This is a genomic window from Microbacterium lacusdiani (genome assembly GCF_054779895.1).
Genome location: NZ_BAAGXJ010000006.1, coordinates 111,101 through 166,868, shown reverse-complemented (window position 1 = coordinate 166,868; position 55,768 = coordinate 111,101). Strand labels below are relative to the sequence as shown.

51 protein-coding genes, 1 tRNA gene and 2 pseudogenes (1 of these 54 only partly in view) are annotated in these 55,768 nt (G+C 73.5%); 26 read left to right on the top strand and 28 right to left on the bottom strand.

The window, feature by feature from the left end; translation table 11 throughout:
• Positions 1 to 249 precede the first annotated feature (249 nt).
• Positions 250 to 858: a GNAT family N-acetyltransferase gene (locus ACYVGN_RS07025; protein WP_055989080.1), complete on the bottom strand. Its 609-nt coding sequence runs from the start codon at positions 856 to 858 to the stop codon at positions 250 to 252.
• A 32-nt stretch (positions 859 to 890) separates the two neighbouring features.
• Positions 891 to 1,778, bottom strand: a complete 888-nt coding sequence (galU, locus tag ACYVGN_RS07020; RefSeq protein ID WP_055989077.1) for a UTP--glucose-1-phosphate uridylyltransferase GalU — start codon at positions 1,776 to 1,778, stop codon at positions 891 to 893.
• Between the two features lie 67 nt (positions 1,779 to 1,845).
• Between galU and ACYVGN_RS07015 the strand changes: the two genes are divergently transcribed.
• The 3 genes from ACYVGN_RS07015 to mscL all read left to right on the top strand — a co-directional run bounded on the left by ACYVGN_RS07015 (position 1,846) and on the right by mscL (position 3,247).
• Positions 1,846 to 2,439 carry a 5-formyltetrahydrofolate cyclo-ligase gene (locus ACYVGN_RS07015; protein ID WP_460789719.1) on the top strand — a complete coding sequence of 198 codons (594 nt, stop codon included), beginning with the start codon at positions 1,846 to 1,848 and terminating at the stop codon, positions 2,437 to 2,439.
• A gap of 69 nt (positions 2,440 to 2,508) precedes the next feature.
• Positions 2,509 to 2,790 (top strand): FmdB family zinc ribbon protein, encoded by a 282-nt coding sequence (locus ACYVGN_RS07010; RefSeq protein WP_460789717.1) that lies wholly within the window; start codon positions 2,509 to 2,511, stop codon positions 2,788 to 2,790.
• 46 nt (positions 2,791 to 2,836) lie between these two features.
• Positions 2,837 to 3,247, top strand: coding sequence for a large conductance mechanosensitive channel protein MscL (gene mscL, locus ACYVGN_RS07005; RefSeq protein WP_055989121.1), 411 nt, complete (start codon positions 2,837 to 2,839; stop codon positions 3,245 to 3,247).
• Positions 3,248 to 3,311: 64 nt separating this feature from the next.
• Here the strand turns inward: mscL and ACYVGN_RS07000 are convergent, their stop codons facing one another.
• Both ACYVGN_RS07000 and ACYVGN_RS06995 read right to left on the bottom strand, forming a co-directional pair.
• Positions 3,312 to 3,524, bottom strand: coding sequence for a hypothetical protein (locus ACYVGN_RS07000; RefSeq protein ID WP_460789715.1), 213 nt, complete (start codon positions 3,522 to 3,524; stop codon positions 3,312 to 3,314).
• Complete coding sequence (locus ACYVGN_RS06995; protein WP_460789740.1) at positions 3,521 to 7,168, bottom strand: AAA family ATPase; 3,648 nt, start codon at positions 7,166 to 7,168, stop codon at positions 3,521 to 3,523. Before ACYVGN_RS06995 ends, ACYVGN_RS07000 begins: the two co-directional genes overlap by 4 nt.
• Positions 7,169 to 7,534: 366 nt before the next feature.
• Between ACYVGN_RS06995 and ACYVGN_RS06990 the strand changes: the two are divergent.
• Positions 7,535 to 7,897 (top strand): annotated as a pseudogene (locus ACYVGN_RS06990) (methylated-DNA--[protein]-cysteine S-methyltransferase); the annotation flags it as partial.
• Positions 7,898 to 7,975: 78 nt separating this feature from the next.
• On the top strand, positions 7,976 to 8,614 hold the full coding sequence (locus ACYVGN_RS06985) for a DNA-3-methyladenine glycosylase I (RefSeq protein ID WP_460789738.1): 639 nt from the start codon (positions 7,976 to 7,978) through the stop codon (positions 8,612 to 8,614).
• A gap of 80 nt (positions 8,615 to 8,694) precedes the next feature.
• On the opposite strand, the gene ACYVGN_RS06980 is transcribed toward ACYVGN_RS06985, so the two are convergent.
• Both ACYVGN_RS06980 and ACYVGN_RS06975 read right to left on the bottom strand, forming a co-directional pair.
• Positions 8,695 to 10,302, bottom strand: coding sequence for a solute symporter family protein (locus ACYVGN_RS06980; protein WP_460789713.1), 1,608 nt, complete (start codon positions 10,300 to 10,302; stop codon positions 8,695 to 8,697).
• Positions 10,299 to 10,667 carry a DUF485 domain-containing protein gene (locus ACYVGN_RS06975; RefSeq protein ID WP_460789736.1) on the bottom strand — a complete coding sequence of 123 codons (369 nt, stop codon included), beginning with the start codon at positions 10,665 to 10,667 and terminating at the stop codon, positions 10,299 to 10,301. Before ACYVGN_RS06975 ends, ACYVGN_RS06980 begins: the two co-directional genes overlap by 4 nt.
• A gap of 119 nt (positions 10,668 to 10,786) precedes the next feature.
• Between ACYVGN_RS06975 and ACYVGN_RS06970 the strand changes: the two genes are divergently transcribed.
• The 5 genes from ACYVGN_RS06970 to ACYVGN_RS06950 all read left to right on the top strand — a co-directional run bounded on the left by ACYVGN_RS06970 (position 10,787) and on the right by ACYVGN_RS06950 (position 13,326).
• Positions 10,787 to 11,650 carry a helix-turn-helix transcriptional regulator gene (locus tag ACYVGN_RS06970; RefSeq protein ID WP_460789711.1) on the top strand — a complete coding sequence of 288 codons (864 nt, stop codon included), beginning with the start codon at positions 10,787 to 10,789 and terminating at the stop codon, positions 11,648 to 11,650.
• A 96-nt stretch (positions 11,651 to 11,746) separates the two neighbouring features.
• Positions 11,747 to 12,094 (top strand): histone-like nucleoid-structuring protein Lsr2, encoded by a 348-nt coding sequence (locus tag ACYVGN_RS06965; protein ID WP_460789709.1) that lies wholly within the window; start codon positions 11,747 to 11,749, stop codon positions 12,092 to 12,094.
• A 137-nt stretch (positions 12,095 to 12,231) separates the two neighbouring features.
• Positions 12,232 to 12,513 carry a Fe-S cluster assembly protein HesB gene (locus ACYVGN_RS06960; protein ID WP_134745863.1) on the top strand — a complete coding sequence of 94 codons (282 nt, stop codon included), beginning with the start codon at positions 12,232 to 12,234 and terminating at the stop codon, positions 12,511 to 12,513.
• 104 nt (positions 12,514 to 12,617) lie between these two features.
• Positions 12,618 to 12,692, top strand: a tRNA-Arg gene (locus ACYVGN_RS06955).
• A gap of 46 nt (positions 12,693 to 12,738) precedes the next feature.
• Entirely contained in the window at positions 12,739 to 13,326 is a 588-nt protein-coding gene (locus ACYVGN_RS06950) for a hypothetical protein (RefSeq protein ID WP_460789707.1), read from the top strand.
• On the opposite strand, the gene ACYVGN_RS06945 is transcribed toward ACYVGN_RS06950, so the two are convergent.
• From ACYVGN_RS06945 to ACYVGN_RS06920, 6 genes and pseudogenes are all read right to left on the bottom strand, one after another.
• On the bottom strand, positions 13,283 to 14,593 hold the full coding sequence (locus ACYVGN_RS06945; RefSeq protein WP_460789734.1) for a M1 family metallopeptidase: 1,311 nt from the start codon (positions 14,591 to 14,593) through the stop codon (positions 13,283 to 13,285). The two genes, ACYVGN_RS06950 and ACYVGN_RS06945, sit on opposite strands and share 44 nt — an antisense overlap.
• A 44-nt stretch (positions 14,594 to 14,637) precedes the next feature.
• A pseudogene (locus ACYVGN_RS06940) lies at positions 14,638 to 18,427 on the bottom strand (Pls/PosA family non-ribosomal peptide synthetase).
• Positions 18,428 to 18,434: 7 nt separating this feature from the next.
• Entirely contained in the window at positions 18,435 to 19,133 is a 699-nt protein-coding gene (locus tag ACYVGN_RS06935) for a hypothetical protein (protein ID WP_460789705.1), read from the bottom strand.
• A 119-nt stretch (positions 19,134 to 19,252) separates the two neighbouring features.
• Positions 19,253 to 19,750: an HNH endonuclease gene (locus ACYVGN_RS06930; protein ID WP_460789703.1), complete on the bottom strand. Its 498-nt coding sequence runs from the start codon at positions 19,748 to 19,750 to the stop codon at positions 19,253 to 19,255.
• A 358-nt stretch (positions 19,751 to 20,108) separates the two neighbouring features.
• Positions 20,109 to 20,912 carry a M23 family metallopeptidase gene (locus tag ACYVGN_RS06925; protein WP_460789701.1) on the bottom strand — a complete coding sequence of 268 codons (804 nt, stop codon included), beginning with the start codon at positions 20,910 to 20,912 and terminating at the stop codon, positions 20,109 to 20,111.
• Between the two features lie 338 nt (positions 20,913 to 21,250).
• Positions 21,251 to 21,958 carry a metal-dependent transcriptional regulator gene (locus ACYVGN_RS06920; protein ID WP_055989002.1) on the bottom strand — a complete coding sequence of 236 codons (708 nt, stop codon included), beginning with the start codon at positions 21,956 to 21,958 and terminating at the stop codon, positions 21,251 to 21,253.
• A 99-nt stretch (positions 21,959 to 22,057) separates the two neighbouring features.
• Between ACYVGN_RS06920 and serC the strand changes: the two genes are divergently transcribed.
• Positions 22,058 to 23,173, top strand: a complete 1,116-nt coding sequence (serC, locus tag ACYVGN_RS06915; protein ID WP_460789699.1) for a phosphoserine transaminase — start codon at positions 22,058 to 22,060, stop codon at positions 23,171 to 23,173.
• A gap of 12 nt (positions 23,174 to 23,185) precedes the next feature.
• Here the strand turns inward: serC and ACYVGN_RS06910 are convergent, their stop codons facing one another.
• The 3 genes from ACYVGN_RS06910 to ACYVGN_RS06900 all read right to left on the bottom strand — a co-directional run bounded on the left by ACYVGN_RS06910 (position 23,186) and on the right by ACYVGN_RS06900 (position 25,781).
• Positions 23,186 to 24,496 carry an HNH endonuclease signature motif containing protein gene (locus ACYVGN_RS06910; RefSeq protein ID WP_460789697.1) on the bottom strand — a complete coding sequence of 437 codons (1,311 nt, stop codon included), beginning with the start codon at positions 24,494 to 24,496 and terminating at the stop codon, positions 23,186 to 23,188.
• Between the two features lie 192 nt (positions 24,497 to 24,688).
• Entirely contained in the window at positions 24,689 to 25,408 is a 720-nt protein-coding gene (locus tag ACYVGN_RS06905) for a DUF3027 domain-containing protein (protein ID WP_460789696.1), read from the bottom strand.
• Complete coding sequence (locus tag ACYVGN_RS06900; protein WP_055988995.1) at positions 25,401 to 25,781, bottom strand: cold-shock protein; 381 nt, start codon at positions 25,779 to 25,781, stop codon at positions 25,401 to 25,403. Before ACYVGN_RS06900 ends, ACYVGN_RS06905 begins: the two co-directional genes overlap by 8 nt.
• A 98-nt stretch (positions 25,782 to 25,879) precedes the next feature.
• Between ACYVGN_RS06900 and ACYVGN_RS06895 the strand changes: the two genes are divergently transcribed.
• The 7 genes from ACYVGN_RS06895 (at position 25,880) to ACYVGN_RS06865 (ending at position 33,882) form a co-directional block, all read left to right on the top strand.
• Positions 25,880 to 26,152: a multidrug ABC transporter ATPase gene (locus tag ACYVGN_RS06895; protein WP_134745854.1), complete on the top strand. Its 273-nt coding sequence runs from the start codon at positions 25,880 to 25,882 to the stop codon at positions 26,150 to 26,152.
• Positions 26,153 to 26,181: 29 nt separating this feature from the next.
• On the top strand, positions 26,182 to 27,876 hold the full coding sequence (locus ACYVGN_RS06890; protein ID WP_460789694.1) for a helicase-associated domain-containing protein: 1,695 nt from the start codon (positions 26,182 to 26,184) through the stop codon (positions 27,874 to 27,876).
• A gap of 40 nt (positions 27,877 to 27,916) precedes the next feature.
• On the top strand, positions 27,917 to 29,560 hold the full coding sequence (locus ACYVGN_RS06885; RefSeq protein WP_460789693.1) for a DNA repair helicase XPB: 1,644 nt from the start codon (positions 27,917 to 27,919) through the stop codon (positions 29,558 to 29,560).
• A gap of 131 nt (positions 29,561 to 29,691) precedes the next feature.
• A complete protein-coding gene (locus ACYVGN_RS06880; protein ID WP_460789691.1) occupies positions 29,692 to 30,786 on the top strand; it encodes a L,D-transpeptidase in 1,095 nt (364 codons plus the stop codon).
• A gap of 135 nt (positions 30,787 to 30,921) precedes the next feature.
• The gene (locus tag ACYVGN_RS06875; RefSeq protein ID WP_460789690.1) at positions 30,922 to 31,617 is read left to right on the top strand and encodes a response regulator transcription factor; all 696 of its coding nucleotides are present in this window, start codon (positions 30,922 to 30,924) and stop codon (positions 31,615 to 31,617) included.
• Positions 31,618 to 31,750: 133 nt separating this feature from the next.
• On the top strand, positions 31,751 to 33,469 hold the full coding sequence (locus ACYVGN_RS06870; RefSeq protein ID WP_460789688.1) for a sensor histidine kinase: 1,719 nt from the start codon (positions 31,751 to 31,753) through the stop codon (positions 33,467 to 33,469).
• 125 nt (positions 33,470 to 33,594) lie between these two features.
• On the top strand, positions 33,595 to 33,882 hold the full coding sequence (locus tag ACYVGN_RS06865; RefSeq protein ID WP_134745850.1) for a WXG100 family type VII secretion target: 288 nt from the start codon (positions 33,595 to 33,597) through the stop codon (positions 33,880 to 33,882).
• A 61-nt stretch (positions 33,883 to 33,943) separates the two neighbouring features.
• On the opposite strand, the gene sfnG is transcribed toward ACYVGN_RS06865, so the two are convergent.
• The 6 genes from sfnG to ACYVGN_RS06835 all read right to left on the bottom strand — a co-directional run bounded on the left by sfnG (position 33,944) and on the right by ACYVGN_RS06835 (position 39,318).
• Complete coding sequence (gene sfnG, locus ACYVGN_RS06860) at positions 33,944 to 35,140, bottom strand: dimethylsulfone monooxygenase SfnG (protein ID WP_460789686.1); 1,197 nt, start codon at positions 35,138 to 35,140, stop codon at positions 33,944 to 33,946.
• A gap of 162 nt (positions 35,141 to 35,302) precedes the next feature.
• Positions 35,303 to 36,922, bottom strand: a complete 1,620-nt coding sequence (groL, locus tag ACYVGN_RS06855) for a chaperonin GroEL (RefSeq protein ID WP_460789684.1) — start codon at positions 36,920 to 36,922, stop codon at positions 35,303 to 35,305.
• Between the two features lie 193 nt (positions 36,923 to 37,115).
• A complete protein-coding gene (locus tag ACYVGN_RS06850) occupies positions 37,116 to 37,319 on the bottom strand; it encodes a cold-shock protein (RefSeq protein WP_055988977.1) in 204 nt (67 codons plus the stop codon).
• Between the two features lie 105 nt (positions 37,320 to 37,424).
• Entirely contained in the window at positions 37,425 to 37,973 is a 549-nt protein-coding gene (locus tag ACYVGN_RS06845) for a LytR C-terminal domain-containing protein (RefSeq protein ID WP_460789683.1), read from the bottom strand.
• 53 nt (positions 37,974 to 38,026) lie between these two features.
• Positions 38,027 to 38,266 carry a DUF3263 domain-containing protein gene (locus tag ACYVGN_RS06840; protein WP_055988973.1) on the bottom strand — a complete coding sequence of 80 codons (240 nt, stop codon included), beginning with the start codon at positions 38,264 to 38,266 and terminating at the stop codon, positions 38,027 to 38,029.
• A gap of 35 nt (positions 38,267 to 38,301) precedes the next feature.
• A complete protein-coding gene (locus ACYVGN_RS06835) occupies positions 38,302 to 39,318 on the bottom strand; it encodes a DUF2332 family protein (protein ID WP_460789681.1) in 1,017 nt (338 codons plus the stop codon).
• A gap of 94 nt (positions 39,319 to 39,412) precedes the next feature.
• On the opposite strand from ACYVGN_RS06835, the gene msrB reads away from it, so the two are divergent.
• Both msrB and ACYVGN_RS06825 read left to right on the top strand, forming a co-directional pair.
• Positions 39,413 to 39,838 (top strand): peptide-methionine (R)-S-oxide reductase MsrB, encoded by a 426-nt coding sequence (gene msrB / locus ACYVGN_RS06830; RefSeq protein WP_134745848.1) that lies wholly within the window; start codon positions 39,413 to 39,415, stop codon positions 39,836 to 39,838.
• Positions 39,838 to 40,413, top strand: a complete 576-nt coding sequence (locus ACYVGN_RS06825) for a nitroreductase family protein (RefSeq protein ID WP_460789680.1) — start codon at positions 39,838 to 39,840, stop codon at positions 40,411 to 40,413. The genes msrB and ACYVGN_RS06825 overlap by 1 nt, the downstream gene beginning before the upstream one ends.
• 19 nt (positions 40,414 to 40,432) lie before the next feature.
• Here the strand turns inward: ACYVGN_RS06825 and ACYVGN_RS06820 are convergent, their stop codons facing one another.
• Both ACYVGN_RS06820 and ACYVGN_RS06815 read right to left on the bottom strand, forming a co-directional pair.
• The gene (locus ACYVGN_RS06820) at positions 40,433 to 41,392 is read right to left on the bottom strand and encodes a DMT family transporter (RefSeq protein ID WP_460789678.1); all 960 of its coding nucleotides are present in this window, start codon (positions 41,390 to 41,392) and stop codon (positions 40,433 to 40,435) included.
• 10 nt (positions 41,393 to 41,402) lie between these two features.
• Positions 41,403 to 41,993 carry a nucleotidyltransferase family protein gene (locus ACYVGN_RS06815; RefSeq protein WP_460789677.1) on the bottom strand — a complete coding sequence of 197 codons (591 nt, stop codon included), beginning with the start codon at positions 41,991 to 41,993 and terminating at the stop codon, positions 41,403 to 41,405.
• A 103-nt stretch (positions 41,994 to 42,096) separates the two neighbouring features.
• On the opposite strand from ACYVGN_RS06815, the gene ACYVGN_RS06810 reads away from it, so the two are divergent.
• From ACYVGN_RS06810 to ACYVGN_RS06785, 6 genes are all read left to right on the top strand, one after another.
• A complete protein-coding gene (locus ACYVGN_RS06810; RefSeq protein ID WP_460789675.1) occupies positions 42,097 to 43,134 on the top strand; it encodes an XdhC family protein in 1,038 nt (345 codons plus the stop codon).
• Positions 43,125 to 43,952, top strand: a complete 828-nt coding sequence (locus tag ACYVGN_RS06805; RefSeq protein ID WP_460789674.1) for an FAD binding domain-containing protein — start codon at positions 43,125 to 43,127, stop codon at positions 43,950 to 43,952. Before ACYVGN_RS06810 ends, ACYVGN_RS06805 begins: the two co-directional genes overlap by 10 nt.
• Positions 43,949 to 46,654, top strand: a complete 2,706-nt coding sequence (locus tag ACYVGN_RS06800) for a molybdopterin-dependent oxidoreductase (RefSeq protein ID WP_460789672.1) — start codon at positions 43,949 to 43,951, stop codon at positions 46,652 to 46,654. Before ACYVGN_RS06805 ends, ACYVGN_RS06800 begins: the two co-directional genes overlap by 4 nt.
• Before the next feature lie 170 nt (positions 46,655 to 46,824).
• Positions 46,825 to 47,781, top strand: coding sequence for an ABC transporter substrate-binding protein (locus ACYVGN_RS06795; protein ID WP_460789670.1), 957 nt, complete (start codon positions 46,825 to 46,827; stop codon positions 47,779 to 47,781).
• Positions 47,782 to 47,783: 2 nt separating this feature from the next.
• On the top strand, positions 47,784 to 48,683 hold the full coding sequence (locus ACYVGN_RS06790; RefSeq protein WP_460789669.1) for an ABC transporter permease: 900 nt from the start codon (positions 47,784 to 47,786) through the stop codon (positions 48,681 to 48,683).
• The gene (locus ACYVGN_RS06785) at positions 48,680 to 49,459 is read left to right on the top strand and encodes an ABC transporter ATP-binding protein (protein WP_460789667.1); all 780 of its coding nucleotides are present in this window, start codon (positions 48,680 to 48,682) and stop codon (positions 49,457 to 49,459) included. The genes ACYVGN_RS06790 and ACYVGN_RS06785 overlap by 4 nt, the downstream gene beginning before the upstream one ends.
• 16 nt (positions 49,460 to 49,475) lie before the next feature.
• Here ACYVGN_RS06785 and ACYVGN_RS06780 read toward each other — a convergent pair whose 3' ends face one another.
• The 5 genes in view from ACYVGN_RS06780 to allB are tightly spaced (at most 59 nt apart) and all read right to left on the bottom strand, a layout consistent with a single transcriptional unit that may run on beyond the window.
• Entirely contained in the window at positions 49,476 to 50,774 is a 1,299-nt protein-coding gene (locus ACYVGN_RS06780; RefSeq protein ID WP_460789666.1) for an allantoate amidohydrolase, read from the bottom strand.
• A complete protein-coding gene (locus tag ACYVGN_RS06775; RefSeq protein ID WP_460789664.1) occupies positions 50,771 to 52,048 on the bottom strand; it encodes a pyridoxal-phosphate-dependent aminotransferase family protein in 1,278 nt (425 codons plus the stop codon). The genes ACYVGN_RS06780 and ACYVGN_RS06775 overlap by 4 nt, the downstream gene beginning before the upstream one ends.
• Positions 52,045 to 53,634, bottom strand: coding sequence for an AtzH-like domain-containing protein (locus ACYVGN_RS06770; RefSeq protein ID WP_460789663.1), 1,590 nt, complete (start codon positions 53,632 to 53,634; stop codon positions 52,045 to 52,047). Before ACYVGN_RS06770 ends, ACYVGN_RS06775 begins: the two co-directional genes overlap by 4 nt.
• Before the next feature lie 4 nt (positions 53,635 to 53,638).
• Entirely contained in the window at positions 53,639 to 54,739 is a 1,101-nt protein-coding gene (locus ACYVGN_RS06765) for an acetamidase/formamidase family protein (RefSeq protein WP_460789732.1), read from the bottom strand.
• A gap of 59 nt (positions 54,740 to 54,798) precedes the next feature.
• Positions 54,799 to 55,768 carry the 3' portion of an allantoinase AllB gene (allB, locus tag ACYVGN_RS06760; RefSeq protein ID WP_460789661.1) on the bottom strand. 371 nt of this gene lie beyond the right edge of the window, so only the last 970 of its 1,341 coding nucleotides appear in the window; the start codon falls outside the window, past its right edge; it ends in the stop codon at positions 54,799 to 54,801.

Genomic DNA, 55,768 nt, shown 5'->3' with positions numbered 1-55,768 from the left:
GGCATGTCCCGCCGCGCACCCGCCCGCCGTTTCGTCTCCGCTTCGCTCCGCTCAACGACCGGAGGGTGTCCCCCGCCACTCAATGACCGGGGGGCGGTACGCCGACCGTCGTGCGAGCCGCAGGCGAGCGTGCTGCGGATGCGGCCCGCGCGCGAAGCGCGCCCTCACGCCTCACTGGAGCGTCAGCGACAGTGGTCGAGCGGCGAGCGGCACCGCTTGCGGTGCCCGAGCCGATCGACGGGGCGTGAGTCAGGAGATGTCCGCCGCATGCTGGGGCGCGCGTCCGGCGAGCCAGCGCTGCAGCACGCCCTCCGGCACCTCCTCGGCCGTGAGCGCGAACGCGTAGTGGTCGCGCCAGTCGCCGTCGATGTGGATGTACCGGCGGCGCAGGCCCTCGTACCGGAAGCCGAGCTTCTGCACGACGCGCAGGCTCGCGGCGTTCTCGGGACGGATGCAGATCTCCATCCGGTGCAGCTGCAGCTCGGTGAAGCACACGTCGGTCGCGAGCGCGACCGCGGTCGGCGTGACGCCGCGCCCGGCGAACCGCTCGCTGACCCAGTAGCCGATCGTGGCCGACGACAGCGATCCGCGCGCGATCCCCCACACGTTGAGCTGACCGGCGATCTCGCCGTCGTACTCCATGACGAAGGGCACGCCCTGGCCGTCGCGGTACTGCTGCAGCAGTCGGCGGATGCTGCCGCGCATGTCGAGCGGCGCCGGGCCGCCGGGGCTCGTCGCCTCCCAGGGCCGCAGCCATGAGCGGTTCGTCACGAGCTCGTGCTGCAGCACGCGGGCGTCCCGGGAACGGACGAGCCGGATGGAGATCGGCCCGTGCTGGCGCGGGGCGAGACCGTCCATCCGGCTCCTCGTGGTCGAAACGGCGGGCACGCTCAGAGCGACGCCGCGAACTCCTTGAACCACGGGCGCAGCTCGGGGCCGAGGTCGGCCCGGTCGGCGGCGAGGCGCATGATGGCCTTGATGTAGTCGACGCGGTCGCCCGTGTCGTAGCGACGACCGCGGAACACGACGCCGTAGACGCCGGGGCCCTCGGGGTCGGCCGCGACCTCCTGCAGCGCGTCCGTGAGCTGGATCTCGCCGCCCTTGCCGGGCTGCGTGCGCTCCAGGACCGGGAAGATCTCCGGGGTGAGCACATAGCGGCCGATGATGGCGAGGTTGGACGGCGCGTCCTCCTTCGCGGGCTTCTCGACCAGGCCCTTCACCTTCACGACGTCGTCGGTGTCGGTGGCCTCGACGTCGGCGCAGCCGTACATGTGGATGCTGTCGGGGTCGACCTCCATGAGGGCGATGACCATGGCGCCGCGCTTGGCCTGCTCGTCGATCATCGTCGTGAGCAGCTCGTCCCGCTCGTCGATCAGGTCGTCGCCGAGCATGACCGCGAACGGCGCGCTGCCGACGTGCGCCTGGGCGCGCAGCACCGCGTGCCCCAGGCCCTTGGGCTCGCCCTGGCGGACGAAGTGGATGTCGGCGAGGTCGCTCGACGCCTGCACGCGCTCCAGGCGGGCCTGGTCGCCCTTGTCCATCAGCTTGGTCTCGAGCTCGGGGACCGAGTCGAAGTGGTTGGCGAGCGCGTTCTTGTTGCGCCCGATGATCATGAGCACATCGCGGATGCCGGCGGCCACCGCCTCCTCGACGACGTACTGGATGGCCGGCTTGTCGACGACCGGCAGCATCTCCTTGGGAGTGGCCTTGGTCGCCGGGAGGAAGCGCGTGCCCAGTCCGGCCGCGGGGATGACTGCCTTGATCTGCGGGGGATGCATTCCCTCATCGTATGCGACGACCCGTTATCCGCCCGTGATCCCGGGGCGCTCCCCGTATGATCGCGGCATGACGGACACGCTGGATCAGGCCAAGCGCGCACTCCGCGCCGAACTCCGCGAGCGACGTCAGCTCCTCTCCGACGCGCAGCGCGAAGCCGCCGGCGAGGGGATCCGGGCTCAGCTCGAGGCCCTCGTGGCGCGGCTCGGCGCACGCAGCGTGTCCTGCTTCCTCTCCTCCCCCACGGAGCCCGGCACGCGGGGGTTCATCCGCTGGGCCATGTCGCACGGCATCCGGGTGCTGCTCCCCGTGATGCGCGAGGACGGCCTGCTCGACTGGACGGTCGCCTCCCCGGGCGGCGAGGAGGTCGAGACGGCGCTCGGCGTGCCGGAGGCCGTCGGCGATCTGCTCGGCCCGATCGCGGTGAACGACGTGGACGTCATGCTCATCCCGGCCGCGGCCGTCGATCGGACCGGGATGCGGATGGGATGGGGTCGCGGGTACTTCGACAAGACGCTGGGCTCGATGGACCGGCGCCCGCCGGTCTACGCGGTCATCTATGATTCGGAACTGGTCGACAGCGTGCCGCGGGACGTGCACGACCAGCCGGTCTCCGGGGTCGTCACCCCGACGCGCACCCTGGATCTGCCGGCCGACCGCTGATCCGCCTCGCCCCCGGCGAGCGGGTCACGCGCACCCAGACACCCACCACCGATCGCCACCCGAGGTCGCATGCCCACCTATGCCTATGCCTGCAAGTCGTGCGGGCACCGTTTCGACGCCGTCCAGTCCTTCAGCGAGCCGTCGCTGACCGAGTGCCCCGAGTGCGGCGGCGCGCTGCGCAAGCAGTACGGATCCATCGGAGTGACGTTCAACGGCGGCGGCTTCTACCGCACCGATTCGCGGAACGCCGGGGCGCGCGACACGCAGGGCGCTTCCTCGGGCGGTGCTGGCACTTCCCCTGCCCCTGCGGCATCATCTAAGCCGGAGACGACGCCCGCATCGGGCGCGTGACTCCGAGACCATGACGCCGGAACGACCGGCACATAAGGGGGACCACATGATCCAGGGCTTCAAGGACTTCATCACTCGCGGCAACGTGATCGACCTCGCGGTCGCCGTGATCATCGGCGCGGCGTTCACCGCCATCGTGACCGCTGTCGTCGACAACCTCGTCAACCCGCTGATCGGCGCGCTCGTGCCGTCCGGCAACCTCGCCGAGTGGGTCATCCCGATCCCCGGCATCTTCGCCACGGCCAACTTCGGCATCGGCGCGATCATCTCGGCGATCATCAACTTCCTCGCCGTGGCGGCCGTCGTGTACTTCCTGCTCATCGTCCCGATGAACAAGATGGCCGAGCGCCGCGCCGCCCGCCTGGGCGTGCAGGAGGAGCCGGAGCCCGCCGCTCCGACCCAGGAGGAGCTGCTCGCGGAGATCCGCGACCTGCTCGCCGCCCGCAACCAGGCCTGATCCGCTCAGACCGCTCACGAGAGGCCCGCCCGATCCTCAGGATCGGGCGGGCCTCTCGTCTTCGTCAGTAGTGCGGCGGGACGTCGCGGCGCAGGCGCTCGTCGTTCGGGCCGCGGCCCTCCTCCGCGGGCTTCGCGGGCGCCGGCTCCTCCCCGCGCAGCGTCGCCTCGGCCTCGGAGTCGCTGAGCGTGCCCTCGACCGGCGTCAGCTTTGCGCGGCGCGCGCCGCGCACGCGCACGATCCGCTGCCGCGGCTCCTCGTCCGATCCGCCGGTCACGGCTGGGTGTCGAGCGGCTGCGTGTCGCCGTCCGCGCGCTGCGCCTCGGGCGAGACGCCCAGCACCGCGGCGATCCGCTCGGCCACGGCCGCCGGGTCGCTGTACAGGTCGAACGCGTGCACGCGCACGTAGTGCCACCCGAGGCGCCGCAGCACGTGCGGCCGCAGGCGCAGCGACTCGCGCAGGGACTCGCCGCGCGACTCCGGGTCGGACTCGACCACGACCGCCTTGCCGGCGTGCTGCGCGACCAGCGGCAGCAGGCCCCGGTAGTCCACGTCGACCGCGACGCCGAGACGGCGAAGCTCGCGGGCGAGCGCCAGCGTGAGCGGGTCGGCGAGGTCCTCGAGACGCGCCTCGCGACCGCGCGCGGCGATGCCGCCGAGGATGCCCATCAGCGTCGCGGCGCCGTGCTCCAGGCGTCCCTCGTCGAACGCCGAGGGCCGGATCGACGACACGATCACCATCGAGCGGCGCGCGCGGGTCATGCCGACCGTGAGAAGGCGCTCGCCGTCGGGGGTCGAGAGGTCGCCGAAGTCGCTGAGCACCCGGCCGTGCTTCGTGAGGCCGTAGCCGAGCGAGAAGATCACGCGGTCGCGGCTCTCGGCCGTGGCCTCCTCGAGGGTCAGCACCGCGAGCGGCTCGGCGGTCTCGCGGGCCACGAAGTCGGCGACGTCCGCGCGGCCGGCGAACGCCTCCATGACGGCGGCGCGCACGCGCTCGGCGTGGCGGCGGCTCGCGGTGACGACCATGAGCGACTCCGTGGGCCGGTTGATCGCGTGCTCCACGACGAGCGTCACCACGCGCGCGACCTCGGCATCCGGGCTCTCGACCGAGCCGGTGACCGGGTCCGGCGTGCCGGAGCCGCCCTCGACGTAGTCCACCGACAGGCTGCCGCGCCCGAGGTAGGAGCCGGCCCACGGCAGGGAGACGATCTCGCCCCCGTAGAACGCGTCGTTCACGAGCTCGGCGAGGTCCTCACCGCCCGCCCGGTAGCTGCGGGTGAGCGTCTCGACCGGAAGCACCTCGGCGAGCGTCTCGAACAGGCTGTCGTGGTCGACCGCCGCGTCCTCGGCCGGCTCGCCCGTCGCGGCGACGACGAACGGCGTCGGGCGCTGCGTCACGGGGTCGCCGAACGCGACCACCTGACGCGCGCGGCGGATGGCCGGAACCGCCTCCGTGAGACCGATCGCCCCGGCGTCCGCGACGAGCACGACGTCGAAGGCGGGCTCATCCGGGATCGACGGCACATCGTACGGCGAGGCGATCCACACGGGCGCGAGCGTGCGCGCCAGGGTCGGGGCGGCCGCCGCGAGGCCGGCCGGCGTGATCTCGCCCTGGGTCAGGGCGCGGCGCAGGGCCGCCGATTCCTCGGGCTCGTCGACGATGCCGATCCGCCACTGCGCGGCCAGCTGCCACGCGAGGAGAGGGCCGGAGGCCGCCGCGTGCGCCTCGTCCACGAGCCGGAAGTCGCGCTCGAGGCGGTCGACGACCGACGTGTTGGCACCCAGCAGCGCGCGGTCGTTCTGCAGGAGGTGCTCGAGCACCGACTGCCACCAGGCGAACTCGAGCTCGTCGCCCACGCGCGCCTCGTCGACGTGACGCACGGACAGCTCCGTGAGCAGGGGCTCCAGGCCCAGGCGCGCGAGCTCGGTGCGCAGCTCGGCGCGCTCCACGATGTTGTCGAACACGTCGGACTCGGCGGCGAGCCCGGCGATCGTGCGCACGAGCCGCTGCACGGGCATCGCTGCCAGGCGCGTGCCGCGGCCCAGCGCGCCGTCGAGATCCGTCAGCTCGGCCTCGACCCGCTGCCACTCGACCTGGACGTCGGCCAGGCCCAGCGGGATGTCGGGGATGGTGCCGACGTCGACGAGCTTCTGCCACTGCGCGCGCTGGTGCTGGATGCGCACGAGCGCGTCGTGCATGTCGGCGATGTGGACGCCCGGGCGCAGGTACTCCTTCGCCAGGCGCTTGAGGCGGCGGCGCGCGGCGCCGGTCATGTTCTGCGACTCGCGACGCGGGCCGTAGGCGCGGATCATGTCGGCGAGCGGGCGCTCGAACACGGTGGGGCTGAAGCGGTCGAGCGAGTCGCGGATGCCGTGCAGCAGGCGCAGGAACTCGCCGAGCTCGTCGATCGTCGTGAACGGCCGCATGTGCGTCTGAGCGATGAGCTCGTAGCCGCGCTCGAGCAGGTCGGGGACGCTCTTGCGGTGCAGCTTGCCCGCGAGCTCGTGCGCGCGCCGCGCCTCCTCGGTCGTGGCGAAGGTCACGCCGTACCAGGGCGAGTCGTCGGGACCGATCTTGAACTCGCCGAGTCGCGCCGCGAGAGCGAGCGTGGACGCCGCCTGCCGGCGGTCCCCGGCGAGCGCCTCGAGCGCCCGGATGCCCAGGCGCGCCGAGGTCGACGGCGGCTCGGGCAGGTTCGCGAGCTTGGTGAGCGCGCGCGTCGCATCCAGCACGGAGACGCCGAGGCGGTCGTGCGTGCGGGTCAGCGCGCGACGGTAGTCGCGCAGCACATTGCGCAGCCGCACCAGGGCGTCGTCGATCTCGGCGACCTTGGGCTGCGTGGCCTTCTCGTTGCGGCCGATCGCGCGGATGAGGTCGCGCCGCAGATCCGCGGGCGAGACCGCCAGCCCGTCCAGGCCGATGCCCGACAGGCGGTGGCGCACGCCGTCGAGCGTCGAACGGCGCGCGCTGACGACGAGGACGCGCTTGCCGGCGCGCACGAGCGATCCGATCGCGTTGATCACGGTCTGGGTGCCGCCCGTGCCGGGCAGCGTGTGGACCACGAGGGACTGGCCGGCCGCGATGCGCGCGAGCACCGCCTCCTGCTCCGCGTCGGCGTCGAGCAGCAGCGTGTCGGCCGCGGGCGCCCGCTCGTCGGGGCTCGTCACGACCGGGGCGGCCGCGTCGGCGTCCAGCGCCGCGAAGTCCTCGGGGTGCCCCGCGAGCGCGTTCAGCAGCGGGTGGTCCAGGCGCCTCAGGTCGCGGGCCATCGCGCTGCCGACGTCGGCGAAGGTCGAGACGACCAGGCGGGGCTTGACCGTGAAGGTGTCGACGTGGGCGGCGGCCGCCCGGAGCCGGTCGATCACGGGCTGCGGCTTGAACACGCCCTCGCCGTACGCGAGCGCCGCGAGCGCCTCGCCGTCGAGGTCGATGCCGAAGTGGTCGCGCGCCGCGCGGACCAGCTCGGGGTTCACGTGGAAGCGGCCGTGCAGCTTCAGCTCGAAGTCGGAGTGGTGGCGCCGGATGGCGAGCGGACGCAGCAGCACCGGAGCGGCGAACTCCTCGCCGCCGATGCTCCACACGGCCATGCCGACCGCCAGGCGCACGGCGTCGATGCCGCGCACCGTGCGCAGCTCGAGGTGCTTCGCCGTGATGCGCTCGGCGGCGATGCGCGCGGTGCGCAGCGCGACCTCGTCGCGGAACAGGTTCGACAGCAGCGTCGACTTGCCCGTGATGAACTGCGGGAGGCTCCCGGGGTGCGCGCGCGTGATGTCGATGCCCGCCTCGGCGTCTCCGCCCAGCGGGTAGTGCAGCAGCGGCGACGGCCCGCCGAGGTCGCCCGCGACGATCCGCATGCGCTCGCGCTCGGGGTCCGCCACGTGCGCGATCACCGCCCCGGGCTCGGCCACGCCGAGATCCATGGGCGTCACGATCGCGCCCGTGTCTGCCACGGTGTCGTCGACCGCGGCGCTGCCTTCTGCTCGCCACACGTGAGCCAGGGTAGGCGCGCGCGGAGGGATCGACGCGGCGTGCCGCGGAGTTTCGCCGGATTGGGCCGGGCCTCCCGGTGGGCGGCGTCCCGCTCGTCCACATGCGTCACTTCCGCCCCGCCCGTCTCACAGCAGCTGCGGGGGGCCGCCGGTGTCGCCGGACCCGGCCAGGATGGGAGCGTGACCCTCCGCTACGACCTGATCCCGACCCCCGTCGGCACCGCGATCGCCGTGCTGTCCGACGCGGGCCTTCTCGCGCTGCGGGTCACGAGCGACGACACCCGCTGGGCGCTCGAGATGCTCGCGCGCGAGCAGGGGGTCGTCCCCGATCGGGCCCCCGGCTCCGCCGATCCGCTCCGCGCGCAGCTCGAGGAGTACTTCGACGGCGAGCGCATGGCCTTCGACGTCGATCTCGACTGGGGCCTGACGCGCGGCTTCGCCCGCGAGGCCCTGCAGGCCGTGTGCGACATCCCCTACGGCGAGACCGCGAGCTACGGCGAGGTCGCCGCGCGCGCGGGCCGCCCCGGCGCGCATCGGGCGGTCGGCACCGCGTGCCGGACCACGCCGTTCTCGCTCGTCGTGCCCGTGCACCGCGTCGTGCGCGCCGACGGCTCGCTCGGCGAGTACGGATCGGATCCCGGCGCCAAGCGCTTCCTGGTCGACCTCGAGCGCCGTGCGAGCGGCGCCGCGTCCGCCGTCATCCCACCCGCCCCCCCCCGCCCTGAGGAGCCGACGCCCATGACCGACACCGCTCCGCCGCCCGCATCCGCATCGGCCGCCTCGCAGACCGACGACCTCGTCACGGGGGCGGACGGGCTGACCCGGCCGCTGTGGGCCGCCCGCGATCCGCTCATGCAGGCGTACTACGACACCGAATGGGGCATGCCGATCCGGGACGAGCAGGGCCTGTTCGAGCGCCTCAGCCTGGAGGGCTTCCAGTCCGGGCTGTCGTGGGCGACCATCCTCCGCAAGCGGCCCGCCTTCCGGGCGGCGTTCGCGGGATTCGATCCGGATGCGGTGGCCGCGTTCGGCGAGGCCGACCTCGAGCGCCTCATGGCCGACGCCGGCATCGTGCGCAACCGCGCGAAGATCCTCGCGACGATCGGCAACGCCCGCGCGACCGTGGCGCTGCGGTCCGACGGCGGCCTGGCGGACCTGGTGTGGAGCTTCCGCCCCGCGCAGACCCCGGCGCCGCGCAGCTATGCCGAGATCCCCTCGTCGTCGCCCGAGTCGGTCGCGCTGTCCAAGGAGCTCAAGCGCCGCGGCTTCCGGTTCGTGGGGCCGACCACGATGTTCGCGCTGATGGAGGCCGTGGGCATCGTCGACACGCATCTCGTGGGCAGCCACCGTCGCGGCACCAGCGGCGTGTGGACCTGACGACGGGGGCCGGAGACCACCGAGCGCCGACCCGGGGCGTGTAGGCCGCCCCGAGCCGGCGCTCGGCTCCCCCTCCGCTTCTAGTGGTGCACCGCCTTCTCGGCGCCGTGGCCGGTGAGCGATCGCACCTCCATCTCGGCCGCGAGCCGCGGGTCCTCCGCGCCCTTGGGCGTCGTGATCGACCCGAGCCAGCCGAGCAGGAACCCGACCGGGATCGAGACGATGCCCGGGTTGCTCAGCGGCCAGATCGCGACGCCGGTCTCGCCGAACACGCTCGTGGGCGTGCCCCAGAACACGGGCGAGAGCGCGATCAGGATGATCGCGGCCGCCAGACCGCCGTACATGCTCCACACGGCTCCGCGCGTGGTGAAGCCGCGCCAGAACAGCGAGTACAGGATGGTCGGCAGGTTGGCCGACGCGGCGATCGCGAACGCGAGCGCCACGAGGAAGGCCACGTTCTGACCCAGCACCGCGATGCCGCCGATGATCGCGAGGGCGCCGATCACCAGGATCGTCACGTTCGCGACCTTGCGCTCCTGACCCTCCGTGGCGGTGCCGCGCTTGATCACGCCGTTGTAGATGTCGTGCGAGAACGACGCGGCGGCCGTGATGGTCAGGCCGGCGACCACCGCCAGGATCGTGGCGAACGCGACGGCCGAGATGATGCCCATGAGCACCGCACCGCCGAGCGCCTGCGCGAGCAGAGGCGCCGCCGAGTTCACGCCGCCGGGCGCCGCGAGGATCGTCTCCTCGCCGACGAGCGCGCCGGCGCCGTAGCCGAGCACCAGCGTCAGCAGGTAGAACAGGCCGATCAGCCAGATCGCCCATACGACCGAGCGGCGCGCCTCCTTGGCCGTCGGCACGGTGTAGAAGCGCATCAGGACGTGCGGCAGGCCCGCCGTGCCCAGCACGAGCGCCAGACCGAGCGACAGGAAGTCGATCGGGTTCTTGTACTGCAGGCCGGGAGCCAGGGTCGCCTCGCCGTCGGGCGAGGCCTGCACAGCCGCGCCGAGCAGCGTGTTGAAGTCGAACCCGTGGATGACCAGCACCCACAGCGCCATCAGGATCGCACCGCCGATGAGGAGGAACGCCTTCACGATCTGCACCCAGGTGGTGCCCTTCATGCCGCCGATGAGCACGTAGCCCACCATCAGGACGCCGACCACCGTGACGACCGCCGCGGTGCCGACCTTGTCGCTGACGCCGAGGAGCAGCGACACCAGCCCGCCCGCGCCCGCCATCTGCGCGAGCAGGTAGAAGAAGCACACCGTGAGGGTGCTGATGGCGGCCGCCATGCGCACGGGGCGCTGCTTGAGCCGGAAGGAGAGCACGTCGGCCATCGTGAACTTTCCGGTGTTGCGCATCAGCTCCGCGACCAGCAGAAGGGCGACGAGCCAGGCCACAAGGAAGCCGATCGAATACAGGAATCCGTCGTATCCGTTCACGGCGATCGCGCCGACGATGCCGAGGAAGGACGCCGCCGACAGATAGTCACCGGCGATCGCGAAGCCGTTCTGCGGCCCCGAGAACGAGCGCCCGCCCGCGTAGAAGTCCGCCGCCGACTTGTTGTTGCGCGACGCGCGGATGACGATGAACAGCGTCACCGCGACGAACGCCCCGAAGATCGCGATGTTCAGGACGGGATTGTTCTCCGCGGCCGGTGCGGCCGCCGCAAAGACCGCGTTCATGCGCCCGCCTCCTGCTTCTCGAGGTCCTCACGGATGGCCGACGACTGCGGGTCGAGCCGCTTGTTCGCGAACGACACGTACGCCATCGTGATCGCGAACGTGGTGACGAACTGCCCGAGTCCGATCAGCAGACCCACGTTGACATCGCCGAACACCTTCTGCGCCATGAATCCGGGCGCCCATCCGGCGAGCAGGACGTACACGAAGTACCAGATCAGGAAGAACGCGGCGAGCGGGAACACGAAGCCGCGGTGTGCGCGCTTCAGCTCCCGGAATCGGGGCGAATCCTCCACCGCGATGTAATCGATGCGTCCCTTCGCGGGCGCACCGGTGGGCGTTTCTGTCACGAGGCCTCCTTGCCACATGTCGAGAACCGCGGCGCTGCGTCGCGCCGCGAACGGCCCTGCGCGCACGCGGAGCCGGTGATAGGTTCGACGCTACGAAAGACGGGGAAGGCCCGTCACCCCCGAAAGTAGGTAGCCGGTTGACCCTGCCGCAGCAGCTCGCCGACGACCGCCGACTGGTCGCGGACGCCGTGGTCGAGCTGTCCCGCCGCACCCGCTTCCCCGTCGCCTTCGGGGGCCTGGTCGAGGGCGGCGTCGCGCGCATGACCGCCTTCCACGGCACCCACACCGATTCCCTCGAGGGGCTCGCCGTCCAGCTGGAGCGCGGCCTCGGCGGACGCGCCATGATCGAGCTGCGCCCGCGCATGACCGGCGACTACCGCACGGCGCGCCAGATCACGCACGATTACGACGGCTACATCCTGGGCGAGGGGATCCGCACCCTGATGGCGGCGCCGATCGTGGTCGACGGTCGCGCGCGCGGCGTGCTCTACGGAGGCGCGTGGGGCGACCGGAACATCGGAGGAGTGGCGGCCGCGCCGGCCGTGCGCGTCGCCGAGGAGGTCGCCGCGGAGCTGAGCCGGCGCGACGAGACCCGACGACCCGCGACCGACGGGACCGCGGCGGATCACCCCGGCGCGCTGGCGCCGCAGCAGCGGGAGGAGCTGCGCGAGAGCTACGCCGAGCTGCGGGCGATCGCCTCCGCGATCGACGACCCCGCCATCCGGGCCCGGCTCGCCGACGTGGAGCGCCGGCTCGCCGCGCTCTCCGGCGACGCCCACACGACGCGACTCGAGCCCGTTCCCGAGGTGCGCCTGTCGCCGCGCGAGGTGGACGTGCTCGCGCGCGCCGCGCTGGGCGAGACGAATGCGCAGATCGGCGCGCTTCTCGGCCTGCGCGAGGGAACCGTCAAGGCATATCTGGGCGCGGCGATGGCGAAACTCGATGCCTCGACGCGCCATGCCGCGGTCGCGCGAGCACGGAAATGGGGCCTGCTTCCTTAGCAGATTCCGCCTTTCGCGGCGGAATATCCACATCCCCCCCTGATGGGCACTTCTCTCCGGTGTGAAATGCCCATCGCGAGCATTATCATCTCAGGCATGGCCCGAAAAATCGTTCACCAGCTCGTCGATGACATCGACGGCACCGTCCTCGAGCCCGGAGAAGGCGAGACCGTCCTGTTCTCGCTCGACGGCAAGAGCTACGAGATCGACCTCACCGCAGACAACGCCCAGGCTCTGCGCGACGATTTCGCGAAATACATTTCGGCCGCGCGCCGCATGTCGTCCGGTTCGTCGTCGAGCTCGGCTCCCGCGCGCGGACGTCGTCGAGGCGGTCAGACTGATTACGCCCCTATTCGTGAGTGGGCCAAGAAAAACGGATACTCGATCTCGGAGCGCGGCCGCGTTCCCGCCAACATCATCGAGGCATACGAAGCGGCGAACTGACCGCACGCCTCATTTCCTTTTGTCCCACTGACGCCCGACGTCGCATACAGGTGTGTATCGCCTGGACGTCGGGCGTCAGCCTTGCAATCGGCTCCCATTCTCGGAATCGTGGCCGGTCCCGAGGGAAGGAGAGCCAGATGCTCACGCTCACCGAGAACGCCGCGGACGCGGTTCGCACCATCGTGCAGCAGACGCCGGACGCCGCGACCGCCGGTCTTCGCATCCAGGGCACGAGCGCGTCGGCCGAGGGCTACGCCCTGACGCTCGCGCCGTCGCCGGAGCAGGGTGACACCGTCATCGAGAACGGCGACGCCCGCGTGTTCCTCGAGCAGGTCGCCGCCAACGAGCTCGACGACAAGGTGCTCGACGCGCAGGTCACCCAGGAGGGCGTCCGCTTCGCCCTCGCACTGCAGCAGTAGCGCGCCGACAGACGCGCAGACGCGGCGCCGCCCGGATCCGTCCAGGCGGCGCCGCGTCGCGTCTCCGGGCCCGGCCGAGCGCACCCCGTAGACTGGACGGGCCAGCCTCTGTAGCTCAATGGAAGAGCAGTTCCGTCCTAAGGAAACGGTTGGGGGTTCGAGTCCCTCCAGGGGCACCAGCGATCGCCGCGAGTGCCGTTGGCACCGCCCGCCCCGGGAGCGCGCATGTCCGACATCCGGCAGCTCGGGCCCGTGCTGATCGCCTGGGACGACGTCGGCGAGATGGAGACCCGCTCCCGCGCCGGCGACCGGCTGCTCGCGGATCTGATCCGCCGGGTCGCCCCCGGGGCGGACGAGCGCGTCGCGCGGCGCTGCGCGCGCTGCGGCGGGCACGACCACGGCGCGCCGCGGGCCCTCGCCGCCCCCGTGGCTGTCGCCCTTGCATACGCGGGCGCGACGATCGTGGCCGCCGCCGCGCACGCGCGGGATGCGGACTCGCTGGGCGTGGACGTCGAGCGAGGCGCCGCCGGCTCCGTGCTCGACGACCTCGCTCCCCTGTTCGCCCCGCTGCCGCCCCCGGACCTGCGCGGCTGGACCCGGATCGAGGCCGTGCTCAAGACTGACGGACGCGGGCTGCGGGTCCCTCCGGGCGAACTGGCGGTCTCGAGCGTCGCGGGAGACCGTCTGCCCGGATCGGCGCTCGCGCGCGTCCCGGGGCGCCCGGACGCGATCGAGGTCGCGGACGGGCCCGCGCCGGAGGGGTGCGTCGTCAGCGTGGCGCTGGCGCTCCCCCGGCGGGGAGCGACGGGCTGATCGGCGCGGGCGGCGCGTGCGAGCCGCCCTTGGGCAGCCGCGGCAGCTCCTCGTCGTCCAGCCAGGCCCGGAGCATCTCCACGACCGCGGGGCCGGCCGTCTCCTCGCACAGGCGCAGGAAGTCGGCGGTCTTGGCGGTGCCGTCCCGGTGTGCGGCCGTCCACGCGCGCAGGATGCCGAAGAACGCGTCGTCGCCGACCGTGAGCCGCAGCGCGTGCAGCGTCAGCGCCCCGCGCTTGTACACGCGGTCGTCGAACATCCGGTCCGCGCCGGGGTCCGACAGCACCAGGTCCTGCGGCTCGTGCGCGAGCTGCGCGTGGTGGGCCAGGGCGAGGCCGTGCGCATCCGGACCGCCGGACCGCTCCGACCAGATCCACTCCGCGTAGCAGGCGAAGCCCTCGTTGAGCCAGATGTCGCGCCAGCGGTGCACTCCCACGCTGTTGCCGAACCACTGGTGCGCGAGCTCGTGGGCGATCAGCCGCTCGAGCCCGCCCCGGCCGTCGATGTTCGCTCCGAACACGGCCATGCCCTGCGCCTCGAGGGGGATCTCGAGATCGTCCTCGGTGACCACGACCGTGTAGCCGGGCAGCGGGTACGGGCCGAACGCGTCCTCGAACGCGGCCATCATGCGCGGCAGGTCCGCGAAGTCGGCGTCCACGCGGGCCTCGATCGCGCGCGGATACAGGATCGCGCCCCGCACCGCCCCGAGCGCGACGTCGCGGCGCGCGTACCGGCCGATGTGCAGCGCCACCAGGTAGGTCGGGGTCGGCACGGCGAGCTCGAAGCGCCAGGTGCGGCGGCCGCGCCGCGTCTCGGGCGTCGTCGGCTCGCCCGCGACGACCGTGTACTCCGGGCCGGTCGTGATCTCGATCCGGTACGTGGCCTTGTCGCGCGGCAGGTCGTTGCACGGGAACCAGGTCGGGGCGCCGGTCGGCTGCGAGGCGACGAGCACGCCGTCGGCCAGCTCCTCCCACCCGAGCGCGCCCCAGCGGGTCGAGCGCGGGCGCGGCGAGCCGGCGTACGAGATCGCGATCGTGAACGTCTCGCCCGCCTCCAGCGCCCGGGCGAAGCTCACCTTCAGCCGCCCGTCGGACTGGCGGTGCGTGACGTCCATCCCCCGCGTGGCCTTCACGCGCGACGCGCGCAGCCCGATCAGGTCGAGCGAGATCGACCGGGCGCGGTCGCGCACACGGCCGCTGAGCGTGGCCGTGCCGGACAGCCGGTTGGCGCCCACGCGGTAGTCGAGCACGAGGTCGTAGTGGTCGATGCGGACGTTCGGGTCGCCGCTGCGCGGCGTTTAGGCGTCGGGCTTCACGGCGTCGCCCCGGAGGGTCGCTCCACCGCCTGGTACGCGCGCACCTTGACCGCGCGCCACGGGCCGATCGGGTTGCCGCTCCAGCGGCTGGCGGCCGGCACGGACTCGCCGCGCATCACGAGCGACGCGGGGCCGACGGTCGCGGCCGCGGCGATCGTCGCGGCGGGCAGGATCACGCTGTGCGGCCCCAGCGTGGCGCCGGGCTCCAGCGTGACCGTGTCGATGCTCATCACCCGATCATGGAACAGATGCGTCTGCACGACGCACCCGCGGTTCACCGTGGCGCCGTCGCCGAGTGAGACGAGGTCGGGCTCCGGCAGCCAGTAGCTGTCGGTCCACACGCCGCGTCCGATCCGCGCGCCGAGCGAGCGGAGCCAGACCGCGAGCGCCGGCGTGCCCGCCGCCGCGTTCGCGAACCACGGCGCCGCGAGCATCTCGGTGAACGTGTCGGCGACCTCGGTCCGCCACACGAAGCTCGACCACAGCGGATGCTCGCCCGCCCGGATGGCGCCCACGAACGTCCACTTCGCGATCGTCGTGACGGCCGCGGCGAGCGCGCCCGCCGCCAGCAGGACGACGCCGGACAGGAGGAACGCGCCGAGCACTCCCACGACGGAGATGAGCCAGGCCAGGGTCAGCATGACCGCGACGCCGAGCGCGCACGTGACGACCACGGGGGCACGAAGCGGCACAGCTCCCACAGGGCGCGCGCCACCCGCAGCGAGGTGCGCGGGCGGTAGGTGCGCTCGAGGTCGGCCTCGTTCACGACCCGGCGCAGGCGCACAGCGGGCGATCCGAGCCACGACGAGCCCGCCTTCGCCTTCTCGGGCGCGACCGAGAGCACGGCCACCAGGGCGTCCTTGGGCACGCGGTGCCCCGCGCCCGCCAGGCCCGAGTTCCCGAGGAACGCGCGCTTTCCGATCCGCGCGGCCGCGAGGCGCATCCAGCCGCCCCGCAGCTCGTACGTCGCGACCATGGTGTCGTCGGCGAGGAACGCTCCGTCGTCGATCGTCGTCATCGACGGGATGAGCAGGACCGTGGAGGCCTCCACCTCGCGCCCCACGCGGGCGCCGAGCAGCCCCAGCCACACGGGCGTGAACAGGCTGGAGTAGATCGGGAACAGGAGCGTGCGGGCCGAGTCGAGAAGGCGCTCGACCGTCCACGCCTGCCACGCGACCCGGCTGCGGACCGGGGGCACGCCCTCGGTCAGGCCGATCGACAGGAGCCGCACGAGCGCGAGCACCCCGCCCGCGAAGGCGACCCCCGCCGCGAGCACCGCCGGCACGAGCCACAGCAGGATGCCCGGGATGGCATCGGCGAGCGACGGGGCGCCGCGGAATCCGGCCGAGAGCACGAGACCGCCGACGGCGAACGCCGCGAACGGCAGGAGCCCCAGCACGAGCGACGACGCCGCGTACGCCCACAGCCAGCGGCGCGGCGCCGCGGGCCGGCTCGCGGCGAACGGCTCGGAGACGCCGCCCACCCGGACCGCGGGCGAGCCCGCCCAGCGCTGCCCCGCCCTGACGCGCCCGAACACCGCAGAGCCGGGGGCCACCTCGGCGCCGCGGCCGATCCGCGCGCCCGGCGCGAGCGTGCTGCGCGATCCGATCGTGGCGCCGGCCCCGATCCGCACCCCGCCGATGCGCACGGTGTCGCCGTCGATCCAGTACCCGCTGAGGTCGACCTCCGGCTCGATCGCCGCCCCCGCGCCGACCTGAAGCATGCCCGTGACGGGCGGCAGCGTGTGCAGGTCCACGCCCTCGCCGATGCGGGCGCCGAGCGCGCGGGCGTAGGTCACCCACGGGGCGCCCGCGAGGCCGACGGGGTCGATCTGGTGCGCGATCTGCTCGGCCAGCCAGAGGCGCAGGTGCACGCCGCCGCCGCGCGGGTAGTCGCCGAGCCGGACGCCCCCGAGCAGCAGGCGGGCGGCCGCCGCGGCGATCGCCATCCGCCCGAACGGCGTCGCGAACACGAGGATGCCCAGCAGGATCGCCCACCACGGCGCGTCCGGGAGCACCTCGAACCCCGGCAGCAGCTGCAGGATCCAGCTCGCCGCGAGCAGCCACACGATCCACCGCGCGCCGCTCAGGGCGAGCAGCGGCGCGCCCAGGAGGGTCTGCACCCACTGCATGCGCCGCGGGGTCGGGTGTGCGATGCGCGCGACGTCGTGCGGCTCGTCCGTCGACTCGGCCTCGACCGCGGCGGCCATCTGCCCCAGTCGCGGCAGATCGTAGACGTCGGCCATCGTGAACTCGGGCGCGCGCGCCCGGATGCGCGAGACGAGCTGCGCGGCCGCGAGCGACCCGCCTCCGAGCTGGAAGAAGTCGGCGGACTCGTCGGCGGGCCGGATCCCGAGCACGCCGAGCCACTCATCACGGCCAGGACCGGGATGAGCGGCGCCGGCAGCGTCTCGGCGAGCTCCGCGCGCGCGATCTGCCGGTCGAACCCGTCCACCGGGACGACGTAGCCGACCAGCAGCGGTACGCCGCCCTCCGTGCGCTGCACGACCACGGTGGCCGCCGACACCGCCGTGAGGGCCTGCAGCGCGGACTCCACCTCGCCGAGCTCGATCCGGCGCCCGCCGATCTTCACCTGGTCGTCGGCCCGCCCCTGGAACACCAGGCCGGCGGCGTCCGCGCGGACGAGGTCGCCCGAACGATACGCGCGCTCCCACCCCAGGGCGGGCATCGGGGCGTACTTCTCGGCGTCCTTCGCCGGATCCAGATAGCGCGCCAGGCCCACGCCGCCGATGATGAGCTCGCCGACCTCGCCCTCCGCGACCGGGCTGCCCTCGGCGTCCACCACCGCGAGCGCCCAGCCGTCGAGCGGCAGGCCGATGCGCACCGGCTCCCCCGCCGCGAGCGCGTCCGCATCCATCAGGGCCGCGCAGGCCACGACCGTGGCCTCCGTGGGACCGTACGTGTTCCAGACCTCGCGCTCGTCGCTCGCGAGGCGCGCCGCCAGCTCGGGCGGCAGCGCCTCGCCGCCGAAGATCAGCAGCCGCAGGTTCTCGATCGCGTCCTGAGGCCACAGCGCGGCGAGGGTCGGGACCGTCGAGACCACCGTGATCCCGTGCCCGACCAGCCAGGGCCCGAGGTCCTCCCCGGAGCGGACCAGCGCGCGCGGGGCCGGCACGAGGCAGGCTCCGTGGCGCCAGGCGAGCCACATCTCCTCGCACGACGCGTCGAACGCCACGGACAGGCCCGCGAGCACGCGGTCACCCGGTCCGAGCGGGGCGCTCTGCAGGAACAGGCGGGCCTCGGCGTCGACGAACGCCGCGGCGGACCGGTGCGAGACCGCGACGCCCTTCGGCACGCCCGTCGATCCCGACGTGAAGATGATCCAGGCGTCGTCCTCGGTCGTGGGCGGCGCGACCACCGCGGTGGCGTGGGTGGCCGGATGCGGATCCTCGCCCGCGAACAGCGCGCCGGCTCCGGCGGCCGCATCCGCCGCGGCGTCGGCGGCCCGATACTCTCCGCCCGGCCCGACCACGCCGCGCACGGCGGCGTCGCCGAACACCAGATCCGCCCACTCCTGCGGGTCGTCGGCGTCGACGGGCACGTAGGCGGCGCCCGCCGCCATGACGCCGAGGATCGCGATGTACAGCTCGCGGTCGCCCGACGGCATCCGCACGCCGACGCGGTCGCCGCGCCGCACGCCTTCGTCCTCGAGCGCCGAGGCCTCGGGGTGGCGCTGCGCGGTCTCGCGCAGGATGTCGATCAGCGTCCGGGCGGGCGGCGTCGCGCCGCTCCGGTTCAGGGGACCGGCGGCCTCTGCGGTGAGCACGCGCGCGTCAGGAGAGCAGCTCGAGGAGCTGCGCCTTGGTCAGGCGCGAGTACCCGGTGCGCTGCTCTGCGCGGGCCCTCGCGCGCAGCTCGGCGACCGTGAGCGACGAGAGGTCGGACGCGTCGAACGGCGCCACGGCCGCCTTCGGCGCCCGCCTCCGCGGCGCGGGCTCGTTCGCCACCGCCGGGGCGGGGGCGCCGATCGTGGCGAGGTCCTCGACGTCGGCCGGCGGCGCCTCCTCCACCGGCGCCTCGGGCACCTCGGGGGCCGCGGTGGCCTCGGCGGCCTCGGCGGCCTCGGCGGCCGCGGCCGACGAGACCTCGACCGCGGGCGGCTCCTCATGCACCGGTCGCGCCTCGCGCGCCTCCGCGCGCCTGCGGGCCTTCTCGACGAGCTTCGCCGCCGCCTTCTTCTCCGCAGCCTTCTCGGCGGCCCTGCGCGCGGCGAGCCTCGCCTCAACCTTGCCGGTCGCCTTCACGAGCGCGGCCAGGGCGGCCGTCGCCGCCTTCTCGACCTTGCGCGGCTTGCGCGCGACCTTCTTCTTCGAGACGTCGGCCACGGCGGCGGCCTCCTCGGCGAGCGAGCGCAGCTTGTTCGCGTCCTTCCTCGGCAGCGTCCTGCTGAGCTTCTTCGCGCCCTTCGCGGCGTCGGCGGCGGCCGCGACCGCCGACTCCGCCGCCTTCTCGGTCTTGGTCTTCTTCGCCACGATCGGCCCCTCCCTCTCAGGTCCCGAGGATCGCGCGCCGTGCGCGGCCGCAGAGTCTACCGGCCACCGGGAAACGGCAGGAGAACGGCCGCGTCATCAGGCGGCTCGATCCCGAGATCTCAGGCCGCGAGGGCGAGGTAGGGCTCCCAACGCGGGTCCGCGCGCTCGGCGCCGCGCACGCTCCACGCCGTGCCGTGCGGCGGCCTCGGCGTGATGCGCAGCTCCCACCCCATCTCCTGCGGCGTGCGATCGCTCTTGATGTTGTTGCAGCGCAGGCAGCAGGCCGCCAGGTTCTCCCATGAGTCGGCGCCGCCGCGCGAGCGGGGCAGGATGTGGTCGATGGTCGACGCCGGCTTCGCGCAGTACGCGCACCGGTACGCGTCGCGGCGCAGCACGCCCCGGCGCGTGACCGGGGTGCGCCGCGAGACCGGCACCCGCACGTAGCGGGTGAGCACGATCACCGCGGGGCGGTCGTACGAGGCGCGGGTGCCCCAGACGGGCTCCTCCGCGTCGTGTTCGATGACGGTCGCCTTCTCGTTCATCACGAGCACCAGGGCCCGCTTGAACGACACCACGGCGAGGGGCTCGTAGCCCGCATTCAGCACCAGCGTGCGCATCTGCATCCTCTCGATGGGTCCCGGACGGCTTCCGGGCTCTCGAACATCTGCCGCGTCGCGGGGCTCAGGGATGTGTAGAGACGAAAAAAGGCGCTGTCACGCAGACAGCGCCTTCTCCACCGCGGTGTGACCGCGGCCCGTGTGCACACGATGCCGAAGGACGTAACGCCCGAGCGCATCCATGGTGCGGATGCGAGGTATTCGCTCCATCGGCTTCTCCCTTCGTCCCTCTCGGCGACGGGATCAGGGTAGCCCACGCGGGTGAGCCGTGCGCCGAACGCACGGTGAATTCCTGCGTGTCGCGCAGACGACGAGAGCCCCGGCGGATGCCGGGGCTCTCGAGGACGCGGGGGTCCGGTCAGATGGGGAGGACGTTGACCGGGTCGACCAGGCCGCCGTTGATGCGCACCTCGATGTGGAGGTGGTTGGCGGTCGAGCGGCCGGTGGTGCCGACGTAGCCGATGATCTGGCCGGCCGAGACCGTCTGGCCGGGGCTCACGGCGATCGAGCTCATGTGGGCGTTGCGGACCTCCACGGACGAGCCGTTGACGTTTCCGACGAACGTGACCAGGTTGCCGTAGGCGCCCGAGTAGCCGGCCGTCACGACGCTGCCGGAGGCGACCGCGTAGATCGGGGTGCCGGCGGGGCTCACCATGTCGGTGCCCTGGTGGGCGCCGCCCACCGAGCGGCTGATGTAGTACGAGCCGCCGGGCAGGGGCGAGCCGAAGCTGCCGTTGAAGACCGGGGCGGCCGCGCTGGCGACCGACGGGGCCGAGGCGACCGAGGCGCTCGAGGACTGGGCCTTCGCGGCGGCGGCAGCGGCGGCCTTGGCGGCCTCCGCCTGCTCCTTGGCCCGCTCGGCCGCGGCGCGCTCGGCCTCGGCCTTGGCGATCTCCTCGGGGGTCGTGGCGGCGTAGCTCGAGCCGGTCAGCTCGGGCGACTCGACCTCGGAGGCGACGACGAGCGACTGGGCCTCGCCGGCGGCGACGTCGTGGATGGTGACGGCCTCGGTGTCGGACTGGATCGCCGCGTAGGCCGGGAAGGCCACGCCGGCGATCAGGGCGCCGACCGCGGCGACGGTGCCGATGGCCCGCAGGGGACCGACGCGGGGCTTGCCGGCGCGACGCGCCTCACGCTCGGCGCGACGGATGGTCGATCGCACGGAGCGGGCGCTTGCGGGACGGGACGGGACGAGAGAGGTGGGGGCGTCGGAGTCGGCCACGGGCACGACGGCAGACGAACGGGTCTCGGACAAATCTGTTCCTCCATCACCTTGCGGTTCGGGTCCGCCGGCTCGTCAGCACTGGTTTGTCGGGGCACGCAGTGTGCGATCCGTGGAAACGACGAGCCGTTGAGGCGATTTCCCACGGAGCAACCCAAGGAGGGTGCCTTGGGTATCCCCCGACCATACGGGAAAGTAACGGAATTGTCACGCTCGGATCGGCATCCGACCCTGCGGATCCCCGGAGAGTGGGGCGAAGCGGCTTGGCGCCCCCGGAATCATGCGGAGACGCGGTCGTCCACGAGGAAGATGTGCGAGGCCACCTCGACCGGGAGCTCGAGGCCCTCCTCGCGGTCGCCCATGTGGACGAGCACGTAGCCCTCGCTGTACCGGTACTGGCCCTCGGCCCCGGGGACCACGCCGGCCTCGCGCAGCTGCTGCAGCAGGTCGGGATCGACCTGCGCCGGCTCCGCCAGGCGGCGCACCGTGCCGCGGATGGGGCCGCCCTCCGCGTCGAGGCGCTTGACGAGGCCGACCACGCCTTCCTCGAACGTGTGCGCGGCGGGGCCGCCGAGCTGATCCAGGCCGGGGATGGGGTTGCCGTACGGCGACTCCGTGGGGTGGCCGAGCAGCTCGACCAGGCGGCGCTCCACCTGCTCGCTCATGACGTGCTCCCAGCGGCAGGCCTCCTCGTGGACGTACGCCCAGTCCAGTCCGATCACGTCGGACAGCAGGCGCTCCGCGAGGCGGTGCTTGCGCATCACGTCCACGGCCTTCTGCCGCCCGGCGTCGGTCAGCTCGAGGCGGCGGTCCTCGCCCACGACGACCAGGCCGTCGCGCTCCATCCGGCCGACGGTCTGCGAGACCGTGGGGCCCGAGTGACCCAGTCGCTCCGAGATGCGCGCCCGCAGCGGCACGATGTTCTCCTCCTCGAGCTCGAGGATCGTGCGGAGATACATCTCGGTGGTGTCGATCAGGTCGGTCATGGGAGCCCCGTCAGCTGGCAGCGGTGTCGCGATACTCAGGCCATCCTAACCAGCCGTCACCTGGCACCGGCGGCCCGCGCGGAGCGATAAAGTCGGGCCATGACGCTCACGATCCCCGCCGACCTCCTTCCCGCCGACGGACGCTTCGGATGCGGCCCCTCGAAGGTGCGCCCCGAGCAGGTGCAGGCCCTCGCGGCGATCGGCTCGTCGCTGCTGGGGACGTCGCACCGGCAGGCGCCGGTCAAGAACCTCGTCGGGAGCGTCCGCGAGCGGCTCTCGACGCTGTTCCGCCTGCCGGAGGGCTACGAGATCGTGCTGGGCAACGGCGGCTCGACCGCGTTCTGGGACGCGGCCGCCTTCGGCCTGATCGAGCGCCGCAGCCAGAACCTCACGTTCGGCGAGTTCGGGTCCAAGTTCGCCAAGGCGGCCAAGGCCCCGTGGCTCGAGGCGCCCGATGTGCGCGAGGCCCCCGCCGGCTCGCGCGTCGCGGCCGAGGCCGTGGCCGACGTCGACGTGTACGCGTGGCCGCACAACGAGACCTCGACCGGCGTCGCCGCGCCGATCGCCCGCGTGCAGGGCGACGAGGGCGCGCTCACCGTGATCGACGCGACGAGCGCCGCCGGCGGCATCGACTTCGACGTGACCGAGACCGACGTCTACTACTTCGCGCCGCAGAAGAACCTCGGGTCGGACGGCGGCCTGTGGTTCGCCGCCATGTCGCCGGCGGCGATCGAGCGCATCGAGCGCATCGCGGCCTCGGACCGGTACATCCCCGAGTTCCTGAGCCTGTCGCAGGCCGTCGCGAACTCGCGCCTGCAGCAGACGCTCAACACCCCGGCCCTCGCGACGCTTCACCTGCTGGACAGCCAGCTCGGCTGGATCCTCGACAACGGCGGTCTCGAGTGGGCCGCGGCCCGCACCGCCGAGTCGTCGGGCGCGCTCTACGCGTGGGCCGAGGCGTCGGAGGTCGCGACGCCGTTCGTCGCGGACCCCGAGCACCGCTCCCCCGTGGTCGCCACCATCGACTTCGACGAGTCGATCGACGCCGCCGCGATCGCCAAGACGCTGCGCGCCAACGGCATCGTCGACACCGAGCCCTACCGCAAGCTCGGGCGCAACCAGCTGCGTGTGGCGACGTTCGTCTCGATCGACCCCGAGGACGTCCGTCAGCTCATCCGCAGCATCGACTTCGTCATCGAGAACACCGCCCGCTGACGCTCCGGCGTCCTAGAACGGCGGCGGGCCGGCGCCGAAGTCGGCGCGCGCGATCTCCGAGGACGCCTCGAACCGGACCACCGGTGTGGGTTTGTGTTTCACGACCCGGCCGGTGGGGCTGATGACCTCGAGCACGCCGCCTGGCCCGTGACGGAATCTCCACGCGGAGTTGTGTTTCAACACGTGGTGGGCGCGGCACAGGTTGGCGAGGTTGCGGACGCCCGTCGGGCCACCGCGGGAGTACGGGATGGTGTGGTCGTCCTCGCAGCGGATCGCGGGTTGCCGGCAGCCGGGGAAGCGGCAGTGCTCGTCCCGGGCGATGAGGAAGCGCCGCTGCGCTTTCGTGGGCGTGTAGGTGTCGACCGTTCTCAGGCACCCGGTGTCGGGATCCTGGAACAAACGGATCCACGTCGCGGCCTCCCCGGCCAGGCGGCGCGCGGCCTCCGCGGGGATGGGGCCGTACCCGGCGACGAACGCCGACTCGTCACCGACGCCGGTCAGTGACTGCCACGGGACCGTGACCTGCACCGCCGCCTTGATCTTCGTCAGGGCATCCCCGCCGTGCTGGTCGATCAGCTCGGCGGTGGGGAGGCCGGCGAGGGCGATCTCGGCGAACACGTCCGCCCGGATCTGATCCAACGTCCGCTCGTCGCCCTCGGCCTTCGTCCGGTAGATCGTGCGCGCCATCTGGGTGACCCGGTCATGCATCGCGTACACCGTCACCGCCGGACCGATGTAGGTCAACTCCCCCATCCCGTCCGGAAGCGGAGCCACGCGGACGGAGCGGTCGGCCATCGCCTCCTCGTGCCGCTCCTCCAACGGCAGCGGCTCGATGTCGTCCGCGAGCTTCCGCGCGACGGAGCCCAGCTGACCGGGGGTCGTCTTCACCGCGCGGGGCAGGATGATCCGCTCGAACTCCCCCCGGGCGTCGTCATCCTCCAGCCGTGACCCGGCGTCGACGATCGCGCGGACATGGCCCTCGCTGATCCGGCCCCCCTCGAACAGGGCGAACGTCGCCGGGAACCCGTCGACGAGGTCGACTGCCCACTCCATCCGGGCCCGGATCGTGCGGTCCGAGATCCTGGCGGCCACTCCGAACTCGGCAGCCATCGATCGGACCGGGTGCTCGAACTCCGACCCGATGCCGGCGCGGCGCATCTGCGCCTCGGCGATCGCACGGGCCTCGGCGAGCCGCTTGGCCTGGCGCGCCTGCGCCCTCGCGATCACCGCCTGGTCCTCCAAGAACCCCTCGACCAGCTCCGACGTGCGCGCAAGCTCACCCAGGGTGGGAGTCCACCCGGTCGAATGCGGCCGCGTCGTCATGCCCCGATTCTTCCAGGGGCCACCGACATTCCGACGCCCGGAAAGGGCCGATCAGGTATCTAAACCGAATCTGTGGACAAGTCGTCGCGGGTGCATCCTGTGGACGAGTGGCCCGCCCTCCGCTCAACGACCGCGTGGGCGGGCCGGCGCTGGCGCGCCTCCGCTCAACGACCACGTGGGCGGGCCGGAGGGTCACTCCTCCGAGTCGTCGTCCTCGTCGTCCTGCTCGTCGAAGTCCTCGTCGAAGTCCTCGTCGTCGTCCTCGTCCGACTCGTCCTCGTCGTCGTCCGGCGCTTCCTCGTCCGGGTCGAGCGTGTCGATGTCGACGCCGTCGACGTCGCCGGCGTGCAGGATCGGCGAGCCGTCCTCGTCGAAGTCCTCCTCGCCCTCGTCCTCGAAGTCGTCGCCGTCCTCGCCGTCCTCGCCCTCGGCGGCCGCCGCCGCCTCGGCCGCTGCGGCGGCCTGGGCGGCCTGGTACTCCTTGAGGCGCACGGCCCACGGCACCCACTCGGGGGCGAGCAGCGCGTCGTCGCCGGGCAGCAGCTCGGCCTCCAGCACGGTGGGCTCGGATCCCTCGACGACCGCGAGGGACACGGTCCAGAACCAGCCCGGATAGCCGAGCAGCGTGTTCTCGAATCGCAGGGAGACGACCCCGTCGCGCTCGACCGTGTGACCCGCGGGCGCGCCCACGGTCGACGGCGGCGTGATCTCGTGCAGGGCGGCCAGGGCAAGGTCGTGCGCCTCGAGCAGGCGACGGTCCGGCTCGGGCAGATCCTCGGGCTCGGCCACGGGCTCCGCGTCCGCCACCTCGGCCTCGGCGACGGCCGACGCGGGCACCTCGAGCTCCGTCCCGGCCTCCACCGGCTCGGGCAGCTCGGCGCCCTCCGCGCCGTCCGCGGGGGCGTCAGACATCGAGCTCGTCCGCGACCTTGCGCAGCACGGCGGCGACCTTGCGGGCGTGACCGGACGACGGGTAGTGCCCGCGGCGGAGGTCCTCGCCCACGCCGTCGAGCAGCTTCACGAGGTCCTCGACGATGACCGCCATGTCGTCGGCCGGCTTGCGCTTGGCCTTCGCCAGGCTGGGCGGCGCCTCGAGCACGCGCACCGACAGCGCCTGCGGGCCCTTGCGGCCGTCGGCGATGCCGAACTCCAGGCGCGCACCCGGCTTCAGGGTCGTGCCGGCGGGCAGCGCGCTGGCGTGCAGGAACACGTCCTGGCCGTCCTCCGAGCTGATGAAGCCGAAGCCTTTCTCCTCGTCGTAGAACCTGACCTTGCCGGTGGGCATGACACAACCTCGATGCGCTGGGGAAAGACGAAACGCGAGACCGTCCGATCCCGCCCCTCCAGCCTATCGCGCCCGCGCGTGCGGCTAGTCTGAGGAGGATGAGCACGAACCGCCCCGACGATCTCCACGTGCGCCGTATCGACCGCGTCCTCGCGTTCATGGCGCTCGGCATCGCGGTGCTGTCGGTCCTGTGCTTCTTCGCGATCATGATCTCGACGGCCGCCGGGATGCAGCACGCGGACTACGCCACGGGGATCTGGCCGGTGGTCGCCGCCATCCCGCTGTTCGGACTGCCGATCGCGTTCGCCCTGATCCTCGTGCTCCTCATCATGAGCTTCGTGCGGAGGGGCAAGGCGAACGGTCGGGCCTGACCGCCGCCTCCCCGTGACGTCTGAGCGCCGTGAACACCGCTGATTCCCGCGCCCTGGCCGAACGGCTGGCCGAGGCCTCCGACGAGGAGATCTCGGCGCTGCTCCGCCGGCGCCGGATCCCGGCCTCCGTCGGATGGCATGACTTCTTCGACGCCGCGGAGGCGCTGCTCGCCCCCGACGCCGTCGCCCGCGCCGTGTCGGCGCTGCCGCGCGACGTGCTCGCCGACCTCGCGGCCGGGGCGGGTCCCGAGCGCCTGGGCCTGACGGACGCGCAGGGCGCGCCGTACGCCGAGGTACGCGCGGCGCTCGGCGACGTCGCTCCGACGCGCACGCCGGCCGGCCCGCCGGCCCCGGCGGACGAGCTCGCCACGGCGCATGCGGCGGAGCGCGCGTTCACCACGACCTCGGCGCTCGCCGACCTCGTGCTCCTCACCCTGCGCGCCCCGCTCTCCCGCGTCGGGACGGGGGCCGTCGGCGCCGCCGACCGCCGCCGGATGGCGCAGGACGAGATCGTGCGTGATCCGGATGACGCCGACGAGCTGGTCGCGCTCGGCGAGGCCGGCGGCCTGCTGTCGGTCGCGGACCGCCAGTGGCTCGTCAGCCCGGCGGGGGCCGCATGGGTGCGCGAGTCCACCGGCGAGCGCTGGAGCCGCCTGGTGACGTCGCTGCGCGACGCGCTCCCCGAGGGCGTCCGCACCGCAGAGGGCGGATGGATCGACCCCGCGCTGTGGGACGACGCCTACCCGCTCGACGAGTCGTGGCCGCCGCGCGCGGCGAGATGGCGCGGGCTGATGCGGCTCGCGGGCCTCGTGACCGAGGGGGCCCGGGCCCCGTGGGACGCCGAGCCGCCCTGGGCCGCGCCGCTGCGCGAGGGGCGCGCGCCGGACGTCGCCGCGCTCATCGAGCTGCTGCCGCACGAGGTGGACCAGGTGTTCCTGCAGAACGACCTCACCGCCATCTCGCCCGGCCCGCTGGCCCCCACGCTCGATGTGCGGCTCCAGGGCATCGCGGCGCGCGAGTCGCACGCGCAGGCCTCGACCTACCGCTTCACGGAGGCGACGATCGCGGGCGCGCTGTCGGCCGGCGAGACCGCCGAGGGCATCCTGGCGTTCCTGTCGCAGCTGTCGCTCACGGGCGTGCCGCAGCCGCTCGAGTACCTCGTGCAGCGGACCGCCGAGCGCCACGGCCTCGTGCGCGTGACGCTGGATCCGTCGACGGGCCAGACGATCGTGTCGAGCCGGGACCACGCGCTACTCGAGACGATCGCGGTCGACCAGTCGCTGCGGGCGCTCGGGCTGGTCCAGGACGGCCGGATGCTCCGCACCCGCGCGGCCCGGGATGCCGTGTACTGGGCGCTCGCCGACGCCCGGTACCCCGTCGTCGCCCTCGACGAGCAGGGCGAGGCGCAGGCGCTCGACCGCCGCCGCGTCGCCCCGCGCGCGGCCGACGACGGCTCCGCGAAGCGGTACGGCCCGCTGATCGAGCGGCTGCGCGGAGCCCACGGCGCCGATGCCGATGCCGCGTGGCTCGAGCGCGAGCTCGAGACGGCCGTGCGCACGAAGGCCGTGCTCGAGGTCGACGTGGCGCTGCCCGACGGTTCGAGCCGCACCTTCACGCTGGAGGCGACCGGTCTCGGCGGCGGGCGCCTGCGGGGCCGCGACCGGGGCGCCGACGTCGAGCGCACGCTGCCGATCAAGAGCATCATCGCGGTCCGCGCCCGCTGAGCGGACCCCGCCATCCGGTGCGCCGGTAGACTGGTCCGCTATGGCTGATGGCCCCCTGATCGTCCAGAGCGACCGCACCGTGCTGCTGGAGGTCGCGCATCCCGACGCGGAGACCGCGCGTCACGAGCTCGCGATCTTCGCCGAGCTCGAGCGCGCGCCCGAGCACATCCACACCTACCGGATCACCCGGCTGGGCCTGTGGAACGCGCGCGCCGCGGGCCACACCGCCGACGACATGCTGCAGACCCTCGACCGGTGGTCGCGGTTCCCGGTGCCGCCGTCGGTGTCGGTCGACATCCGCGAGACCGTCGAGCGGTACGGCCGCCTGTCGATCCGCCGGGGCGACGAGGGCGAGCTGCTGCTCACCTCCACGGACCGCGCCGTGCTCGCCGAGGTGTCGCGCAACAAGCGCATCCAGCCGCTGCTGATCGCGCAGCCGAGCCCCGAGACCTACGTGGTCGACGCCTGGGCACGGGGTCACATCAAGCAGGAGCTGCTGAAGATCGGCTGGCCCGCGGAGGATCTCGCCGGCTACACGCCGGGCACTCCGCACCCCATCGACCTGGACGAGGACGGCTGGGCGCTGCGCCCCTACCAGGCCGAGGCGGTCGAGAAGTTCAGCGAGGGCGGGTCGGGCGTCGTGGTGCTGCCGTGCGGCGCCGGCAAGACGCTGGTCGGCGCGGGCGCGATGGCCGTCACCCGCACGACCACGCTCATCCTCGTCACCAACACGGTTTCGGCGCGCCAGTGGCGCGACGAGCTGCTCAAGCGCACGTCGCTCACGCCCGAGGAGATCGGCGAGTACTCCGGCCAGACCAAGGAGATCAAGCCCGTCACGATCGCGACGTATCAGATCCTGACGGCGCGCCGGAGGGGCGAGTACCCGCACCTCGCGCTGCTCGACGCGCTGGACTGGGGCCTGATCGTGTACGACGAGGTGCACCTGCTGCCCGCGCCCGTGTTCAAGCTGACGGCCGACCTGCAGGCGCGCCGGCGTCTCGGCCTGACCGCGACGCTCGTGCGCGAGGACGGCCGCGAGGGCGACGTGTTCAGCCTGATCGGGCCCAAGCGCTTCGACGCCCCGTGGAAGGAGATCGAGGCCCAGGGCTTCATCTCCCCCGCCGCCTGCTACGAGGTGCGGGTCGACCTGCCCCCGAGCGAGCGCCTCGAGTACGCGGCGAGCGCCGACGAGGACCGCTACCGCCTCGCGGCCACGGCGCCGGCGAAGATCGACGTCGTCAAGAGCCTGATCGCCAAGCACCCCGACGAGCAGATCCTCGTGATCGGGCAGTACCTCGAGCAGCTGGACGAGCTGTCCGAGGCGCTCGACGCCCCGAAGATCACCGGCTCGACGCCGGTCGACGAGCGCGAGAAGCTGTTCCAGGCCTTCCGCGAGGGAACGATCAACCTGCTCGTGGTGTCGAAGGTCGCGAACTTCTCCGTCGACCTGCCGGAGGCCTCGGTCGCGATCCAGGTGTCGGGCTCGTTCGGCTCGCGCCAGGAGGAGGCCCAGCGCCTGGGCCGCCTGCTGCGTCCCAAGCAGTCGAACCACACGGCCAGCTTCTACACGCTGATCGCCCGTGACACCGTCGACCAGGACTTCGCGCAGAACCGTCAGCGGTTCCTCGCCGAGCAGGGCTACAGCTACACGATCCTGGACGCCGAGCGCCTCGAGGCCGCCTGACCGGATCCGCGTGAAGGGATTCGACTCACCCGGGCAATACCTGGTGTGAGCTGACCTCCGCGGGCCTGGGCGTCTCGGTCGACGCCGAGGCGCTCGCCGCGCGGGCGCTGGGGGCGCATCCCCTCTGGAACGTGACGGCGTGGGACCCCGGGCCGCTCCCGACGGGGCTCGCGCTCGACGCCGCCACGGCGGCCGCTACGCTGCGCCAGCACCTCCCCGACCTGTTCGCCGACCCGGTCGACGCCCGGGTGGTCTTCGACGAGGAGGCCGGGAGGTTCGCCGCGGATCCCGCCCGTCCCGGACGGGGCGTCGACCTGGCCGCGCTCGAGGCCGACCTGCGCGACGCGCTGACCGCGGGCGGCGCCCTCGCCGCGGAGCCTCGGCCGACCGAGCAGGCGCCCGCCATCGCGACCGACGCCGCCGAGGAGCTCGCCGCCCGGCTCAACGAGCAGGCCGAGGAGGCGGGCTTCCACCTGGACGGGGCCGGCTCGCTCCCGATCGACCTGGCGACCGTCGCGTCGTGGATCGACATCGCCCCCGATCCGGCCGCAGGAGGATTTACGATCTCGGCCGACGTCCCGGCCATCGGCGAGGTCGTGGCGGGGCTGCCGCAGAAGCTGAACCGGGCGCCGGCGGACTCGCTCGTGGTGACGGACTCGGCCGGCCGGCACCTGCGCGCCATCCAGGCGGGACAGGACGGCTACGGCCTGGCCTCCACCGCGGGGCTCGCCGAGAAGGTCGCCGCCTCGGTGGAGAAGGGCGACCTGACCTTCGAGCTGCAGGGCCGGGCGATCCCGCACGGGGCGCAGACGCTGCTGCGCACCATCGAGGTGGACAAGAGCGCCGGGAGGACCCACCTCTACGAGAACGGCGCGCTCGTCGCGTCCTATCCCGTGGCGATCGGCACGGGCGGCGTGCGCGACGGCGTCCAGACCGAGACGCAGACGGGCCGCTTCACCGTGACGTCGCAGCTCGCGGGACAGCACATGGGCTCGTGCGACGCACGGGGGAACCACATCCCGGGCGGCCGGTTCGCCTACTGCCAGCCGAACGTGCCGTGGGTGTCGTACTTCAACGGCGACCAGGGCTTCCACGGCACGTACTGGCACGGCAACTTCGGCGCGGGCGCCCGGATGAGCCACGGCTGCGTCAACATGACCGTCGCGGCCGCCGAGCACGTGTACCGCTTCGCCCAGATCGGCACCGAGGTCTGGGTGCACGAGTGAGGCGGGGCGCCCCAGGGCCTCGCCGCTTGAAGTCGCCTCACCGAGGCGTGACCCGGACAGCGGGCCGCTGTTCGCTTTCGGCCGATCCGGCGCGATATCCAGCCGGATCATGAACAGCACCGACATAATGGGCGCATGACCGCACCGCGCATCCTGGTCGTCGACGACGAGCCCAACATCCGAGACCTGCTCTCGCAGAGCCTGCGGTTCGCGGGCTTCCAGGTGAAGACCGTCGCGAACGGCGCACAGACGATCTCGGCCGTCCTCGAGGAGGAGCCCGACCTGATCGTGCTCGACGTGATGCTGCCCGACATGAACGGGTTCAGCGTCACCAAGCGCCTGCGCGACGCGGGCTACACCGCCCCGATCCTGTTCCTCACCGCCAAGGACGAGACCGAGGACAAGATCAAGGGCCTCAACGTCGGCGGCGACGACTACGTCACCAAGCCGTTCAGCCTCGACGAGATCGTGGCGCGGATCCAGGCGATCCTGCGCCGCACGATGCAGAACGACGAGGGGGAGCAGGTCATCCGCGCCGGCGAGCTGACCATGGATCAGGACACGCACGACGTGTACGTCGGCGACACCGCGATCGACCTCAGCCCCACCGAGTTCAAGCTGCTGCGCTACCTGATGCTCAACCCGAACCGGGTGCTGTCGAAGGCGCAGATCCTCGACCACGTGTGGGAGTACGACTTCAACGGCGACGCGGGCATCGTCGAGTCCTACATCTCGTACCTGCGTCGCAAGATCGACCCGCACGCGTCGGAGTCGCTCATCCAGACCAAGCGCGGCTTCGGCTACATGCTGAAGGTGGACAAGGCGGGCTGATCCCCGCCCGCGCCGCCGCATCCCCGCGGCGGCGCTCCCGTTCGAAAGAGGCGACGCCCTGGCTGACAAGACCGATGCGCTGACGCGATGGTGGCGCCGCATCAGCCTGCGGGCCAAGGTCACGGGCGTCACGGTGACGGTGCTCGCGCTCGGCCTGATGGCGGCGGGCGTCGGGACCGTGCCCATCCTGCGCAACGCGATGCTGAGCAACGTCGACTCGTCGCTCACGCAGCTCGCGGCGGGCGCGGTCGGAGAGCAGCTGTTCAACATCTCGTCGAGCGGCGACGCCGGCCCGACGTTCACGGCCAAGGCGGGCGCGCCGCGCACCGAGTACTACGTCGCGATCTACGGCCCCGACGGCGACCTGATGGCCAGCGCGGGCGGGCAGGATCCGCGGCAGAGCCGCCCCGACTTCCCCGCCACGTTCGGCACGGACTACGCGTACTCGCACCAGGGCAGCATCATCCTGCTCGACAACACGACGGGCGAGGGCCCCGGCTACCACGCGGCGTTCGCGGTCGTGCAGTTCCCCGGCAGCAACAACATCTACACGCAGTTGGTCGCCCTGCCGCTCGACGAGGTCGAGAAGGTCGTCGGCACCTACTTCGGGATCTTCTTCCTGGTCGCGCTCGTCACGATCATCGGCGGGGCGCTGCTGACCCGCTGGGCCGTGACGCTCACGTTCCGCCGGTTCGGGCAGGTCGAGGCCACCGCGATGTCGATCGCGGCGGGCGACTTCAGCCAGCGCCTGACCGACATCGAGCCCAGCACCGAGATCGGCCGGCTCAAGGCCGCGATCAACACCATGCTCGACCGGATCGACGACGCGATCGCCGAGCGCGACGCGACCGTCCGGCAGATGCGGCGCTTCGTGGGCGACGCGAGCCACGAGCTGCGCACGCCGCTGGTCAGCGTGCGCGGCTACGCGGAGCTGTACCGGATGGGAGCCATCCAGGGCGACGAGGACACGGCCCGCGCGATGGAGCGGATCGAGAAGGAGGCCATCCGGATGGGCGTCCTCGTCGAGGACCTCCTCGCCCTCGCGCGTCTGGACGAGAAGCGCGAGCTCGACATCCAGCCGCTCGACCTGCGCCCGCTGGCGCGCGACGCCGCGCTCGACGTCCGGGCGGCCGAGCCCTCGCGCACGGTGACCGTGATCGACACCACGATCGAGGCGCTCACCGGCCCCATCACGATCTCGCGTCCGGACGAGGAGCGGCCGGCCGAGGCGGGCGCCGGCGCGGATGAGACCCCGCGCCGCCGCGCGCGCCCGGTCGCCGCCAACGCCCTCACGGCCCTGCTGCGCCGGCGGCCGCGCGCCGCGGGCGAGCCGGCGACGGACACCGGCGAGACCGAGGCCGCCGTGCCGCGGCTCGACTTCTCGGTGCCGCAGGCCCTGCGACCCGTGGCCGTTCCGCCGATCGTGCTCGGTGAGGAGCACCGCGTGCGCCAGGTGATCGCGAACCTGCTCGGCAACGCGCGCCGCTTCAGCCCGGAGGGCTCCCCGATCGAGATCGAGGTCGGGGTCGACGTGGGCGCGGGCATGGGCTGGATCGCCGTGGTCGACCACGGCGAGGGCGTGCCGGAGGCGATCCGCGAGCAGATCTTCGAGCGGTTCTGGCGGGCCGACACGTCGCGCGCGCGGGAGACCGGCGGCAGCGGCCTGGGCCTGGCCATCGTCGCCTCGATCGTCGAGGCGCTGCACGGCTCCGTCGAGGTGCGCGACACCCCGGGCGGCGGCGCGACGTTCCGCGTGGCCTTCCCGCTCGCGCCGCGCACCGACGAGGAGCTCGCGCTGGCCGCGACCCGGCCGATGCCGCGCATCCGCGGCGCCGAGACGCCCTCGGGCTGAGCGGCCGTTCGTCCCCAGCCTCGCCGACGCGGCGGGCTGTTCGAGGCCGCCGGGCACGGGCCGACGGGCCGCGCCACGCGTCCCTAGCGTGGGTGTCACCCATCCGATGACCCAGGGAGCACCTCATGGCCGTGTTCAGTGTCGACAGCGACGCGATCCTCACCGCGAACGGGCAGGCCCTCGCGACCGCCGAGCGCCTGCGGGCCGAGACGGCCGCGCTCAGCGCCCAGCTGCTGGGCCTGCAATCGGCCTGGACGGGCTCGGCGGCGGTCGCGTTCCAGGGCACGCTCGATCAGTGGAAGGCGACCCAGCGCGCGGTCGAGGACACGCTCGACGGCATCGGCCGGCTGCTCGGCGCGGCAGGGGCGCAGTACGCCGACACCGAGCGCACGGCGGCCGGCATGTTCCGCTGACGCGCGGAGGGGGTGGGGCGCGCGATGCCCCACCCCCTCCGGGTGCTGTGCGTGCGCCGGGTCAGACGGCCGCGGGCGCGGCGACCTGCGGCAGCAGCTCGGTGTTCAGCTCGGTGCCGTTGGCGCGTGCCAGGTCGGCCTCGAGCTCGCGGACGATCGGCAGGACGTCGCGGCCGAAGGCCTCGACCTCCTCCTGGAAGTGCAGGTAGGCGGTCAGGACCAGGTTCACGCCGATCTTCTTGAACGCGATGATGCGCTCGGCGATCTGCTCCGGGGTGCCGATCAGGCCGGTGCGGAAGCCGTCGTTGTACTGCACGAGGTCCTCGAAGGTCGAGTCCTCCCACATGCCCTTGCCGTCCTTGGTCGACTGGCCGGCCTCCTTGACCGCCGCGGCGAAGCCCTCGACGGCGGGGCGGTGGGCCTTCGCGATGATCTCGCGCAGGGTCTCGACCGCCTCGTTCTCGGTGTCGCGCGCGATCACGAAGCCGTTGATGCCGAAGCGCGGCTTCTGCGGCGCGGTGCGCCCGCCCGACTCGGCGGCCGCGACGACGCCCGCGATGTTCTCCTGGAAGCCCTCCAGCGAGCGGCCGTTCGAGAAGTACCAGTCCGCGGTGCGGCCGGCCGCGGCCTGCGCCGCGGTCGAGTTGCCGCCGAAGAAGATCTCGGGGTGCGCGCGGCCGGGCACGTCGAGCGGCTTCGGCGAGAGCGTGAAGTCCGAGATCTGGTAGTGCTTGCCGTCGAACGAGTAGCCGTCCTCGGTCAGCAGGCCGCGCAGGATCGAGATGAACTCCTCGGTGGGCACGTAGCGCTCGTCGTGCTCGAGCCAGGGCAGGCCGAACTTCACGAACTCGTCCTTGAGCCACCCCGACACGATGTTGACGGCGGCGCGGCCGTTCGAGATGTGGTCGGCCGTGATGAGCCACTTGGCGAGCACCCCGGGGTGCCACATGCCCGGGTGGACGGCGGCGATGATCTTGAGTCGCTCGGTCGCGCCCAGCAGGCCCAGCGTGAACGACGTGGCCTCGTGCTGCTTGTCGGCGCCGTAGCTCGCGGCGTAGCGCGTCTGCGACAGCGCGTACTCGAAGCCGGCGTCCTCGGCGATGCGGGCGAGCTTCTTGTTGTAGTCGAAGTCCCAGCTGGTGCGCTGCTCGATGGTGGAGACGACGAGGCCGCCGGAGACGTTCGGCACCCAGTAGGCGAACTTCAGGGGCGTCTCGAGGTCGGCGACGGGCGAGACCTCGGTGTCGATGACGGTCATGGGGAATCCTTCGGGTGCTCGGATCGGGTCACGCAAGTATGGCGACGCACCCTACCGTGCTCCAAGCGGGTGTTACGCCCTGTGTCATCCACGCCCCGGAGACGCGGGACGGCCCCTCCCCCGCGAGGGGAAGGGGCCGTCCGAGAGGAGATCAGGCGTGGATCAGAAGTCCATGCCCGCACCCTCGGCGCCCGCCGGAGCGCCCGCCTTCTCGGGCTTGTCGGCGACGACGGCCTCGGTGGTGAGGAAGAGGCCGGCGATCGACGCGGCGTTCTGCAGCGCCGAGCGCGTCACCTTGGCGGGGTCGATGATGCCCTGCGCGAACAGGTCGCCGTACTCGCCCGTGGCGGCGTTCAGACCGTGGCCGACCGGGAGGTCGGCGACCTTGTTGGCCACGACGCCCGGCTCGAGGCCGGCGTTGAGGGCGATCTGCTTCAGCGGAGCCTCGATCGCGACCTTGACGATGTTCGCGCCGGTCGCCTCGTCGCCGACGAGGTCCAGGCCGTCGAACGCGGTCTTGCCGGCCTGGATGAGGGCCACGCCACCACCGGCGACGATGCCCTCCTCGACGGCGGCCTTCGCGTTGCGCACGGCGTCCTCGATGCGGTGCTTGCGCTCCTTGAGCTCGACCTCGGTGGCCGCGCCCGCCTTGATGACGGCGACGCCGCCGGCGAGCTTGGCGAGGCGCTCCTGCAGCTTCTCGCGGTCGTAGTCGCTGTCGGTGTTCTCGATCTCGCGACGGATCTGGGTCACGCGGCCCTCGATCTGCGACGCGTCGCCGGCGCCCTCGACGATCGTGGTCTCGTCCTTGGTGACGATGACCTTGCGGGCGCGGCCGAGCAGCTCGAGGTCGGTGTTCTCGAGCTTGAGGCCGACCTCCTCGGTGATGACCTGGCCGCCCGTGAGGATCGCGATGTCCTGCAGCTGGGCCTTGCGGCGGTCGCCGAAGCCGGGGGCCTTGACGGCGACCGACTTGAAGATGCCGCGGATCTTGTTCAGCACGAGCGTCGCGAGGGCCTCGCCCTCGACGTCCTCGGCGATGATGACGAGCTCCTTGCCCGCCTGGATGACCTTGTCGACGACCGGCAGAAGGTCCTTGATGTTCGAGATCTTCTGGTTCGCGATCAGGATGTACGGGTCCTCGAAGACCGCCTCCTGGCGCTCCGGGTCCGTGACGAAGTAGGGGTTCAGGTAGCCCTTGTCGAAGCGCATGCCCTCGGTGAGCTCGAGCTCGGTGCCGAACGTGTTCGACTCCTCGACCGTGACGACGCCCTCCTTGCCCACCTTGTCGATGGCCTCGGCGATGAGCTCGCCGATCGCGGGGTCGGCGGCCGAGATCGACGCGGTCGCGGCGATCTGCTCCTTCGACTCGACCTCCTTGGCCTGCGCGAGCAGCTCGTCCGAGAGCGCCTTGACGGCCTTCTCGATGCCGCGCTTCAGGCTGATGGGGTCGGCGCCGGCGGCGACGTTGCGGAGGCCCTCGCGGACCAGCGCCTGGGCGAGGACCGTGGCGGTCGTGGTGCCGTCACCCGCGACGTCGTCGGTCTTCTTGGCGACCTCCTTGACCAGCTCGGCGCCGATCTTCTCGTACGGGTCGTCGAGCTCGATCTCCTTGGCGATCGAGACGCCGTCGTTCGTGATGGTGGGGGCGCCCCACTTCTTCTCGAGCACGACGTTGCGACCGCGCGGGCCGAGCGTCACCTTGACGGCGTCGGCCAGCGTGTTGAGGCCGCGCTCGAGGCCACGACGGGCCTCCTCGTCGAAAGCGATCATCTTTGCCATGTTGGTGTCGTCCCTCCCGGACGTAGGCGTGTGGTCTTTAGCACTCCTCTTGCACGAGTGCTAGGACGATTCTGGCACTCTCCCCCATCGAGTGCAAGCCGCGTCCGGCGGGCGCGCCCGTGGGCGGGCGACGCCCGGACGCGCGAGAGCGCCCCGCGGTCCGGGCCGCGGGGCGCTCTGCGTGGACGCCGGGTCAGACGGGGCGGACGGCCTCCGCCTGCGGGCCCTTCTGGCCCGAGCCGACGGTGAACTCGACGGACTGCCCCTCCTCCAGGACGCGGAAGCCGCTCATCTCGATGTTCGAGTAGTGGACGAAGACGTCCTGGCTGCCGTCTGCCACGGTGATGAACCCGTAGCCCTTCTCGGCGTTGAACCACTTCACTGTGCCCTGGGTCATGCGAAAACTCTCCTGGTGCTGGGGGCGGATATCGGGAATGGTATCCGCGCCGTTCCGCGCCAGAACGCCGAGAGGGCGAGAATGAACACGCCCGAATCGAACTGTTTACCCGGCCGAAACACGGTCGAGACCGGCGACCACCGTGATCTCCTTGAGCGCCGGATCCGGCGGGCTCTGGTACTGGTCGCTCAGCGCGACGCGCGCGCCGCCGATCGCCTGCGCGATGGCCAGCGCGACGGCCTCCTCCTCGGGAGACGCGTAGTACACGGTCGTGGCGGGGAAGTCCGTCGCGGACGACTCGCTCGGCAGGACCATGTCGTCCGACCATCCGGCCGCCACAAGTTCGGCGGCGACCTCCTCGGCCACGCCCTGCGAGCCCGTGCCGTTGAGCACGAGCACCGTGTAGGTGGGGTCGACGATCGGCGACACCGTGGACTGCGGCACCGGGGACTGCTGTCCCGGCACGATGTCGACGCGCTGCGACAGGACGAGGAACGCGAGGATGCCCGCGATCGTGAGCAGGACCGTCGCGAGCGCGGCCCACAGCAGCACGACGCGGCGGGGTGCGCGGGGCTGCTCGGCACGATGGGCGCCGACCCTGGCGGACTGGCGCGGGACGTCGTCGAAGCGGTCCCGGGGGTAGGTGGTCGGCACGACCCCGATGCTACCCGGACGCCCCTGGGGCGACGCCTCAGGCGCGGCTCCGGTCAGCCGGCGATGCGGGAGCGGTCCGCGCGGCGCGCGTCGCGCAGGCGGCGCAGCCGGCCCACGAGCAGCGGGTCCTCGGCGAGCGCGTCGGCCGAGTCGATCAGCCGGCCCAGCAGCTGGTAGTAGCGCGCCGGCGCCATCTCGAGCTGGGACCGGATGGCCTCCTCCTTCGCGCCGCCGTGGCGGCGCCACTCGGCCTCGAAGGCGAGGATGGCGCGGTCGCGGTCGGAGAGGGGCACGTTCCCACGGTAGGCGGCGCTGCGGCACGTGCCGGTCAGGCGCGCCAGTCGATCCAGGCGCCCAGAGGGTCGGCGGCCGCGAGCACCTCGCCGTCGAGCGCGAGCGCGAATCCCGGGCCCCACGTCCCGGGGTCGATGGGCGGGGTCCAGGCGTCGTGCAGCGCGGGCTGGTCGAGCGTGATCCAGTGCACGGGCTCGGGGCGGATGCCGCCCGGTGCCCGCAGCGCCGCGATCAGCGCGTCGCGCCGGCCGCGCGGCACGTACGGCAGCACACCGGGGGTCGTGATCACGAGCGCGGCATCGCGCGGCGCCTCGGCCGCGAGGCGGCGCACGAGCCCGAGATCCGCGGCATCCCCCGCGACGAGGCGCGGCGGGTCGGCGGCGGCGACGTCGATCGCGGCGGCGATCCGCCGGGCCCTGGCCGTCTCCTCGGGCCACACGAGCCCCTCGAGCCAGGCCCGGTCGGCGGGGTCGCCGGCGTCCAGCGGCTGCAGGTCGATGCCCGCGCGCCACACGACGTCCGGCAGGCGGAGGTCCGGCACGGCTCCGCGCAGCTCGGCCTCGAGCACGACGGCCGCTCCCCCGCCCGGATCCACCGCGACGACGTCGTCGCCCGCACGGAAGCGGTACGCGTAGCGATCCGGGTACAGGCACAGCCCGCCCGAGGCGCCGAGCTCCAGCAGCGCGATCGGGCCCTGCAGGCGCGCGAGGGCGGGAAGGAGCGCGGCGCAGCGCAGCGGCTCGTTCGTCTGCAGCGTGCGCGCCGCGCACTCGGCGACCACCGTGGCGGCGTGCGCGAGCACGAACGCCGCCCAGGCGTCGTAGCCGCCGGCCAGCGGGGCGCCCAGCATCCGCGTGACGGCGAACACGAGCGGCGGCTGCCGGCGCGTGGCGGGGATGCGGGCGAGGATCTCGCACATCCCGGAGTCGCCGGCCACGCCCTGGGCCCACTCCTGGTAGACGTCCGAGCGGCCTGGCGCCTCGTCACGTGCGAAGCGGGCGAACCGGTCCGCGACGGCGGCCGGGTCGTGGTCGGTCGTCGGGGCGCTCATCCCCTCATTCTCCCGGGCCGCGCACGTTACGACACGTCCGATCCGCGCACCCTCCCGCGGACGTAGTCTGTAAGGCGATCAACGGGAGGAACCCATGTCGTACAACGTGAGCAAGTCCGAGGATGAGTGGCGCCAGGAGCTCACCCCCGAGCAGTACGCGGTGCTGCGCGAGGCCGGCACCGAGCGCCCCTGGACGGGCGAGCTGCTGGACGAGGAGCGCGCGGGCCTGTACACGTGCGCGGCGTGCGGTTCGGAGCTGTTCAAGAGCGGCACCAAGTTCGACTCGCACTGCGGCTGGCCCAGCTTCTACGAGTCCATCCGCCCCGACGCGGTCGAGCTGCTCGAGGACAACAGCCACGGCATGGAGCGCACAGAGGTGCGCTGCGCCAACTGCGGCTCGCACCTGGGTCACGTCTTCCCTGACGGCTTCGGCACGCCCACGGGCGACCGCTACTGCATGAACTCGCTGTCGCTGAACTTCACTCCGGAGGAGAGCGACGAGCAGGACGCCCCGGCCTGATGACCGCGGCGGCCGTCGGGGGCGCGCGGGCCGCGATGCTCGCGCGCCGCTCGCTGTCGAAGGTCACGGACGACGCGCCCACGCACGACGAGCTCGTCGAGCTGGTGTCGGCCGCGGGCCGCGTCGCCGACCACAAGGAGCTCAAGCCCTGGCGGCTGATCGAGATCCGCGGCGACGACCGCGTCGCGCTCGGCCGCGCGATCGCGAAGGCCGAGGGCAAGAAGGGCGTGTACTCCAAGCCCCTCCGCGCGCCGCTGCTGATCGCGGTCGTCGCGTCGGTGCGGCGCGGCAAGGTGCCGGTCTGGGAGCAGGAGGCCGTGGCCTCCGGCGTCGCCCATGCGCTCAGCCTGCTGCTGGACGAGGCGGGCTACGGCGTCTTCTGGCGCACGGGCGGCCACACGCGGCACCGCGCGGTCGCCAAGGCGCACGGCCTCACGAAGGACGAGGTCCTGCTCGGCTGGCTCTACGTGGGCGGAAAGCCCACCCGGTCGCGCCCGCTGCGCCGCAAGGCCGTCGACGGCGCCAAGTTCCTCTCCGCTCTCCCCGCGGGCAAGAAGGCCAAGAAGAAGGCCTGACGACCTCGGCCCGCGCGCCTCAGCGCGCGGAACGCCGGCCGACCGCGGCGATCGTGACTCCCACGCACGCGACCGCGACCGTGATGGCGGAGCGGACCGGCGACGGCGGCACCGCGGGCGGCCACAGCAGGTCGAGCGCGAGCGAGCCCACGAGCATCCCGAGCACGGATCCGAGCGAGAGCAGCAGCACGCCGATCCGCGGCGCGAGCGCCGCCGACAGCGCGATGTAGGCGACGCCGATCGCGCCGCCCAGGTACAGCCACGGGTCGGCCGGAAGCGGCGCGACGCCGACGAGCGGCGCCTGCACCAGCGCGATCGCCCCGAGCACGACCGTGCCGCCGACGAAGTTGACGAGCGTCGCGGTCATCGCCGACGCGGTCGCGCGCTGCAGCCGTCCGTTGGTGGCCTGCTGCCACGCGAGGCCGGCGCCGACCAGGAGCGGAAGCAGCAGCATCCACAGCGGCGCCTGCGCGACCGTGCCGCCCGTGAGCGAGACGGTCACGGCCGCGAGCGCGAGCGCCACGCCGACCACCCGCGGCACGGTCACCGCCGTCACGCCGGCCGGACTGTACCCGACGCGGTCCAGGATCAGTCCGCTGAGCGTCTGCCCCGCCACGACGCCCACCGTGAACAGCGCCGTGCCGATCACCCCGACCACGGCGCCCTGCGAGCCCACCGTGAGCGCTCCGGCCGCGCCGCCGATCAGGATCCACCACGGCATGTCGCGCGCGCGGACGCCGCGCACGAGCCGCGCGACGCCGGCCCGGCCCGCCGGCAGCGCCGCGGCGAGCGCGACCATGATGGCCAGGCCCGATCCGAACGAGATGACGGCGGCCACGATCGCGTTGTCGAGCGCGGCGCCGAGCCCGCCGTTCAGCCGCGACTGGATGGCCGTCAGCACGCCGACCGCGATGGCTCCCGCCACCGGGGCGAGGCCCCGGGCGCGGCGTGACGGCGACGGCTGGTCCGGGGTGCTCACTCCCTCAAGCCTACGACCCCAGGTGGGCGCCGCCGCGCTCGTCGATGTCGTCCCCCGACCACAGGTCCCCGCACTCCACCTGCCGGGCGGCGGCCGCCCGCAGATACGCCCGGGCGCCCTCGTCTCCGCGGAGCGTTGCCCGCAGCGCCGCGACGTGATCCGCGCCGACCAGGACCGGATGGCCCGGGCGGCCGCGGTACACGGCCTGAGCCAGCGCCTGACGCAGCGGCCGCCCGCCCTCGGCGATCACGCGGCGAACCGCGCCGGGGACCACATCGGGCGTGTCGACCGGCAGGATGACGACGCCGTCGGCCGGGACCGCCGCGGCGAGCGCGCCGCGCAGCGTGGCGGCCAGTCCGCGCGCCGCGTCGCCGACGACGACCGACATCGCGGGCGTCGGCACCAGGGCGGCGGCCGCCGCGGAGGCCGGCGACAGCGCCACGACGACCCGGTCGCACCCGCCCTTGACCAGCGCGTCGACCGCGCGCGCCACCCACGGCGTCCCGTCGGCGCCGCGCGCGAGCGCCTTCGGGCCGCCGAACCGGCGACCCGCTCCGGCGGCGAGCACGAGGCCGCACAGGCGCACGCGGGCGGGGTCCATCGCCGCAGTCTAGGACCCGCAGGTCACGGCGCGGGGTCGGGCGCGTGACGCGCCGGGCGTGGCGTGTAGCAGTCCGGTAACACGGCATGACTACGGTGGCGCCATGCTCGAACTCGCCGCCGTGATCCTCGACCGGCTGCGCGCCGGGCGGCGGATCGCGGTGGTCACGGTCACCGGCGTCGCGCGCAGCGCCCCGCGGGGCGTCGGCTCATCCATGGCGGTGGCCGACGACGGCGAGGTGATCGGCTCGATCTCGGGCGGCTGCGTGGAGGGCGACGCGATCGTCCTCGCCCGCACGGTGCTCGCGACCGGGCGGGCACAGGCGGCGGGGTTCGGCTTCTCCGACGAGGCCGCGTTCGCCGCGGGCCTGGCGTGCGGCGGGCGGATCGACGTGCTCGCGTACGAGGTCCGGGCCGGCGACGACGTGGCCCGCGCGGCGCTCGAGCGGGCCGCGGCGGACCGGCCCGTCGCTGTCGGGCTCGTGCTGCAGGGCGACGCCGCGGGGCGCATCCTGCCGGTTCCGGACGGCCCGGCGGTCCTGGCTCTCGCGCACGCACCGCGGCCGCGCCTCATCCTGCTCGGCGCCGGCGAGCACGCAGCCGCGCTGTGCCGGGTCGGCGCGGCGGCGGGCTTCGCCGTGACGGTGTGCGACGTGTGGGAGACGCTCATCACCCCGGAGCGCTTCCCCGACGCGGCCGAGCGGGTCGTGGGCGACCCGGCCGAGTACCTGCGGGGCGAGGCCGGGGATCGGGTCGACGCCCGCACGGCCGTGTGCGTCCTCACGCATGACACGCGCCTCGACGTCCCCGCGATCGCGACCGCGCTCGCCCTGCCCGTCGGGTTCGTGGGAGCGCTCGGCGCCCGCCGCACGGTCGCGCGGCGCGCCGAGCTGCTGCGCGCCGCGGGCGTGGAGGACGCGGACCTCGCCCGGCTGCACTCCCCCCTGGGCCTCGACCTCGGAGGGGCCTCGCCCGACGAGGTGGCGCTCTCGGCGCTGGCCGAGATCGTCCAGTCGCGCCACGGCGGAACGGGACGACCACTGCGCGACGGCCAGGGCCCCCTGCACGGCACCCTCGGCACCGCGCCCGCCGGCCCGGACGCCGCCTGCGCGCTCGGCGAGGGGCGGCCCGCGTGGACCTGAGCACCGTCACGTCCTTCCGCCGCGCGCGCGGCCGCGGCGACCTCGCGCTGGCGCCGGGCGAGACCGTGCTCGCCGGCGGCACGTGGCTGTTCGGCGAGCCCCAGCCCGAAGTCACGGGGCTCGTCGACCTCACGGCGATGGGGTGGCCCGACCTGGAGGTCTCCCCCGCCGGGCTGCGGATCGGCGCCACGTGCTCCATCGCGCGGCTCGTCCGGTTCGCGCGCGACGGCGAGGCGCCCGCGGAGTGGGCCGCGACCCGGATGTTCCCGGTCGCCGCGGACGCGCTGCTCGCGTCGTTCAAGATCTGGAACACCGCGACGGTCGGCGGCAACATCGCCCGAGCGTTCGCGGCCGCGGCGATGGTGTCGCTCGCCACCGGGCTCGACGGCACCGCCGAGGTGTGGACCCCCGACGGCGGCGAGCGCACGCTGCCCGTCGCCGAGATCCCCGCGCGGGACGGGGTCAGCACGCTGCGGCTGGGCGAGGTCATCCGCGCGATCGACCTGCCCGCGCGCACGCTGCGCTCGCGCTTCACGCTGCACCGGATCGCGCTCGCCGAGCTCGGCAGGTCCGCGGCGGTCGTGACGGGCCGGGCCGACGAGGACGGCGCGGCCGTGTTCGTCGTGACCGCGGCCACCGAGCGCCCGGTCGTGCTGTGGTTCCCCGCGGCGCCCTCGGCGACCGAGCTGGCCGAGGCGGTGCGGTCCGCGCCGGGCTACTTCTCGGATCCGCTGGGCGCGGCCGACTGGCGGCGGGCCGTGTCGGTCGTGCTCGCCGAGCGCGCCCGCGCGGAGCTGGCCGGGGAGACGCGCGCGTGAGGCTCGAGATCGACGGCGCCGCGGTCGAGGCCGACCCGCGGCCGGGACAGTGCCTGCGCACGCTGCTGCGCGAGCACGGCGCCCTGTCGGTCAAGCGCGGCTGCGATTCCGGCGACTGCGGGGCGTGCGCCGTGCTGCTGGACGGCGAGCCCGTGCACTCGTGCGTCGTGCCGGCGGTGCGCGCCGAGGACCGGGCGGTCACGACCGCCGCGGGCCTCGCCCCCGGCGACGCGCTGCATCCGGTGCAGGACGCGCTCGCGAACGGCTTCGGGTTCCAGTGCGGGTTCTGCACGCCCGGCATGAGCGTTACGGCATCGTGCCTCGGCGAGGAGGACCTCCCGGATCTCGACCGCCGCCTCAAGGGGAGCCTATGCCGCTGCACCGGGTACCGGCCGATCCGCGAGGCCGTACGCGCGGCCGTGCTCGGACCGGTCCGGGAGACCGGCCCGGGCGCCGGCGATGGTGTCGGAGTCTCGGCCGTGCCCGAGCCGGCGCAGCGGGTGGTGCAGGGCCTCGAGCCGTACGCGTTCGACGACGTCCCGGCGGGCGCGCTCATCCTGCGCGTGCTCGGCTCGCCGCATCCGCACGCCCGCATCCGCGCGATCGACGCCGCCGCCGCGCGCGCGGTGCCGGGGGTCGTGGCGGTGTACACGCACGAGGACGCGCCCGCGGCCCGGTACTCGACCGCGCGCCACGAGCACCGGCAGGACGACCCCGACGACACCCGCATGCTCGACGACGTCGTGCGCCACGTGGGGCAGCGGGTCGCCGCGGTCGTGGCCGAGACCGCGGCGGCCGCCGAGCGGGCGTGCGCACTGATCCGCGTCGACTACGAGCCGCTGCCCGCCGTGTTCGATCCCGAGGAGGCGCGGACGCCCGGCGCGCCGCTCGTGCACCCGGAGCGCACGCCCGAGGACCGCGTCGCCGATGCGGGGCGCAACGTCGTCGCGGCGCTGCACGCGGGCTACGGCGGCGACGTCGACGCGGCGCTCGCTGCGAGCCCCGTCACGGTGAGCGGCACGTGGCGCACGGGGCGCTCGATCCACGCTCAGCTCGAGACGCACGGATCCGTCGGCTGGCTGGACGAGGAGGGACGGCTGGTCATCCGCTCGTCGACGCAGGTGCCGTTCCTGACGCGCGACGAGCTGTGCACGCTGTTCGACCTGCCGCGCGACCGCGTGCGGGTGTACGCGCCCCGCGTGGGCGGCGGCTTCGGCGGCAAGCAGGAGATGTTCACGGAGGACCTCGTCGCGTTCGCCGTGCTGCGCACCGGCCGCCCCGTGGCGTACGAGTTCACGCGCGCCGAGCAGTTCTGGCGCTCGTCCATGCGGCATCCGATGCGGGTGTCGGTGACGCTGGGCGCCGAGCCCGACGGCCGGCTGACGGCGATCAAGCTCGACGTGCTGAGCGACACCGGCGCGTACGGCAACCACGCGATCGGGGTGCTGTTCCACGGGTGCGCCGAGTCGGTCACGCTGTACCGCGCGCCCGTCGCGCGGGTGGACGCCGAGGCGGTCTACACCAACAACGTGCCGTCGGGCGCCTTCCGCGGCTACGGACTGGGCCAGGTCACGCTCGGGATCGAGTCTGCGCTCGACATGCTCGCCGAGCGCATCGGGATGGACCCGTTCGACATCCGGCGCATCAACGCCGTGCGGGAGGGCGACGCGCTCCGCCGGGCGGACGGCGAGATCGAGGCCGACCTGGTCTGGGGAAGCTACGGCCTGGACCAGTGCCTCGACCTCGCGCAGGCCGCGCTCGCCGAGCCCGGGGAGGACCCGCCCGCGGGGTGGCTGGTCGGCGAGGGCATGGCCGCCGCGATGATCGCCACGCTCGCGCCGCGCGGCCACCGCGCCCACGCGACCGCCACGCTCCTGCCCGGCGGCGCGTTCGAGCTGCGGACGGGCACGGCCGAGTTCGGCAACGGCACGACGACCGTCCAGCGCCAGATCGCCGCGAGCGTCTTCGGGGTGGGCGCCGATCGGATCCGGCTCGCGCACGCCGACACCGACGCCGTCGCGTTCGACACGGGCGCGTTCGCATCGGCCGGCACGACGATCGCGGGCAAGGCGCTGCACGGCGCGTGCCTTGCGCTGCGCGACCGGATCGTCGAGGAGGCCGCGGCGCGCGTGGGCGCACCGGCGGCAGAGTGCGCGTACGGGCCCGACGGCGTGCGGACGCCCGCCGGCGTCGTGCCGCTCGCGGAGATCGCGGGCGCGGGCGGGCTGACCGCCTCGGGCGAGGAGCACGGCGAGCTGCGATCGCTCGCGTTCAACGTGCACGCCGTGCGGGTCGCGGTCGATCCCGAGACCGGCGCCGTGCGCATCCTGCGGAACGTGCACGCGGCCGACGCGGGCTTCGTGATGAACCCCGCCCAGTGCCGCGGGCAGATCGAGGGCGGCGTCGCCCAGGGCATCGGCGGGGCGCTGTACGAGGAGGTGGTCGTCGCGGACGGCCGCGTGCAGAACCCCGCGTTCCGCACCTATCGCGTGCCGCAGTCGGCCGACATCCCCGACGTCGAGGTGCTGTTCGCGACGACGAGCGACGATCTCGGTCCGTTCGGCGCGAAGTCGATGAGCGAGTCGCCGTACAACCCCGTCGCGCCCGCGATCGGCAACGCGATCGCCCGGGCGCTGGGCGCCCGCCCGTTCGAGCAGCCGTTCACGCGCGAGCGCGTGTGGCGGCTCGCGCAGGGCGCCTGAGCGCGAGACCGCGATCCCCCGACGGGCCCGGCGGATGAAGTGATCGCTTCACGGTTTTACGTGAGCGAAATGACCGGGAAACGGCCTCGACCGCCGCGGCCGATTGACTGCGGAGCAGGCGCACGAGCGCCGCGGATCCCCACCGAATCCCCCGTCCGAAAGGCGCCGCCATGCACCTCCGTCGACTGCTCATCCCGATCGCCGCGAGCGCCGCCGCGGCACTGGTCCTGTCCGGCTGCTCGTCGTCCTCCGACGCCGCATCGGGCGCCGCCGGCGAGACCGCGACCGTCAAGATCGGCACCCTGCGCGGCCAGCCGCACTTCTACGCGCCGTTCCTCTACGAGGACTTCGCGGCCGAGGGCGTCCGGTTCGAGGTCATCACGCTCGACACCACGCCGGCCCTCAGCGACGCGCTCGTCGCCGGCACGATCGACTTCGCGATCAGCGGCGTCACCCCCACGATCGCCTCGGTCGCGCAGGGCCGCGACCTCAGGATCGTCGCGTCCGCCGCCGACGGCGGATCCGGGTTCATCGGCAACGACTCCATCCAGACGCTGGACGACCTGGTCGGCAAGAAGGTCGGCTACATGCAGACGACCGCGCAGGAGGTCGCCATGCGCCTCACGCTCGAGGAGGCCGGCGTCGATCCCGACGACATCGAGCTCGTCACGGTGCTGGCGCCCGAGATGGCCGGGCAGCTCGAGTCCGGGTCGATCGACGCGTTCTTCGGCGTCGAGATCGGCGCCTCGATCGCGCTCGAGCAGGGCGGCCACGAGTTCGCCGACCCGTACGCGACGCCGATCGGCAAGGTCAACCTCGGCCTCGTCACGACGGGTGCGCTGATCGCGGAGGACCCCGAGCTCGTGCAGCAGGTGGTCGACACACACGTGGCCGCGACCGACTGGATGACCGGCAACGAGGACGAATGGCTGTCCGAGATGGTCAGCATGTTCGGCGGCGACCAGGCGATCTTCGACACCGCGATCGCGAACTTCTGGATGCGCTCCGACCTCTCGGAGGAGTACCTCGGCCAGCTCGAGGCGCTCGCGACCGAGATGGGCGAGCTGGGCTTCGTCGAGGACGCGCCCGCGATCGAGGACGTCGTCGACACGTCGTTCGTGGAGTGAGCATGACCGCCACCGCGACTCTCGCTCCGCCCGCCACGCGGCCGGTCGCCCCGGGCTCCTCCCGGCGCCGGCGCGGGCGCGGCATCCGGTCCCTGCCGGCCCGGATCGCTCTGGGGCTGGTCGTCCCCGTCCTGTTCATCGCGTTCTGGCACCTCGGCCGCGAGCTGCAGCTCGAGCTGCCGTTCGGCATCCGGATGGGGTACCTGCCGTACCCCGCGGACGTGGCCGTGACGCTGTGGGACTTCGCCTTCGGCGGCCTGCGCGACGACGCGTTCAGCACGACCCTGTGGCAGCACCTCGGCGCGAGCGCGCTGCGGGTCGGCGCCGGATTCGGCCTGGCGACGCTGATCGCCGTGCCTGTCGGGGTGCTGATGGGGCGCTTCTACGTCATGGACTCGCTGTTCGATCCGTTCATCAACCTGATCCGCCCCATCCCCGCGACCGCGTGGGTGCCGCTCGTCGCGCTGCTGATCGGCATCGGCGACCAGGCCACGATCTTCCTGATCACGCTGTCGGCGTTCTTCCCGATCGTGCTGGGCGCCGCGAGCGGCACCCGGCAGGTGCCCGAGCGGCTGGTGGAGGCTGCGCGCATGCTCGGGACCACGCGGGCCGCCGTGCTGTGGCGGGTCATGGTGCCCGCCGCGGCGCCCGCGATCGTCAACGGGCTGCGCGTGGGGCTGGGGCTGGCGTGGGTGATCCTCGTGCTCGGCGAGTCCACGGGCGTGAACGAGGGCCTGGGCGCCACCATCACGCTCGCGCGCGACATCGTGCGCACCGACCTGATCGTGGCCGGGATGATCGTCATCGGCCTGTCCGGGTTCCTGTCGGACCGGCTGCTCAGCCTCGTGCTGCGTCTGCTGGTCGGGCGGCGCCCGGTGTTCCAGAAGGGGGCGCGCGGATGAGCGCGGAGATCCACATCGCGGGGCTCGAGAAGCGGTTCGCGACCGCGACGGGCGACGTCCTGGCCGTGGCGGATGTCTCGCTCGACGTCGCGGCGGGCGAGTTCGTCGCGGTCGTCGGCGCGAGCGGATGCGGCAAGAGCACGCTGCTGCGCATCCTGGCCGGCTTCGAGGAGCCCAGCGGCGGCGAGGTCACGGTCGCGGGGGCGCCGATCTCGGGCCCGGGGCCCGACCGCGGGGTCGTGTTCCAGGACTACGGCCTGTTCCCATGGCTGACGGTGCGCGAGAACGTCGCGTACGGCCCCTCGCGCCGCGGGATGTCGCGGGCGGCCGCGCGGGCCACGGCCGACGCGCACCTCGAGACCGTGGGACTGACGCGCTTCGCGCAGCGCTTCCCCGGTGAGCTGTCCGGCGGCATGCAGCAGCGCGTCGCCATCGCGCGCGTGCTCGCGAACGACCCGGCCGTGATGCTGATGGACGAGCCGTTCGGCGCGCTCGACGCCCTCACCCGCAGCGACCTGCAGGTGCAGCTGCGGCGCATCCAGCGCGCGGAGGGCCGGACGGTCGTGTTCATCACGCACTCGATCGAGGAGGCCGTGTACCTGGCCGACCGGGTGGTGGTGATGACCGGCGGCGCCTCGCACGGCGTGCCGGGGCACATCCGCGCGGTCGTCCCCGTCCCGCTCGGCGACGACCGCGATGTCACGGCGCCCGCGTTCAACGCCCTCAAGCGCGAGATCTCGGAGCTCGTCCACGAGCGCACCGCCGCGGTCGCCTGACCGCGCGCCCGCCGGCTCAGCGGGGCTCGGCGCCCACGTGCGCGACGGCCTCGGCGAGGGCGCGGATGCCCAGCGCGACGTCCGGCCCGGAGACCGACTCGTCGGGGTGGTGGCTGATGCCGTCGGGGTTGCGGAGGAACAGCATGCCCACGGGGGCGACGGCGCCGAGCGCCATGCCGTCGTGGCCCGCGGGGCTGAACAGCGTCGCGGGCTCCGCGGCGGCGCCGACCGAGTGCCGGATGCCCTCGCGCACGACGTCCTGCAGCAGCGGCGCGCAGAACACGGCAGGCGCGCTGTGCACCTCGCGGGCGCGCCAGCGCAGGCCGCGGCGGCCCATGATCTCGTCGAGCTCGAGCGAGATCGCCCGCCACACGCGGTCGCGGTCCGCGTCGAACTCGCCGCGGAGGTCCAGGCTGAACCGGGCCTCGCCCGGGACGACGTTCACGGCCCCGGGGAACGCCTCGAGCTGACCCACCGTGCCGATGATGTGGTGCTCGCCGCGGCAGATCCGCTCGACCGCGAGCGCGGCCTCGCTCGCGCCCAGCAGCGCGTCGCGGCGCATGTCGTACGGCGTGCCGCCCGCGTGCCGGGCCTCGCCCTCGACCAGCAGCTGGAAGCGCCGCGCGCTCGCGATCGACGACACCACGGCGAGCGCCTCGCCGCGACGGTCCAGCTCGGGCCCCTGCTCGATGTGGGCCTCGAGGTAGCCCACGAGCTGCTCGGGCCGGCGCGCTGCCTCGCCGATGCGGCCGGGGTCCAGGCCGAACTCGCGGTACGCCTCGCGCAGCGTCGTGCCGTCGGCGTCCGACAGTTCCCACCACGCGTCGTCCCACGTGCCGGCCATGGCCGACGACCCGAGCAGGGCCTTGCCGAAGCGGGCGCCCTCCTCGTCGCTGAACGCCGCCACCTCGAGCCCGAAGGGGAACGGCGAGCGCGAGCGGCCCTCGTCGTCGACCCGGCGCAGCAGCCGCACGACCTCGATGGCCATCAGCACGCCCAGGATGCCGTCGAACCGCCCGGCGTCGATCACGGTGTCGAGGTGCGACCCGAGCATGAGTACGGGCGCGTCCGGGTCGTCGGCCGGGAGCAGGCCGAGCTGGTTGCCCGCGGCGTCCTGGCGCGGCGTCATGCCCGCCTCGCGCATCCACTCGGCCGCGAGCCGGTTCACGCGGGCGTGCTCGGGCGACAGGTGCACTCTCGTGATCGCGCCGTCGTCGGCCGTGACCCGCGCGAGCTCGTCGCAGCGCGCCATCACGCGTCGCGCGGCCGAGGCGATGGTCTCGGGCGAGAGCTCGGGCAGCCGGGTCGCGGTCATCCGGCGGCCCCGGATGCGGCGCCCGGTGCCGCGGGCGCCCCCGCGAACGCGTCGAGCGCGGCGTCGACCCCGCCGCCGGCGGCCACGCGCGCGCCGAAGCGGCGCAGCACGGCCTCCAGCGCCGCGAGCGTGGTCAGCACGGTGTCGCGCCGGGCGTTGTACCCCATGGTGCCGATGCGCCACACGCGGCCGTGCAGGGGGCCGAAGGACGTGCCGATCTCGATGCCGAAGTCCTCGAGCAGCGCGGCGCGCGCCGCATCCCCGGGCACGCCCTCGGGGATCTCCACCGCCACGACGTTGTTCATCTTGTGCGCGACGTCGCCGAACACCGTCAGGCCCAGTCCCTCGACGCCCGCGAGCATCGCCGCGCCGGCGACCCGGTGCCGCTCGATCACGGCGTCGCGCCCCTCGGCGAGCAGCACGCGCGCGCACTCGCGCGCCGCGTACAGCATCGAGGTGGCCTCGGTGTGGTGGTTCAGGCGGCGCGGCCCCCAGTAGTCGAGGATCATGCCGAGGTCGAAGTAGTTCGACCGCACGAAGTCCGTCGCGCTCTCGTCGCCAGCCTCCCGGATGCCCGCCTCGACGCGGCCCCGGGAGCGGATCACCTCGACCGCGCGCTCCGAGAGCGTGATCGGAGCCGAGCCGCTCGGGCCGCCCAGGCACTTCTGCAGGCCGGCCGTCGCGGCGTCGACCCCCCACGCGTCGGCCTCGAACGGGTTGCCGCCGAGCGACGCGGTCGCGTCGGTGTAGAACAGCACACCGTGGCGGGCGCAGAGCTCGCCGACCTCGTCGAGCGGCTGGTTCATGGTCGTCGAGGTGTCGCCCTGCACGAGCGCGAGCACGTGCGGTTTCACGCGCAGGATGGCCTCCTCGATCGCCGACACCGGCACGACCTGCCCCCACTCGACCTCGATGGTGTGCACCTCGGCGAGCGCCCGCTCGGCGATCTCGGCGAGCAGGTGGCCGAAGCGCCCGAACACGGGGACCAGCACGCGGTCGCCCGGCCGCACGAGCGAGACCAGGGCCGCCTCGATGCCCGCGCGCGACGTGCCGTCGATCAGCAGGGTCGCGTCGTTCCGCGTGGCCCACACCTGGCGGTACAGCTCCTGGGTGTCGCTCATCGCGGCCGTCATGAACGGGTCGTACTGCCCGACGAGGGGCGCGGACATCGCCCGCAGCACGCTCGGGTACGCCGAGATCGGCCCGGGGCCCATCAGCAGGCGGGCGGGCGGGTCGAGCGGCGTGACGGGGGCGGACGGACGGTCGAGGGTCATGCGGGATCCTTCGGCTGTGCGGCGAGGCCGCGGGCGAGTCGGACGAGGGCGATGTCGGTGCCGGCGCGCGAGGCCAGGCACACGCCGACCGGCGCCGGCCCGAGCCGGGCGGGCACCGTCAGCAGCGGGACGGAGACGGCCGGGATGCCGGCGATGGCGACGGGCGTCGTCATCCGCAGGGTGGCGGTGCGCACGGCGTCGACGCGACCGCCGTCGGCGGTGCGCATCGGGGCCGGCCCTGGAACGGTCGGCATGATCAGGACCGCGTCGCCCACGATCGCGTCGATGCGCTCCTTGAGCGGCCCGAGCGCGGCGCGCGCCGTGCTCTCCTGCTCGGGCGTGATCGCGGCGGCCGCGCGGAAGCGCTCGGCCACCGCGGCGCCGACCGCGCCGGGATGCTCGCGCAGCCAGTCGCCGTCGTTGCGCCACGCCTCGGCGCCCTGCACCACGCGGAACGGCTCCTGGTATCCGGCGAGGTCGCCGATGCGGATGCGCTCGACGTCGGCGCCCATCCCGGCGAGCAGCGCCTCGAACGCCTCGCGCGTGGCGGGCTCGACGGCGTCGAGCACCTCCTCGGGCACCGCGAACCGCGACGGCAGGTCCGTCCCGGACTCGCCGTAGACGTTCTCGGTCGACTCGGATCCGTCGTAGCTCAGGCACCAGTCGACCACGCGCTGCAGCGTCTCGCCGTCGCGTGTGAGCCAGCCCACCGTGTCGAAGGACTGCGCGAGCGGCAGGAGGCCCTGGCGGGGCACGAGCCCGTGCGTGGTCCGCAGCCCCCAGAGCCCCTGATACGACGCGGGCACGCGGATGGAACCGGCCGTGTCGGTCGCGAGGCCGATGTCGGCCTGGCCCGTGGCGACGGCCGACGCGGGCCCGCTCGACGACCCTCCCGGCAGGGCTCCGGGGACCGCGCCGTTCGGGGGCGTGCCGTAGTGCGCGTTGTCGCCCGCGATCGAGTACGCGAACTCGTCCGTGCGCGCGATCCCCTGGAGCGACGCGCCCCCGCGCAGCAGATCCGCCACCGCGGGCGCCGTGCTCTGCTCTGGCCTGACGGAGTCGAGGTACGCAGGGTTTCCCGCGCCGATCCGGTAGCCCTTGATCGCGAACAGGTCCTTGACCGCGAAGGTCAGTCCGGACAGCGGTCCGTCCCATGCGCCCTGGAACAGCGGGTCCCCCACGGTGCGCCAGATCGCGCGGTCGAACGCCTTGGGGCGGGGCGACACGTGCGCCGCCGTGATGCGCCATCCGGCGTCGGTGCGGGTCCACACCTGGGTCTGCAGCCCGCGGCCGCCGGCGTCGAAGCGCGAGACCGACACGATCAGCGCGACGCCGTCGCCCAGCGCGCGGTGCTCCATCCGCTCGATCACGCGCGGGCCGACGCCGCCGCGCAGCGACCGGAAGGCGCTGATCGCCTCGTGGCCGACGAGCAGCCCCGCGTCGTCGCCGCGCATCGTGTCGTCGCCGGCCGCGAACCAGCCGTCGAGCGCATCGAGGTCGTTCGCCAGGATGGCCCGCTCGTACGAGAGGAACGCCTCGAGCAGATCGGCGGGGACCTCGGCCGCGCCGGGGATCGTCGTGTCCATGAGGTCAGTCTCCTCCCGCGCCCGCGAGCGGCACGTCGGCGAGATCCGACAGCCGGATGCGCGCGTGCACGCCCGTGACGACGTCGACCACCTGCGAGACGTCGAAGTCCGTCGCGGCCGAGAGGTACGCGTACGCGAGGTGCTCGTCCATGCCCCATCGCGCCCGCAGCAGCGACAGCGCGGCGCGCACGCACGCGCGCATCGCCTCACCGAGGTCGCGGTCCAGGCCCGTCGGAACCAGGTGCTCGGGGGTGCGGATGAGCGGTCCGGTCACCTCGCCGAACTCGGCGAGCGCGACCGCCCGCGGCAGGACGTCGAAGCGCAGCGTCGCGCGCAGCGAGGCCTCGAGCGCGGTCAGCGCGACCTCGCCGTCGCCCTGTGCGAAGTGCGGATCGCCCACGTACGCCAGCGCACCGTCGACCTGCACCGGGAGGTGCAGGGCCGTGCCCTCGACCAGGAGGTTCACGTCGATGTTGCCCCCGTGCGGCCCGGGCGGCACGGAGTGCGGCCGCTCGTCCGTCGCGGGCGCGACGCCCATGGTGCCGAGGAACGGCGCCAGCGGGAACGCGATCGCGCGGGGTCCGCCCTCGACCGCCGGCATCGTGCCCGCGAGCCGGCCGTCGCGCTCCTCGACCGCCGCGAACACGCTCACGGTGCGGCCGTCGCGCGGCAGCTCGAGCGGGAGCGCGCCGCGGCCGTGGCGGTTGGAGATCACGCCGTACGGCACGCGGGGCTCGAGCCGCTCCACCGTGATCCGCAGCAGATCGCCGGGCCGGGCGCCCTCGACCCGGATGGGGCCGGTGACGACATGCGGGCCGTCGTGCTCCGGATCGCGCGCAACGCGCGCCGCGATGTCGATCGCGTCGCGCAGCACGGCCCGCTCGGGAACGCCGTGGCCCGCGAAGAAGGCCCGCGGATCGGAGCCCTGGTCGGGGAGGATCCCCTCGTGGCTGACGGTGTCGATCACCACGACGTCGCCGGACCGCACGGTGAGCACCGGCGCATCGACCGCGCACGGCAGCCGGCCCCACAGCACGGTCTCCGGTGTGGCCGGCAGGTAGACCGCGCCGTCCGGCACGCCCTCCCCCGGCTGCAGGATCGGCACGTCCGCGAACGCCGGGACGTCCGCCCCGACGCCGAACCGGTTCCGCTGGATCTCTTCGTTCACTCCGCTCCTCCCGCCAGCACATCCCGCCCGGACCGCGCGAGCACGCCCTCGCCGTGCCGGTACACGACCTCGCCCCTCAGCCAGGTCTCGGCCACGACGCCGCGCAGCCGCGCGCCGTGCCACGGCGAGAGCTTGTTGCGGTACTCCAGCCGCGCGGCGTCGACCTCGAACTCGGCCTCGGGGTCGAACACGGCCAGGTGCGCGGGCGCGCCGGGGGCGATCCTGCCGCGGTCCGCGAGCCGCACGAGGTCCGCGGGCCCGGTCGTGAACAGCGGCAGGATGCGCTCGAGCGCGATGCCGCGGCGCCGCGCCTCGGTCCACACGGCGGCGAGCCCGGTCTGCACGCCCGCGATGCCGCCCCACGCCTCGCCCAGATCCGGCTTCAGCTTGAGGTCCGCCGTGGCGGGCGAGTGGTCGCTCACGATCGCGGCGATCGTGTCGTCGAGCACGCCGTCCCAGAGCCGGTCCTGGTTGGCGCCGTCGCGGATGGGCGGGCAGCACTTGAACGTGCCCGCACCGTCGGGCACGTCCTCGGCCCGCAGCGTGAGGTAGTGCGGACACGTCTCGACCGTGATGCGGACTCCGTCGGCCCGCGCGGCGCGCACGTCGTCGAGCGCGTCGGCGGCGGCCACGTGGACGATGTGGGCGCGCGCGCCGGTGCGGCGCGCGGCCTCGATCACGATCCGGATGGCCGCGACCTCGCCCTCGGGCGGCCGGGTGGCGACGAAGTCGCGGAACCCGGGGCCGTGCGCCTCGGACAGGTGCTCGTCGAGCTCGGCGTGCGCGATCAGCAGCCCGTCGCGCGGCGCGAGCTCGGCCAGCGCGCGCTCGACGCCGTCCGCGTCCAGGTGTCCGAACTCGTCGATCCCGCTGGGCGCCATGAAGCACTTCACGCCGACGACGCCCGCGTCGAGCAGGGCTCCGAGCGATCCGAGGTTCTCGGGCACGGCGCCGCCCCAGTACGCG

Excerpts from the sequence above, each read along its gene's own strand:
- ACYVGN_RS06965 (WP_460789709.1), top strand. The coding sequence starts at position 11,747 with ATGGCCCGAAAAATCGTTCACCAGCTCGTCGATGACATCGACGGCACC.
- ACYVGN_RS06790 (WP_460789669.1), top strand. The coding sequence starts at position 47,784 with ATGACCGCCACCGCGACTCTCGCTCCGCCCGCCACGCGGCCGGTCGCC.
- ACYVGN_RS06995 (WP_460789740.1), bottom strand. The coding sequence starts at position 7,168 with ATGGATCTCGGCGTGGCCGAGCCCGGGGCGGTGATCGCGCACGTGGCG.
- ACYVGN_RS07010 (WP_460789717.1), top strand. The coding sequence starts at position 2,509 with ATGCCCACCTATGCCTATGCCTGCAAGTCGTGCGGGCACCGTTTCGAC.
- ACYVGN_RS07015 (WP_460789719.1), top strand. The coding sequence starts at position 1,846 with ATGACGGACACGCTGGATCAGGCCAAGCGCGCACTCCGCGCCGAACTC.
- ACYVGN_RS06795 (WP_460789670.1), top strand. The coding sequence starts at position 46,825 with ATGCACCTCCGTCGACTGCTCATCCCGATCGCCGCGAGCGCCGCCGCG.
- ACYVGN_RS06975 (WP_460789736.1), bottom strand. The coding sequence starts at position 10,667 with ATGTGGCAAGGAGGCCTCGTGACAGAAACGCCCACCGGTGCGCCCGCG.
- ACYVGN_RS06815 (WP_460789677.1), bottom strand. The coding sequence starts at position 41,993 with ATGGACCCCGCCCGCGTGCGCCTGTGCGGCCTCGTGCTCGCCGCCGGA.
- ACYVGN_RS07025 (WP_055989080.1), bottom strand. The coding sequence starts at position 858 with ATGGACGGTCTCGCCCCGCGCCAGCACGGGCCGATCTCCATCCGGCTC.
- ACYVGN_RS06920 (WP_055989002.1), bottom strand. The coding sequence starts at position 21,958 with ATGACCGACCTGATCGACACCACCGAGATGTATCTCCGCACGATCCTC.
- galU (WP_055989077.1), bottom strand. The coding sequence starts at position 1,778 with ATGCATCCCCCGCAGATCAAGGCAGTCATCCCCGCGGCCGGACTGGGC.
- ACYVGN_RS06980 (WP_460789713.1), bottom strand. The coding sequence starts at position 10,302 with ATGAACGCGGTCTTTGCGGCGGCCGCACCGGCCGCGGAGAACAATCCC.
- ACYVGN_RS06930 (WP_460789703.1), bottom strand. The coding sequence starts at position 19,750 with ATGCGCACGCTGGTGCTGAATGCGGGCTACGAGCCCCTCGCCGTGGTG.
- ACYVGN_RS06825 (WP_460789680.1), top strand. The coding sequence starts at position 39,838 with ATGACCGCGGCGGCCGTCGGGGGCGCGCGGGCCGCGATGCTCGCGCGC.
- ACYVGN_RS06835 (WP_460789681.1), bottom strand. The coding sequence starts at position 39,318 with ATGAGCGCCCCGACGACCGACCACGACCCGGCCGCCGTCGCGGACCGG.
- ACYVGN_RS06910 (WP_460789697.1), bottom strand. The coding sequence starts at position 24,496 with ATGACGACGCGGCCGCATTCGACCGGGTGGACTCCCACCCTGGGTGAG.
- ACYVGN_RS06780 (WP_460789666.1), bottom strand. The coding sequence starts at position 50,774 with ATGACCGCGACCCGGCTGCCCGAGCTCTCGCCCGAGACCATCGCCTCG.
- ACYVGN_RS06900 (WP_055988995.1), bottom strand. The coding sequence starts at position 25,781 with ATGCCCACCGGCAAGGTCAGGTTCTACGACGAGGAGAAAGGCTTCGGC.
- ACYVGN_RS06905 (WP_460789696.1), bottom strand. The coding sequence starts at position 25,408 with ATGTCTGACGCCCCCGCGGACGGCGCGGAGGGCGCCGAGCTGCCCGAG.
- sfnG (WP_460789686.1), bottom strand. The coding sequence starts at position 35,140 with ATGACCGTCATCGACACCGAGGTCTCGCCCGTCGCCGACCTCGAGACG.
- ACYVGN_RS06850 (WP_055988977.1), bottom strand. The coding sequence starts at position 37,319 with ATGACCCAGGGCACAGTGAAGTGGTTCAACGCCGAGAAGGGCTACGGG.
- ACYVGN_RS06770 (WP_460789663.1), bottom strand. The coding sequence starts at position 53,634 with ATGGACACGACGATCCCCGGCGCGGCCGAGGTCCCCGCCGATCTGCTC.
- mscL (WP_055989121.1), top strand. The coding sequence starts at position 2,837 with ATGATCCAGGGCTTCAAGGACTTCATCACTCGCGGCAACGTGATCGAC.
- ACYVGN_RS06885 (WP_460789693.1), top strand. The coding sequence starts at position 27,917 with ATGGCTGATGGCCCCCTGATCGTCCAGAGCGACCGCACCGTGCTGCTG.
- ACYVGN_RS06875 (WP_460789690.1), top strand. The coding sequence starts at position 30,922 with ATGACCGCACCGCGCATCCTGGTCGTCGACGACGAGCCCAACATCCGA.
- ACYVGN_RS06950 (WP_460789707.1), top strand. The coding sequence starts at position 12,739 with ATGTCCGACATCCGGCAGCTCGGGCCCGTGCTGATCGCCTGGGACGAC.
- ACYVGN_RS06895 (WP_134745854.1), top strand. The coding sequence starts at position 25,880 with ATGAGCACGAACCGCCCCGACGATCTCCACGTGCGCCGTATCGACCGC.
- msrB (WP_134745848.1), top strand. The coding sequence starts at position 39,413 with ATGTCGTACAACGTGAGCAAGTCCGAGGATGAGTGGCGCCAGGAGCTC.
- ACYVGN_RS06810 (WP_460789675.1), top strand. The coding sequence starts at position 42,097 with ATGCTCGAACTCGCCGCCGTGATCCTCGACCGGCTGCGCGCCGGGCGG.
- ACYVGN_RS06865 (WP_134745850.1), top strand. The coding sequence starts at position 33,595 with ATGGCCGTGTTCAGTGTCGACAGCGACGCGATCCTCACCGCGAACGGG.
- ACYVGN_RS06775 (WP_460789664.1), bottom strand. The coding sequence starts at position 52,048 with ATGACCCTCGACCGTCCGTCCGCCCCCGTCACGCCGCTCGACCCGCCC.
- serC (WP_460789699.1), top strand. The coding sequence starts at position 22,058 with ATGACGCTCACGATCCCCGCCGACCTCCTTCCCGCCGACGGACGCTTC.
- ACYVGN_RS06785 (WP_460789667.1), top strand. The coding sequence starts at position 48,680 with ATGAGCGCGGAGATCCACATCGCGGGGCTCGAGAAGCGGTTCGCGACC.
- groL (WP_460789684.1), bottom strand. The coding sequence starts at position 36,922 with ATGGCAAAGATGATCGCTTTCGACGAGGAGGCCCGTCGTGGCCTCGAG.
- ACYVGN_RS06960 (WP_134745863.1), top strand. The coding sequence starts at position 12,232 with ATGCTCACGCTCACCGAGAACGCCGCGGACGCGGTTCGCACCATCGTG.
- ACYVGN_RS06985 (WP_460789738.1), top strand. The coding sequence starts at position 7,976 with ATGACCGACACCGCTCCGCCGCCCGCATCCGCATCGGCCGCCTCGCAG.